60 protein-coding genes (1 of these 60 running past the window's edge) are annotated in these 56,708 nt (G+C 55.4%); 48 read left to right on the top strand and 12 right to left on the bottom strand.

The genetic code is table 11. The annotated features are described in order from the left end of the window. The first annotated feature begins 13 nt into the window (after positions 1–13). The 7 genes from dxs to spo0A all read left to right on the top strand — a co-directional run bounded on the left by dxs (position 14) and on the right by spo0A (position 7,893). Positions 14–1,915, top strand: a complete 1,902-nt coding sequence (dxs, locus tag BMW84_RS09245; RefSeq protein ID WP_091068221.1) for a 1-deoxy-D-xylulose-5-phosphate synthase — start codon at positions 14–16, stop codon at positions 1,913–1,915. A gap of 24 nt (positions 1,916–1,939) precedes the next feature. After that, positions 1,940–2,803, top strand: a complete 864-nt coding sequence (locus tag BMW84_RS09240) for a TlyA family RNA methyltransferase (protein WP_091066942.1) — start codon at positions 1,940–1,942, stop codon at positions 2,801–2,803. Between the two features lie 83 nt (positions 2,804–2,886). After that, positions 2,887–3,360 (top strand): hypothetical protein, encoded by a 474-nt coding sequence (locus tag BMW84_RS09235; protein WP_091066939.1) that lies wholly within the window; start codon positions 2,887–2,889, stop codon positions 3,358–3,360. Positions 3,361–3,394: 34 nt separating this feature from the next. Beyond that, positions 3,395–3,844, top strand: a complete 450-nt coding sequence (gene argR, locus BMW84_RS09230) for a transcriptional regulator AhrC/ArgR (protein ID WP_091066937.1) — start codon at positions 3,395–3,397, stop codon at positions 3,842–3,844. A 43-nt stretch (positions 3,845–3,887) separates the two neighbouring features. Beyond that, positions 3,888–5,615, top strand: a complete 1,728-nt coding sequence (gene recN, locus BMW84_RS09225) for a DNA repair protein RecN (protein ID WP_091066935.1) — start codon at positions 3,888–3,890, stop codon at positions 5,613–5,615. Between the two features lie 183 nt (positions 5,616–5,798). Continuing rightward, entirely contained in the window at positions 5,799–6,863 is a 1,065-nt protein-coding gene (gene spoIVB, locus BMW84_RS09220; RefSeq protein WP_091068218.1) for a SpoIVB peptidase, read from the top strand. 199 nt (positions 6,864–7,062) lie between these two features. Further along, a complete protein-coding gene (gene spo0A / locus BMW84_RS09215; protein WP_091066933.1) occupies positions 7,063–7,893 on the top strand; it encodes a sporulation transcription factor Spo0A in 831 nt (276 codons plus the stop codon). A 160-nt stretch (positions 7,894–8,053) separates the two neighbouring features. Here the strand turns inward: spo0A and sda are convergent, their stop codons facing one another. The 5 genes from sda to BMW84_RS09195 form a co-directional block, all read right to left on the bottom strand. Next, entirely contained in the window at positions 8,054–8,227 is a 174-nt protein-coding gene (gene sda / locus BMW84_RS09210; RefSeq protein ID WP_175498713.1) for a sporulation histidine kinase inhibitor Sda, read from the bottom strand. Positions 8,228–8,410: 183 nt separating this feature from the next. Beyond that, positions 8,411–8,749, bottom strand: a complete 339-nt coding sequence (locus BMW84_RS09205) for a LytTR family DNA-binding domain-containing protein (protein WP_091066928.1) — start codon at positions 8,747–8,749, stop codon at positions 8,411–8,413. 21 nt (positions 8,750–8,770) lie between these two features. Beyond that, the gene (locus BMW84_RS24455; protein ID WP_139209602.1) at positions 8,771–8,890 is read right to left on the bottom strand and encodes a cyclic lactone autoinducer peptide; all 120 of its coding nucleotides are present in this window, start codon (positions 8,888–8,890) and stop codon (positions 8,771–8,773) included. Continuing rightward, positions 8,887–9,417: an accessory gene regulator ArgB-like protein gene (locus BMW84_RS09200; protein WP_091066927.1), complete on the bottom strand. Its 531-nt coding sequence runs from the start codon at positions 9,415–9,417 to the stop codon at positions 8,887–8,889. The genes BMW84_RS24455 and BMW84_RS09200 overlap by 4 nt, the downstream gene beginning before the upstream one ends. After that, positions 9,392–10,063 (bottom strand): hypothetical protein, encoded by a 672-nt coding sequence (locus BMW84_RS09195; RefSeq protein WP_091066925.1) that lies wholly within the window; start codon positions 10,061–10,063, stop codon positions 9,392–9,394. The genes BMW84_RS09200 and BMW84_RS09195 overlap by 26 nt, the downstream gene beginning before the upstream one ends. Before the next feature lie 152 nt (positions 10,064–10,215). On the opposite strand from BMW84_RS09195, the gene BMW84_RS09190 reads away from it, so the two are divergent. Together BMW84_RS09190 and BMW84_RS09185 are read left to right on the top strand one after the other, a co-directional pair. Then, positions 10,216–10,743: a DinB family protein gene (locus tag BMW84_RS09190; protein ID WP_091066922.1), complete on the top strand. Its 528-nt coding sequence runs from the start codon at positions 10,216–10,218 to the stop codon at positions 10,741–10,743. Between the two features lie 31 nt (positions 10,744–10,774). Continuing rightward, entirely contained in the window at positions 10,775–11,029 is a 255-nt protein-coding gene (locus tag BMW84_RS09185; protein WP_091066921.1) for a hypothetical protein, read from the top strand. Positions 11,030–11,134: 105 nt separating this feature from the next. Here the strand turns inward: BMW84_RS09185 and BMW84_RS09180 are convergent, their stop codons facing one another. Further along, positions 11,135–11,704 (bottom strand): thymidine kinase, encoded by a 570-nt coding sequence (locus BMW84_RS09180; protein ID WP_091068215.1) that lies wholly within the window; start codon positions 11,702–11,704, stop codon positions 11,135–11,137. A 147-nt stretch (positions 11,705–11,851) separates the two neighbouring features. Between BMW84_RS09180 and BMW84_RS09175 the strand changes: the two genes are divergently transcribed. The 3 genes from BMW84_RS09175 to BMW84_RS09165 are packed head-to-tail and all read left to right on the top strand — an operon-like array spanning position 11,852 to position 15,668. Beyond that, complete coding sequence (locus BMW84_RS09175; RefSeq protein WP_091066918.1) at positions 11,852–12,061, top strand: hypothetical protein; 210 nt, start codon at positions 11,852–11,854, stop codon at positions 12,059–12,061. 18 nt (positions 12,062–12,079) lie between these two features. After that, on the top strand, positions 12,080–13,837 hold the full coding sequence (locus tag BMW84_RS09170; RefSeq protein ID WP_091066917.1) for an ABC transporter ATP-binding protein: 1,758 nt from the start codon (positions 12,080–12,082) through the stop codon (positions 13,835–13,837). Then, on the top strand, positions 13,818–15,668 hold the full coding sequence (locus BMW84_RS09165; protein WP_091066914.1) for an ABC transporter ATP-binding protein: 1,851 nt from the start codon (positions 13,818–13,820) through the stop codon (positions 15,666–15,668). Before BMW84_RS09170 ends, BMW84_RS09165 begins: the two co-directional genes overlap by 20 nt. Positions 15,669–15,851: 183 nt before the next feature. On the opposite strand, the gene BMW84_RS09160 is transcribed toward BMW84_RS09165, so the two are convergent. Together BMW84_RS09160 and BMW84_RS09155 are read right to left on the bottom strand one after the other, a co-directional pair. Beyond that, positions 15,852–17,450 carry a sigma-70 family RNA polymerase sigma factor gene (locus tag BMW84_RS09160; RefSeq protein ID WP_091066913.1) on the bottom strand — a complete coding sequence of 533 codons (1,599 nt, stop codon included), beginning with the start codon at positions 17,448–17,450 and terminating at the stop codon, positions 15,852–15,854. 130 nt (positions 17,451–17,580) lie between these two features. Beyond that, entirely contained in the window at positions 17,581–17,886 is a 306-nt protein-coding gene (locus tag BMW84_RS09155) for a DUF2627 domain-containing protein (protein ID WP_091066911.1), read from the bottom strand. 216 nt (positions 17,887–18,102) lie between these two features. Here BMW84_RS09155 and BMW84_RS24450 point away from each other — a divergent pair, with 216 nt between their 5' ends. From BMW84_RS24450 to lipB, 6 genes are all read left to right on the top strand, one after another. Next, a complete protein-coding gene (locus tag BMW84_RS24450; RefSeq protein ID WP_139209600.1) occupies positions 18,103–18,270 on the top strand; it encodes a sporulation protein Cse60 in 168 nt (55 codons plus the stop codon). 142 nt (positions 18,271–18,412) lie between these two features. Then, positions 18,413–19,834, top strand: a complete 1,422-nt coding sequence (gene lpdA, locus BMW84_RS09150; protein ID WP_091066910.1) for a dihydrolipoyl dehydrogenase — start codon at positions 18,413–18,415, stop codon at positions 19,832–19,834. Positions 19,835–20,079: 245 nt separating this feature from the next. After that, positions 20,080–21,111, top strand: coding sequence for a thiamine pyrophosphate-dependent dehydrogenase E1 component subunit alpha (locus BMW84_RS09145; RefSeq protein ID WP_091066907.1), 1,032 nt, complete (start codon positions 20,080–20,082; stop codon positions 21,109–21,111). A gap of 3 nt (positions 21,112–21,114) precedes the next feature. Beyond that, positions 21,115–22,101, top strand: coding sequence for an alpha-ketoacid dehydrogenase subunit beta (locus BMW84_RS09140; RefSeq protein WP_091066905.1), 987 nt, complete (start codon positions 21,115–21,117; stop codon positions 22,099–22,101). Positions 22,102–22,127: 26 nt separating this feature from the next. Beyond that, positions 22,128–23,531: a dihydrolipoamide acetyltransferase family protein gene (locus BMW84_RS09135; protein WP_091066902.1), complete on the top strand. Its 1,404-nt coding sequence runs from the start codon at positions 22,128–22,130 to the stop codon at positions 23,529–23,531. A 23-nt stretch (positions 23,532–23,554) separates the two neighbouring features. Further along, positions 23,555–24,250 carry a lipoyl(octanoyl) transferase LipB gene (gene lipB / locus BMW84_RS09130; protein WP_302848092.1) on the top strand — a complete coding sequence of 232 codons (696 nt, stop codon included), beginning with the start codon at positions 23,555–23,557 and terminating at the stop codon, positions 24,248–24,250. Between the two features lie 72 nt (positions 24,251–24,322). On the opposite strand, the gene prli42 is transcribed toward lipB, so the two are convergent. Then, on the bottom strand, positions 24,323–24,424 hold the full coding sequence (gene prli42, locus BMW84_RS09125) for a stressosome-associated protein Prli42 (protein ID WP_091066900.1): 102 nt from the start codon (positions 24,422–24,424) through the stop codon (positions 24,323–24,325). 64 nt (positions 24,425–24,488) lie between these two features. On the opposite strand from prli42, the gene BMW84_RS09120 reads away from it, so the two are divergent. Next, positions 24,489–25,613 carry a M20/M25/M40 family metallo-hydrolase gene (locus tag BMW84_RS09120; protein WP_091068210.1) on the top strand — a complete coding sequence of 375 codons (1,125 nt, stop codon included), beginning with the start codon at positions 24,489–24,491 and terminating at the stop codon, positions 25,611–25,613. A gap of 136 nt (positions 25,614–25,749) precedes the next feature. Here the strand turns inward: BMW84_RS09120 and BMW84_RS24745 are convergent, their stop codons facing one another. Next, positions 25,750–25,923 carry a hypothetical protein gene (locus BMW84_RS24745; RefSeq protein ID WP_175498712.1) on the bottom strand — a complete coding sequence of 58 codons (174 nt, stop codon included), beginning with the start codon at positions 25,921–25,923 and terminating at the stop codon, positions 25,750–25,752. A 76-nt stretch (positions 25,924–25,999) separates the two neighbouring features. Here BMW84_RS24745 and BMW84_RS09115 point away from each other — a divergent pair, with 76 nt between their 5' ends. The 21 genes from BMW84_RS09115 (at position 26,000) to BMW84_RS09015 (ending at position 48,081) form a co-directional block, all read left to right on the top strand. Continuing rightward, entirely contained in the window at positions 26,000–26,572 is a 573-nt protein-coding gene (locus BMW84_RS09115; RefSeq protein ID WP_091066898.1) for an NUDIX hydrolase, read from the top strand. Next, positions 26,572–27,756, top strand: coding sequence for an endonuclease Q family protein (locus BMW84_RS09110; protein ID WP_091066895.1), 1,185 nt, complete (start codon positions 26,572–26,574; stop codon positions 27,754–27,756). The genes BMW84_RS09115 and BMW84_RS09110 overlap by 1 nt, the downstream gene beginning before the upstream one ends. Positions 27,757–27,914: 158 nt before the next feature. Beyond that, entirely contained in the window at positions 27,915–28,538 is a 624-nt protein-coding gene (gene spoIIM / locus BMW84_RS09105; protein ID WP_091066893.1) for a stage II sporulation protein M, read from the top strand. A gap of 1,294 nt (positions 28,539–29,832) precedes the next feature. Further along, a complete protein-coding gene (locus BMW84_RS09100) occupies positions 29,833–31,530 on the top strand; it encodes a cache domain-containing sensor histidine kinase (protein WP_254772905.1) in 1,698 nt (565 codons plus the stop codon). Next, entirely contained in the window at positions 31,527–32,327 is an 801-nt protein-coding gene (locus BMW84_RS09095; RefSeq protein WP_091066891.1) for a response regulator transcription factor, read from the top strand. The genes BMW84_RS09100 and BMW84_RS09095 overlap by 4 nt, the downstream gene beginning before the upstream one ends. After that, positions 32,327–33,649, top strand: a complete 1,323-nt coding sequence (locus tag BMW84_RS09090; protein WP_254772904.1) for an extracellular solute-binding protein — start codon at positions 32,327–32,329, stop codon at positions 33,647–33,649. Before BMW84_RS09095 ends, BMW84_RS09090 begins: the two co-directional genes overlap by 1 nt. Positions 33,650–33,864: 215 nt before the next feature. Further along, a complete protein-coding gene (locus BMW84_RS09085) occupies positions 33,865–35,283 on the top strand; it encodes an ABC transporter substrate-binding protein (protein WP_091066889.1) in 1,419 nt (472 codons plus the stop codon). A gap of 64 nt (positions 35,284–35,347) precedes the next feature. Continuing rightward, a complete protein-coding gene (locus BMW84_RS09080; protein ID WP_091066887.1) occupies positions 35,348–36,319 on the top strand; it encodes a carbohydrate ABC transporter permease in 972 nt (323 codons plus the stop codon). Between the two features lie 3 nt (positions 36,320–36,322). Beyond that, positions 36,323–37,177: a carbohydrate ABC transporter permease gene (locus BMW84_RS09075; RefSeq protein ID WP_091066884.1), complete on the top strand. Its 855-nt coding sequence runs from the start codon at positions 36,323–36,325 to the stop codon at positions 37,175–37,177. Positions 37,178–37,378: 201 nt separating this feature from the next. Beyond that, entirely contained in the window at positions 37,379–37,846 is a 468-nt protein-coding gene (locus BMW84_RS09070) for a ferric iron uptake transcriptional regulator (RefSeq protein WP_091066883.1), read from the top strand. 217 nt (positions 37,847–38,063) lie between these two features. Next, positions 38,064–38,297 (top strand): DUF4227 family protein, encoded by a 234-nt coding sequence (locus tag BMW84_RS09065; protein ID WP_091066880.1) that lies wholly within the window; start codon positions 38,064–38,066, stop codon positions 38,295–38,297. Positions 38,298–38,391: 94 nt separating this feature from the next. Further along, positions 38,392–39,282 (top strand): site-specific tyrosine recombinase XerD, encoded by an 891-nt coding sequence (gene xerD / locus BMW84_RS09060; RefSeq protein WP_091066877.1) that lies wholly within the window; start codon positions 38,392–38,394, stop codon positions 39,280–39,282. Between the two features lie 155 nt (positions 39,283–39,437). Next, the gene (deoB, locus tag BMW84_RS09055) at positions 39,438–40,616 is read left to right on the top strand and encodes a phosphopentomutase (RefSeq protein ID WP_091066875.1); all 1,179 of its coding nucleotides are present in this window, start codon (positions 39,438–39,440) and stop codon (positions 40,614–40,616) included. Between the two features lie 39 nt (positions 40,617–40,655). Then, on the top strand, positions 40,656–41,480 hold the full coding sequence (locus BMW84_RS09050) for a purine-nucleoside phosphorylase (RefSeq protein WP_091066873.1): 825 nt from the start codon (positions 40,656–40,658) through the stop codon (positions 41,478–41,480). A 356-nt stretch (positions 41,481–41,836) separates the two neighbouring features. Next, positions 41,837–42,694 carry a purine-nucleoside phosphorylase gene (locus BMW84_RS09045; protein WP_091066870.1) on the top strand — a complete coding sequence of 286 codons (858 nt, stop codon included), beginning with the start codon at positions 41,837–41,839 and terminating at the stop codon, positions 42,692–42,694. Next, positions 42,694–44,025, top strand: coding sequence for a pyrimidine-nucleoside phosphorylase (locus BMW84_RS09040; RefSeq protein ID WP_091066868.1), 1,332 nt, complete (start codon positions 42,694–42,696; stop codon positions 44,023–44,025). Before BMW84_RS09045 ends, BMW84_RS09040 begins: the two co-directional genes overlap by 1 nt. A gap of 232 nt (positions 44,026–44,257) precedes the next feature. Beyond that, positions 44,258–45,460 carry a D-alanyl-D-alanine carboxypeptidase family protein gene (locus BMW84_RS09035; protein ID WP_302848091.1) on the top strand — a complete coding sequence of 401 codons (1,203 nt, stop codon included), beginning with the start codon at positions 44,258–44,260 and terminating at the stop codon, positions 45,458–45,460. A 148-nt stretch (positions 45,461–45,608) separates the two neighbouring features. Further along, positions 45,609–45,962: an anti-sigma F factor antagonist gene (spoIIAA, locus tag BMW84_RS09030; protein WP_091066866.1), complete on the top strand. Its 354-nt coding sequence runs from the start codon at positions 45,609–45,611 to the stop codon at positions 45,960–45,962. Beyond that, positions 45,959–46,414, top strand: coding sequence for an anti-sigma F factor (gene spoIIAB, locus BMW84_RS09025; RefSeq protein ID WP_091066865.1), 456 nt, complete (start codon positions 45,959–45,961; stop codon positions 46,412–46,414). The genes spoIIAA and spoIIAB overlap by 4 nt, the downstream gene beginning before the upstream one ends. 11 nt (positions 46,415–46,425) lie before the next feature. After that, positions 46,426–47,181, top strand: a complete 756-nt coding sequence (gene sigF / locus BMW84_RS09020; RefSeq protein ID WP_091066862.1) for an RNA polymerase sporulation sigma factor SigF — start codon at positions 46,426–46,428, stop codon at positions 47,179–47,181. A gap of 141 nt (positions 47,182–47,322) precedes the next feature. Next, a complete protein-coding gene (locus BMW84_RS09015; RefSeq protein ID WP_368086715.1) occupies positions 47,323–48,081 on the top strand; it encodes a metallophosphoesterase family protein in 759 nt (252 codons plus the stop codon). Positions 48,082–48,102: 21 nt separating this feature from the next. On the opposite strand, the gene BMW84_RS09010 is transcribed toward BMW84_RS09015, so the two are convergent. Continuing rightward, positions 48,103–49,047 (bottom strand): aldo/keto reductase, encoded by a 945-nt coding sequence (locus tag BMW84_RS09010; RefSeq protein WP_091066860.1) that lies wholly within the window; start codon positions 49,045–49,047, stop codon positions 48,103–48,105. A 114-nt stretch (positions 49,048–49,161) separates the two neighbouring features. Between BMW84_RS09010 and BMW84_RS09005 the strand changes: the two genes are divergently transcribed. From BMW84_RS09005 to BMW84_RS08985, 5 genes are all read left to right on the top strand, one after another. Further along, positions 49,162–49,383, top strand: coding sequence for a hypothetical protein (locus tag BMW84_RS09005; RefSeq protein ID WP_091066857.1), 222 nt, complete (start codon positions 49,162–49,164; stop codon positions 49,381–49,383). Positions 49,384–49,546: 163 nt separating this feature from the next. Continuing rightward, entirely contained in the window at positions 49,547–50,587 is a 1,041-nt protein-coding gene (locus BMW84_RS09000; protein WP_091066856.1) for an NAD(P)/FAD-dependent oxidoreductase, read from the top strand. Positions 50,588–50,791: 204 nt separating this feature from the next. Beyond that, positions 50,792–52,357 carry a spore germination protein gene (locus BMW84_RS08995; RefSeq protein WP_091066853.1) on the top strand — a complete coding sequence of 522 codons (1,566 nt, stop codon included), beginning with the start codon at positions 50,792–50,794 and terminating at the stop codon, positions 52,355–52,357. Then, entirely contained in the window at positions 52,347–53,561 is a 1,215-nt protein-coding gene (locus BMW84_RS08990; protein WP_091066851.1) for a Ger(x)C family spore germination protein, read from the top strand. The genes BMW84_RS08995 and BMW84_RS08990 overlap by 11 nt, the downstream gene beginning before the upstream one ends. A 32-nt stretch (positions 53,562–53,593) precedes the next feature. Further along, complete coding sequence (locus BMW84_RS08985) at positions 53,594–54,691, top strand: GerAB/ArcD/ProY family transporter (protein WP_091068199.1); 1,098 nt, start codon at positions 53,594–53,596, stop codon at positions 54,689–54,691. Between the two features lie 5 nt (positions 54,692–54,696). On the opposite strand, the gene BMW84_RS08980 is transcribed toward BMW84_RS08985, so the two are convergent. Continuing rightward, positions 54,697–54,924 carry a YczF family membrane protein gene (locus BMW84_RS08980; protein WP_091066848.1) on the bottom strand — a complete coding sequence of 76 codons (228 nt, stop codon included), beginning with the start codon at positions 54,922–54,924 and terminating at the stop codon, positions 54,697–54,699. A gap of 143 nt (positions 54,925–55,067) precedes the next feature. Here BMW84_RS08980 and BMW84_RS08975 point away from each other — a divergent pair, with 143 nt between their 5' ends. The 3 genes from BMW84_RS08975 to BMW84_RS08965 all read left to right on the top strand — a co-directional run. After that, positions 55,068–55,424, top strand: coding sequence for a (2Fe-2S) ferredoxin domain-containing protein (locus BMW84_RS08975; protein ID WP_091066846.1), 357 nt, complete (start codon positions 55,068–55,070; stop codon positions 55,422–55,424). Between the two features lie 99 nt (positions 55,425–55,523). After that, a complete protein-coding gene (locus BMW84_RS08970) occupies positions 55,524–56,333 on the top strand; it encodes a GNAT family N-acetyltransferase (RefSeq protein WP_091066843.1) in 810 nt (269 codons plus the stop codon). A gap of 13 nt (positions 56,334–56,346) precedes the next feature. Beyond that, a protein-coding gene (locus BMW84_RS08965; RefSeq protein WP_091066840.1) for a DNA topology modulation protein crosses the window boundary here: on the top strand, positions 56,347–56,708 show its 5' portion. Its footprint extends 148 nt past the window's final position; only the first 362 of its 510 coding nucleotides appear in the window; its start codon is at positions 56,347–56,349; its stop codon lies beyond the right edge, outside the window.

Below are 56,708 nucleotides of genomic sequence, written 5' to 3'. Positions count from 1 at the left end.
AATACTCGTGACGCTGCTTCCACAAATCAACCATCCGAAGCAACTGAAAACCTTGTCCATCGAGGAGCTAACCACCCTGGCGGAGGAAATCCGCAGGTTTCTAATTGAGAAGCTGTCTGTAACGGGAGGTCATTTGGCATCCAATCTCGGAGTCGTGGAGCTCACGCTGGCCCTGCACTATTGTTACGACAGCCCGAAGGATAAAATGATATACGACGTAGGCCACCAGGCGTACGTTCATAAAATTTTGACCGGCCGCCAGGACCGCTTTGACAGTCTGCGCAAGCAGGGCGGCTTATGCGGGTTCGTCAAACGCGACGAGAGCGAGCATGATGTCTGGGAAGCCGGCCACAGCAGCACCTCCTTGTCCGCCGCCATGGGGATGGCGATGGCCCGCGATTTCAAGGGCGAAGACAATAAGGTCATCGCGGTGATCGGCGACGGTGCGTTGACCGGCGGGATGGCGTTTGAAGCGCTGAACCATATCGGCCACGAACGCCGCAAGCTGATGGTCATTCTGAACGACAATGAGATGTCCATTGCCCCGAACGTGGGCGCAATGCATAACTACTTGAGCAAAATCCGCTCCGACCGCCATTATTTGCGGGCAAAGGACGAGGTCGAAGGCCTGCTCAAAAAAATTCCCGCAATCGGCGGCAAACTGGCCAAAACGGCGGAACGCGTGAAAGATAGCCTGAAATACATGATGGTGCCCGGAGTCTTGTTCGAGGAGCTCGGGTTCACGTATCTCGGGCCGGTCGACGGCCATGATCTCGAGAAGCTGATCGACACGTTCCAGCAGGCGGACAACGTCTCGGGACCGGTGCTGGTGCATGTGCTGACGACCAAAGGCAAAGGGTATAAACCGGCGGAGGCCGATTCCTATAAATGGCATGGAATTTCCCCTTACAAAATCGAGTCCGGACAGGTGCTGCAGGCCGTGGGCAATCCGATGTACACCGAGGTATTCGGCGAGACCCTGATCGAGCTTGGCCGTCAGGATAAGCGGCTGGTCGCGGTAACGCCCGCGATGCCGGGAGGATCGGGACTATTCCCGTTCGCCAAGGAATTCCCCGACCGGATGATCGATGTCGGCATCGCCGAGCAGCATGCGGCAACGCTCTGCGCTGCGCTCGCGATGGAAGGCATGAAACCGGTGTACGCGGTCTATTCGACCTTCATGCAGCGCGCATACGATCAGATCGTGCATGATATTTGCCGCCACAACGCGAACGTGATGTTCGCCATTGACCGGGCGGGTTTTGTCGGCGCGGACGGAGAAACGCATCAGGGCGTTTATGACATCGCTTTTATGCGGCATATCCCGAACATGGTGCTGATGATGCCGAAGGATGAAAATGAACTGCGCCATATGATGAAGACGGCGCTTGAATATAACGACGGTCCGATCGCCTACCGGTACCCGCGCATCAACGGTACGGGCGTGGCGCTCGATCCGGAACTGAAAACTCTGCCGATCGGCTCCTGGGAGCGGCTGCGCCCGGGCGACGATTATGCAGTTGTCGCTTGCGGTCCGATGGTGCAGATTGCCGAAGAAGCGGCTGAGACGCTGAGACGCGAAGGCATTCAGATAGGCGTTGTCAACGCCCGGTTCCTGAAGCCGCTGGACGATGGTATGCTGCTGGAGCTGGCCCGCGCCGGAACGTCGATGGTCGTGCTGGAGGAAGCCAGCCAGGCGGGCAGTTTGGGCAGCGCCGTGCTGGAGTTCTATGCAGCGAATGATATTCACGATGCCCGTGTGCAGCTGATGGGCGTACCGGATATTTTTATCGAGCATGGGTCGATCAAGGATCAGCGCCAGCTGACGGGACTTACGGTAGAAGCGCTGTGCGCGCGGATCAAAGCGATGAAGGCCACAAGCCAATACGCGTACAAAACGACTTCCACCTCTTAATGCAGATACATTCAGGAGATGAATATGGAACATCCTAAAGAACGGATCGACGTCTTGCTTGTGGAGCAGGGCTTCTATGAAAGCCGCGAGAAAGCGAAAGCGGCGATAATGGCCGGACTTGTGCTGGCCGACGAAGAGCGGATCGAGAAGGCGGGCATGAAGGTGCCGCGCGGAGCGGTGCTCAGGGTAAAAGGCGCGGTGCATCCCTATGTCAGCCGCGGCGGTTTGAAGCTGGAGAAAGCGCTGCGCGGTTTCGGTATCGACCTGACCGGCAGGACGATGCTGGATATCGGGTCGTCCACCGGCGGGTTCACCGACTGCGCGCTCCAGCACGGCGTTGGCCATGTTTATGCCATTGATGTCGGCTACAACCAATTGGATTGGAGCCTGCGCAACCATGAACAGGTGACGGTCATGGAACAGACCAATTTCCGTTATATGACGCCGGAGGATCTGAAGGGGCCGGTTCCCGATTTTGCCAGCATCGACGTCTCGTTTATTTCGCTCAAAATCATTTTGCCTCCACTGAAAGCACTGCTGGCCCGTCCGGCGGATATTGCCGCGCTGATCAAGCCGCAATTTGAGGCGGGGCGGGAAAAAGTGGGCAAATCCGGTGTTGTCCGCGATCCGGCGGTCCACAAGGAGGTGCTGGTCGGCGTGCTGTCCATGGCGGCTGAGCTGGGGTACCGCCTTGAAGGCTTAACCTTCTCTCCGATTACCGGCGGTGAGGGCAATGTGGAATTTTTGGCCCATTGGAGCCTGGAGGAAGAGCAGGCTTCTCCGGAAGCGGATACTGCCGCGTTTGCGGCGCTGGCCGATAAAGTGATCAAGGAAGCCTCGGCAACGTTTCATGCCGGCGGCAACGGAAACTCATCGAAATCCCGATGAGTTTCTTTTCATTCCTGAAAGCAGCAGGCATTTAGCAGGATTTTTCTCGGCGGCAGGCGAATACATCACCGAGGTGATTGGATTTGGCCAGCTCCGATAAGGCCGTAGTGGCTCTGATTGGCGTAGCGATAGCAATGTTTGTCATTTACCGGATCTATATTTGGCTGCAGAGCTCTCCGCGCTCGTTTCTGGTTGAACGGGTGCCGATCAATCCGGAAATCCAGCCGCATCCTGCCGTTGACCTGCTGGAGAAAGCGGGCTACGAAGTGCTTGGAGGCAAGCTAAAGATTCCCCTTGCCTTTCAAGTGAACGGCTCGGCGCTGTACAGCCGGCTGTTTATCGATTATGTCGCGGGCAAGGAAGATGCCGACGATCTATACCTGGTCATTTTATCGCGGCCGCGCAAGACGATGGAGTTCACGGGCAGCAGCGTACGGGACCTGCTGTTGCCTTATCTGCTGATTTACCCGAATTGCAGCGGCGTATTATATGTAGATACAGCCGTTTCGGCGGTGCATGTCATCCGTTTCGGCAAGGATGACGGAGAATCAACCTGACAATCCACACAAGGAAATTTTATGGGGGGCTAACATGAAGGGACATAGGCATATCAAAATACGGGAGATTATTACCCAGAAGGAAATCGAAACTCAGGATGAATTGGTGGAGGCACTGCGGGACGCCGGATTTCAGGTCACCCAGGCTACCGTTTCGCGCGATATCAAAGAGCTGCTGCTGATTAAAGTTCCAATGGATGACGGCAGATACAAATATTCGCTGCCGACGGATCAGCGCTACAATCCGATCCAAAAACTGAAGCGCGTGCTCGTGGACAATTTCGTCCATATCGACCACTCCGGCAATCTGGTCGTCATGAAATGCCTTCCCGGGACGGCGAATTCGGTCGCCGCGCTGATCGACAACATCGATTGGCCGCAGATTATGGGCACCATTTCCGGCGACGATACGATCCTCATTATTTGCCGGAAGCCGGAGGACAGCAGCCTGGTCATTTCGCAGATTATGGGCTATATCTCCTGAGGATCCCTCTAAACCGCGGTTAATTCATTCGGAGGTGCTGTTTTTGTTAGATACGTTATCGATCCGAAATCTGGCCGTTGTCGAAGCGGTTGATGTACATTTTTATCCGGGCTTTCACGTGCTGACCGGCGAGACCGGGGCAGGGAAATCCATTATTATCGACGCGCTTGCCCTAATCGCCGGCGCCCGCGGTTCGGCGGATTCCATCCGTTACGGCTGCGAGAAGGCGGAAATGGAAGCGCTGTTTAGCCTGCCGCCGGAACATCCCGTCTGGGAAACGCTGGAGCGTCTTGGTATATCCGCGGAACGGGAAGAGCATCTGATTATCCGCCGCGAGATCACATCCACGGGCAAAAGCACGTCCCGGGTCAACGGCCAGATGGTTAATCTCAGCATGCTGCGCGAAATCGGCGAGCAGCTCGTCAACATCCACGGCCAGCATGAGCACCAGAACCTGCTCAAGGCCGAGCGGCATTTGGGCCTGCTCGATACCTACGGCGAAGCGGTTATCGGTCCGCTGAAGGCCGACTATCAGGAGAAATACTCGGCTTTTGCCAAAGTGGAAAAAGAGCTGCGCGAACTGCAGGAATCCAGTCAGAAGGCCTATCAAATGCTCGATTTGTACCGGTTCCAGCTTGAAGAAATCTCTGCCGCCGCGCTTAAGCCGGGTGAAGATGAATGGCTTTCAGAGGAACGGGTCAAACTATCCCACAGCGAGAAAATGATGGATTCGGTCTCCGGCGCATACGAAGTGCTTTATGGCCGCCAAGGCCTGGAATCCATCGGCAACGTGATCGCCAAGCTGGAGGATGCGGTCAAGTACGACGAGAAGGGGCTGCGCACCGTGCTGGAGCAGCTGCAGTCATCATTTTACCAACTGGAGGATGCCGCTTTTCAGCTCCGGGACTACCGTGAGGAAATCGAATTTAATCCGGCCCGGCTGGAGGAAATCGAAAACCGCCTGGATCTCATTAACGGGCTGCGCCGCAAATACGGTGAAAGCGTGGAGCAGATTTTGGCTTATCATGAGCAGATTCGCCGCGAGACCGATTTACTGGAGAACAAGGACGATTATATTGCCAAGCTGAACGCGACCCGTGACGGGCTGCTCGGTACCCTTATGGCTGCAGCCGAAGCGCTTAGCGAAGCGCGGCGGCAATGCGCCGCCGATCTGGCTTCCCAGGTGGAAGGGGAGCTTAAGGATCTGCAAATGGAGCGCACCTCGCTTCAAGTGAAGCTCGATACGCTGGAGGACCCGCGTGGCGTGGAATATGGCGAGAAGCGCTATCGCCTGACCCGGCAAGGCATTGACAGCGCCGAATTCATGATCTCGCCGAATCCCGGAGAGCCCCTGCGCCCGCTTGGCAAAATCGCCTCCGGCGGCGAGCTGTCGCGGATCATGCTGGCGATGAAGAGCATTTTTGCCCGGCATGAAGCGATTCCGGTACTGGTCTTTGACGAAGTCGATACCGGGGTCAGCGGCCGGGCGGCCCAGTCCATCGCCGATAAGCTGTACAAGCTGTCCGCGACCTGTCAGGTGTTCTCCATCACGCATTTGCCGCAAGTTGCATGCATGGCCGACCACCAATATCTGATCCTCAAGAAAGTGGAGGATGGCCGGACGATGACCGAAGTGGAGGCATTGACGCCGGACGGACGCGTAATGGAGCTGGCCCGGATGCTGGGCGGCGTGGAAATAACCGAAAAAACACTGCATCATGCCCAGGAGATGCTCGGTCTGGCCGAGGCCAGCAAAGCGGCGATTGGGTAAGGCGTTCAAGGATTGACAGTAATAAAAGCCTGGGGGCAAGGTTATCTTATAGGTACGTTATTGGCGACCACCTTTTTCGTCAAGCGGAAGAAGCAAAAGGGAGCGTGACAGCCATTGAAGCCTAACCTCAGGAAGTTAATTCCCGGACTTTTATTTGCTTTCTTTTTCAGCTTAACAGGCATTATGGAGCCATTTCCAAGCTATGCGGCACCGCTGAACGACACATCATACAGTCCGGCGGCCGCAGTCCCCAGGGAGCTAAAGGTGATTCCTGGCGGCCAGACGATTGGAGTCAAAGTGAAGTCTGCCGGTGTTCTTGTGGTGGGCCATCACTCGATTGAAGTTGCCGAAGGTTCAAAAATTTCCCCCGGTGAAGTCAGCGGCCTGGTGCCCGGCGATCTGATGACCGCCATCAACGGCGTCAAGCTGGACGATGTGTCCAAAGTGGCCAAGCTGGTGGAGCATGCCGGCAAAACCGACAAGCCGCTCACCATTTTGTTTAAACGCGCAGGGAAAGTGCATACTGCAAAGCTAAAGCCTGCGTATGACCGCAACGATAACGTATGGCGTATGGGCCTCTATATCCGCGATTCCGCAGCCGGCGTCGGAACATTAACTTTCTATGCCCCCGAGCATGGCGTATATGGTGCGCTGGGACATGTCATTACCGACATGAATACCGGCACGCCGATCGTGGTTGGCAGCGGCCATATCGTTCAATCCAGCGTCACTTCAATCTCCAAAAGTCAGGACGGTGATCCCGGCGAGAAGCGGGCAAGTTTTCTCCGGGAAAGCCAAGTGCTTGGAAGCGTAGAGAGCAACACCGATTTTGGGATATTCGGCAAAATGAGCCGTAATCCCGAGCACAGCTTGTATAAGGAACCGATTCCGGTTGCGATGAGCCATGAGGTCAAGGAAGGGCCTGCGCAGATTCTTACCGTCGTTGACGGCCAGCGGGTGGAGAAGTTTGATGTGGAGATCATTCATGTCGCCCGCCAACGTTCGCCGGAGACGAAGGGCATGGTGCTGCGCATTACCGATCCGCGGTTGATCGAGAAGACCGGCGGGATTGTTCAAGGGATGAGTGGAAGTCCGATTGTACAGGACGGACGGCTGATTGGGGCGGTAACGCATGTGTTCGTCAACGATCCGAAATCCGGCTATGGTTGTTTTATCGAATGGATGCTCCGGGATTCCGGAGTGACTCCATCCGGCAATGATCTTACCCTAAAACTTAAGGCGGTCTAGCCTTAAGTTTTTTTGTCGAAGAGGTACGATAAAAATCGAATCGTGAAACAAAATATTAATTATAAAACAATGTCCAAAAAAAATAAAGAAAAATAATTTTCGACAGAAGGATATTTGATCCGGGTGTCGAAAACGTAAGGAGTGAAAATAAAAATGCTATTTTTTAAATCACAGAGATAAATTGAGGAGGAAGCAGCCAGTGCAGAATATCGAAGTGTTGTTGGCCGATGATAACAGGGAATTTACAAATTTGCTTGCGGACTACATTAATGACCAAGAAGACATGACCGTTACGGGCATTGCCTATAATGGCGAAGAAGTGCTTCAAATGCTGAACGGAGCGCGTAAGATTCCGGACGTGCTCATTCTTGATATCATTATGCCGCATCTGGACGGACTCGGAGTACTCGAACGCCTGCGTGAGATGGACCTGAAGCCGGAACCGAAGATCATCATGCTGACCGCCTTCGGTCAGGAGAACATCACTCAACGTGCTGTACAGCTGGGCGCATCGTATTATATCCTGAAGCCGTTTGATATGGAGGTTCTGGCGAACCGCGTCCGGCAGCTGGTCGGGACCCAAAGTACCATCGGCACCTCATCGACCTCCAGCAGCCTTTCGAACTTCACGACGAGCTCCAGAAGCAGCAGCAACGTTGTGCCGCTATCCAAAGGCAAAAACCTCGATGCCAACATCACGTCCATTATCCATGAAATCGGCGTTCCTGCCCATATCAAAGGATACCAATACCTTCGGGAAGCGATTACGATGGTATATAACAATATCGAAATTCTTGGCGCGATCACGAAGACATTGTACCCGGCCATCGCGGAGAAATTCAAAACCACGCCATCCCGCGTGGAACGGGCCATTCGGCATGCCATTGAGGTCGCCTGGACCCGCGGCAACATCGACAGCATCAGCCATCTGTTCGGCTACACCATTAATATTTCCAAATCCAAGCCGACCAACTCCGAATTTATTGCCATGGTCGCTGACAAATTGCGGATTGAGCATAAAGTGTCGTGAAAGGGTAAGGATCAGTAAACGTTATATATGAATGGCCATTTGACCCGGTAAACCTCCAACGTTTATCGGGTTTTGTGTATTCAAAAAAAACCATTCCGTACCCGATATGCAGCCGTCGGGGCAGAATGGTTTGTATGTAATTACCGGACGATGCGGCGGTCTAGCGGTTCTCGGACGTTAGCAACTGCCGTTCGGCGAGAATGCTTTTGATAATCTCTACGAAATCAGGGGAGGCCTCCGCTTCGACAGCAAGCTCATAAATGTCAAGGAGTTGTTCGTCATTTAAAAGTTCAAGGGATGAGGGGCGAGGTGAAGGATGAAAATAATAGTCCATATAGACTCCTCCATCTTGTAAATAGGATAAGTAGAATCGCTGTTTAATATAGATTAAATGGTACCATTTGGAAAGTAAACCGTCTGCTCCCATTCACCCTGCGAATCACCCTTTACAAAGAATGGAATTTATGCAATAATAGAATATTTTTTTTGTGAAAAAGAAAAATCCCCGGGACTTTAGTCACCGGGGGGGCTTGCCATGATTCCGGACCGCCAAATACCGCTTAAGCCGCGATTCATTGGATTCCGAAACGGTGGCGAACTGGCCTTGATCGTTAAACAACGCGAGCTTTCGTTCACTGTCAAAGCTGGTAATTTGCGACAGATTGACGACATTGCTCCGGTCAAGGCGTTCAAAGCCTTTGTCTTTATAAGCAGCCAGCAAATCCGACAGTGTCGTGGGGAGAACAAATTCGCCTTCCTTCGTATGGACGAATATTGCATTCTTGTAACTGGAAAAATACAATATTTCTTCTTCCCTGATATCCAGGGAGGATCCGTCGTTTAGCAAGACTCGCATGTTTTCCCCATCCTTGTTAAATTACTTCCGCAGTTCCTTCGGTGCTTCCGGGCTGTGCAGCCCTAACTTGGCAACAGTGGCAAACAAACGGGCGGAAGCTTGAAGAGCGGAAGAAGCTTTTTTGGCAACGTATGCTTTCATCGCGAGAACCCCCCTTTCCAAGGTATTACTGTTAAGGACTGGACAAAAAATGCCAATCCAATGACAGACGATCCAATCAGAAAGCTTAGTCCAATGAATGCTATAGATGTCAGTTTCAGGGCTGGGAACCACCTGAGCGGAATATGAGTATTGGAGTCAGGATTTGGTGCAAAAAGCAGCATAATCAGCAAGCTACAGATATTTAAAACAAGCAGGACGTAGCCTGTTGGGTGAAACGCGAACGGAGTAACCGTGCATAACAGCGTGGTGACAATATTGCAGGCCAGCGCAGTTTTGAGATGAAAACCGCCGGAACAAATGCGAAGCAAGGTGAAGCATATGTAAAAGAGCAATGTCGCGGTCCACTGATGAAGCAATAATCCGATCAGTATGGAACAAATAAATGTTATAAGCGTATTCAAAAGGATTCCCAGCGCATACTGCATAACCTCAACGGATGCGGTTTCATCAGGATTGCTGCGTTTGATCGCGAGTGAAATTTTAAGAGCCAGGTTGTCCAAAATCATCACCTCGGTTCTTCTTATTTGAAAGAATCAAATAGCCGAACAGGATCAAAGCATAGAACAATGGCACGCAGAAAAAGAGTTTGGAGTTGTTTTGCGCCAGGCGAAGCATAATCAACACGGCGAGCACCGAAGGGAAACTTAGGATAAACAAAACCTTCTCCTGGGTTCCGATATGAATTTTCTCATCGGGTTTATCCGGAATAAAGTCGAACCCTTTACGTCTCTTGCCGACCCAGTAACCAATGCCAGAAGCTCCGGCAACGTTAAATACCTGCAGCAGATAGATGCCGATGGTAATATGATGGAACCGAAAATCAGAAATGCCCAGAGACTCCATAAGAAGAAAAAGCAATGACTGAATCAGCATGTAGAGCTGATAGCACATTCCGGTCATGATAATCGCGTAAAATAAATGGATACGAAACAAAAGCCATATAAAGCAGATCATCAAAGCAAATTGAACAATGACATCTATTTCGGACAACTGGTATGTATTGCGCAAAACGTAAGAAATAAAGGCCATGACTATTCCGGCAAAAACAATCTCCTTGGGATACAGATCGATCTTGAATATTTTGAATGCCAGATAAAATACCGCAGAGCTTTCCAGCACCGACATTACTACGAATACAGCAAAATCAATCATGCCTACACTCCCAGTAGCAAACGGATGAAATCTTGTTAATCTTGCCAATATTATACCGAATGAACTAGAATACAACAATAACATTTTATTCTTTGTTTTTACATCTTTCGCCAGCTGCTCTGATGAAAATTGGAAAATGGGGAGGCTATTTCATGAGCAATCGTCCGGAGTCAAATGAGTATCAACCAAGCCAGGAAAAGTACATTTCGCTGGTGCCCGCGGAAGGCGAACTTGTCGATTTACTGCGCGAGCAGACCGCTAAAATCTACGCTTGGGCTGCGGGATTATCAGAATCGGAAGCCGAACATCGCTACGCACCGGGAAAATGGAGCATCAAAGGCGTGCTGGGTCATCTGACCGACAATGAGCGGATCATGTCCTACCGGCTATTGGCGATTGCCAGAGGCGAGCAAGCGAATATGCCCTGCTATGATGAGGAAGATTATGCTGCCAATGCCGAGTTTGACCGGTTGTCCATTGTTGAGACTCTGCGCCAATACAAAGCAGCGCGCGAATCGACGCTGGCCCTGCTGGACAGCCTGCCGGAATCCGCATGGACGCGCATGGGAACGGTCTGCGGCGGCCCGATGTCGGTCCGGGCGAAAGCCTGCCTCATTATCGGCCACGAACGCCACCATATCCATGTGCTGCGGGAGCGGTACTCGAGCAAAATTGAGTAGCAGGGAGCGCACGGGTTGAGGAGGGACGCGGATGAGTGTTTTGAAAAGCATCTGGCATTTCTTTATTCCAAGCGAGAGGACACTGATCCTTGCCACCTTTGATCAGGGGCAATATTTCCGGGTCAAGCAGAAGCTGGCTGCGGCCGGCATCCCGCATCGTTCCCGCATCGGCGGCGGCAGCCGCGGCACGACGCACCGGGCGCATTATGGCGGGAAAACGGCGGTGCAGCACGAGATTTTTGTCAGCAGGGAAAATGAACACAGGGCGCTGGAAGCCCTGAGATAATCGAGATTTTACACATCAAAAAAGCATTCCGCAGCGACGGGCAAAGATTGGCTTAACCCGCGCGCGGAATGCTTTTTTTTTTTTTTTTGCAAAATTTGTGGGAAATTACAACGGAGGGTTCTTGTGGCATTTGCGGCAGACCGGGTAATACGCTTCATTTCCGCCGATCTGAATCTGCTTGCCGCTGTAGACCGGTTTGCCGTTCTCGACGCGCAGCGCCATGGTCGCCTTGCGTTCACAGAACCAGCAGATCGTTTTCATTTCTTCGATTTTATCCGCATAGATGAGCATGTATTTGCTGCCTTCGAACAGGTTGTTCTGAAAATCGTTTTTGAGCCCGAACGCCATGACCGGAATGTTCAATTCATCGACGATCCGCACCAGCTGGAGAATGCAATCCTTGTGGAGAAACTGGCATTCGTCGATCAGCACGCAGTGGGGTTTCGGCAGGCTGCTGCTGACGATTCCGTAGATGTCCGTAGTCTCGTCAATCGGAATCGCCTGTTTGCGCAGTCCGATGCGCGAGGATATGTATCCGACCTCATCGCGGTTATCGATGGAAGGCGTAAAGATCAGCACCGACTTGCCTTGTTCCTCATAGTTGTGCGCCACCTTGAGAATTTCGATTGATTTGCCGCTGTTCATTGCCCCATATTTGAAAAACAACTGTGCCACGTCCATCTATCCTTTCGCCTGTCGGCTGGTATCATCGGCTCTCCGAAAAATTCGACCTTACTAGATTATCATATTCGTGCCGAAAGTCGCCAGTGAAAACATGTGGTATAATAAATGGGACTATGGCTGAAAGGCAGGAACCGACAGATGTCCGAAAGAGCGGAGTTTTTTAAAGAAAAAATGAATGTTGTGCAGGCAGAACAAGGCTGCCCTCCGGAATTTTTAGCATTGATGGAGGACATGCTGGCGGAAATGGCGGAACTCGAACGCAGCAATAAAGCGCTGAGGCGGGCGGTCCTAAAAAGCGGACAGGCTTCGACGATGTCCACGCGGCTGCGCGAAGCGCTCTATGAATAAGCGAACGGGGCGAGAGAGATGAAACTGGTGTTAGCCTATCTGCATAAATACAGGGTTGCAGCGATCATGGCGCTGGCGATGATGCTGATCGAGCTGGCCGTGGAGCTTTCGCAGCCCTTTTTAATTTCGAAAATGATCGACGAGGGCATTAAGGCGGGGAACAATCAGGTGGTATGGCTGTGGGGCGGCGTGCTGGCGGCAAGCGCATTGGTAGCGTTTGGCGCAGGCGTGCTGAGCTCTTTTTTTTCGGCCCATACGAGTCAGGGATTCGCGCTGGACCTGCGGGACAAGGTGTATGGAAAAGTGCAGGCGCTTTCGTATGACGCCTTCAGCCGGTTCGCCGCTTCTTCGCTGATTACGCGCCTGACGGGCGATGTAACCCAGCTGCAGGATACCGTCTTCATGGGGCTGCGCTTTATGTCCCGCGTGCCGCTGGTCGTCATCGGCAGTGTCATTATGGCGCTGGTGGTGCATGTTCGGCTGGGGCTGCTGCTGGTCGTTGCCCTTCCTCCGCTAATGCTGTTTCTCCTCTGGATGATGCGCAGGGCGTCCGTGCTGTTTCGCGGCGTCCAGACCCGGCTGGATAACGTCAACGGCGTCATCCAGGAAAATCTGACCGGCCTGCGGCTGATTCGCGTATTCGTGCGGATGGCGCATGAAATCGGCCGGTTTGGCAAAGCCGGCGGCGACCTGATGAAAGCGAGCATCGCCGCGCTGCGGCTGACGGAAACGACGGCTCCGCTCATTACGCTGGTCGTCAATGCGGTGATTGTCGCCGTGCTCTGGTACGGCCGGATCAAGATCTCTGCCGGCGATGCGTCCATCGGCCAGACGGTAGCCGTGATCAACTACTCGCTGCGCACGATCGGCGCGATGTCCGCACTGTCTTCAATCATGGCGACCTTCTCGCGGGCGCTGGCTTCATCGCAGCGCCTGGATGAAGTGCTTGCTGCCGGGGACCGCTTTGCGGAGTCGGTACCGGCCGAAGCTGCGCGGGCGGAGGCGAAAGAGACAACGGCAGCCATTCGCGGGGCCGTGGCGTTTGAGCGGGTTGGCTTCGCTTACCCGGAGAGCGATATCGCCGCGCTGGATGCCATCACGTTCAGCGCGGCGCCGGGCGAACGGGTAGCCATCATGGGCGCCACCGGCTCGGGCAAGTCGTCGCTGGTCAGCCTTATTCCCCGGCTGTATGAACCCGATACGGGCGTGATTCGGATCGACGGCGAGGACAGCAGAAGCCGGGATGTCGGACGGCTGCGCCGGGCGATTGGCTATGTGCCGCAGGAGGCGCTGCTTTTTACCGGCTCGGTACGGGAAAATATCGCCTGGGGCAACGAGCATGCCTCGCAGGCGGAGATCGAGCAGGCCGCCGCTGCCGCCCAGATCCACGAGACGATTGCTGCCCTCCCCGAAGGCTACGGGACGCAGCTCGGGCAGCGGGGCGTCAATCTGTCCGGCGGCCAGAAGCAGCGGCTGACCATCGCTCGGGCGCTGGTGCGCAGGCCGGCGATCCTGATTCTCGACGACAGCACCAGCGCACTGGACGCGGTCACGGAAGGGCGGCTGCTGGACGAGCTGAAGAAGTTGTCCTGCACCACCTTCCTGATTACGCAGAAGATCAGCTCTACCATGTCCGCCGACCGGATTCTGCTGCTGGATGAAGGGCGGCTCATTGCCCAGGGCACGCATGCAGAGCTGCTTGAGCATTCACCGCTCTACCGGAAGATACACGAATCGCAGATTGGAGGGGCACAGCATGTTCAAGGCGCTCATTGAGCCGTTTCAACATCCGCGGCCAGAGTTTACGCTCGGCGAAGGGCGAAGCTTCGGTTCCGCGTCTGGCCGGAAACCAAAGGCCAAGGCCAAGAACTGGCGGGGCACACTGGGCCGGATCTGGAGTTATCTGGCGGAGCGCCGGGCGAAGCTGGCGCTTGTGCTTGCGATGGTGCTGGTAAGCTCGGCGCTGGGTCTCCTGGGTCCGTATCTGATCAGCCGGGCCGTGGACCGTTTCCTGGAAGGCCCGGGCGGGCGGGCGTGGGGAATGTATCTGGGAGCACTGGGAGCGGTATATGCGCTGAACGCGCTCAGCTCCTGGCTGCAAAATATCTGGATGATCGAAATTGCCCAGGAGACGGTATACCGGATGCGGACGCAGTTGTTCGCGCATCTGCACCGGCTGCCGATTTCCTTCTTCAACCGTAGGCAGCAGGGCGAAATCATGAGCCGGCTGACCAATGACATCGAGAATATCAGCTCCACGCTGAACAGCTCGGCGATTCAAATTTTCTCCAGCGTGCTGACCCTGGTCGGCACCATCGGCGTGATGCTGTGGCTGAGCCCGCTGCTTACGCTGCTGACCTTTATCGTCGTGCCGCTGATGACGCTGGGCATGCGCTGGATTACGCGGCGGACGGGGCCGCTGTTCAAGGAGCGGCAGCGCAACATCGGGGAACTGAACGGCTACATTGAGGAGACGCTAAGCGGGCAGCGGATCATTAAAGCTTTTTCGCAGGAAGAACGCGTCCTTGCCGGCTTCCGCGAGCGGAATGTCCGGATCATGCTCTCCGGCTACTGGGCGCAGTCGATTTCCGGGTTTATTCCGAAGCTGATGAACGGGCTGAACAATCTGAGCTTTGCGATTGTGGCCGGCGCCGGCGGGCTGCTGGCGATCCACGGCCATGTGACGGTCGGGGTGATTATTGCTTTTACCGAATACACCCGCCAGTTCACGCGTCCGCTCAACGATCTGGCGAACCAGTGGAACACGCTGCTCTCGGCGATTGCCGGGGCAGAGCGGGTATTTGAGGTGCTCGACGAGGATACGGAAGCGAAGGACGAGACGGGTGCGGTCGATCTGAAGCAGGTGGACGGTGCGGTGAAATTCTCGCAGGTGTCCTTTTCCTACGACGGCTCCGCAAATACGCTGGAGGATATCAGCTTCGAAGCCAAGCCGGGCGAGATGATCGCCCTTGTCGGGCCGACCGGGGCCGGCAAAACGACGCTGATCGGCCTGCTATCGCGCTTCTACGAGCCGAATCAGGGCGAAATTACGCTGGATGGCCGGGACATGAAGACGATCCGCCGGGAGAGCCTGCGCAGCCATACCGCTTTTGTACTACAGGAGACGTTTCTCTTCAAGGGCACGGTCCGCGAAAATATCCGCTACGGCCGATTGGACGCGACGGATGAAGAAGTGGAGGAAGCGGCGAAGCTGGCCAACGCCCACGCTTTTATTATGCGGATGCGAGGCGGCTATGACCGGATGCTCTCCGTGGACGGCAGCGGCATCAGCCAGGGACAGAAGCAGCTATTGGCCATTGCCCGGGCAATACTCGCCAACCCGTCGATGCTGGTATTGGACGAAGCGACCAGCAGCATCGATACCGTGACGGAAATCAAAATCCAGGAAGGGCTGCAGACGCTGATGAAAGGCAGAACCAGCTTCGTCATCGCCCACCGGCTGGGCACGATTCGCGCAGCAGACCGCATTCTGGTGTTGAAGGGCGGGAGGCTGGTCCAGCAGGGAACCCATGAGGAGCTGCTGCGGCAGGGCGGATTGTACAGCGACTTGGTGCATGGACGCAGTTCGCTGGCTGGCGGCGAATAAATGCAGCAAATCAATGTAACGGGATAAAAAAAAGACCTCGGCCTGCACATTAAGTGCGGGGAGGTCTTTTTTTGGGTTGGCACGAGGAGCCAGAGACGAATGCGGTCAGACGGAGCCGGCCTCAGGAGTGCGGAGGCTGATCATGTGCCAATTAGGCCTGCCGCCTTATTTTAAGATCGTGGGTCACATCCGTACCGGCATCCGTGTTGCCTGATCCCAGCGCCAAGGCACGGAGCGGCCCTGCAGATGCACGCCGCCGTACCACCGGTCGATGCCTTGCAGCGTGACCCGGTCCGCCAAACCATTCATCACCTGCTCGCCCAGCGTGGTCATTGTCACCCGCCGTTTCAGAAAGTTTTCCACCTGCCGGAAGTCACCCGCCTGCTCCTCTGCACCGGCACCGGCGGTAACTCCCTCAATGGCAAGCAGCGCATCCGTCCCTTGTACCAGCCCGCGAAGCATGCTCCAATATTCGAGATCCCCCAGCCCAAGCACCGGCAAGGCATCCGTTACCCGGCGAAAAAGCTCCAGCGGCGTATCCGCGCCGCGCCGCACTGCTTCAAGCGTCTCGCGTTCCACGCTGCCGAGGCCATCTTCCAGTCCAGGCAGACGCGCCAGATGGGCCTGAAACGCCTCGTAGGCGTACGGAAGGGCAGAGGCAGCCAGCAACTCTTTTTCCTGTTCCAGCCATTCCGCCATTCTCATCGGGTCAGGGTCGGTGTACGCCTGCCACAATGCACTGCCCAGCTTAAGCTCGGCTCGCCCGATACTGCGCCACGTGCCGGACAAGGTCTGGAGCTGCGCCGGCGTCAGTTGGCCTAAGCCATGAAACGGCGTGATGCCGGGAAATTCGCCGATCGAGAGCAGGCTAAGCTTCGTGCCCCTTAGCTTTTGCCCATCAAACCAATGCAGCAGATAGGCGAGCATGCTCTGGTCGAACAAGTCGTGCTCGAACCACAGCACGATTTCATCGTAGCGGCTAAAGTCGCGCAGCTTTTTTTCCTGCTCCCTGCAGGCTGCCGTATACTCTTCTGCCGGAATACCCAGCAGCTTCTCCAGTGCTTTGGCGCGCAGAGCGCGTTCCGCGTCACCTGCCGGATTGACGAAGTTCGGTCCCGCCGAGTAAATCTCCCGCCAGACCAGGACATCGCCTTGCACGATGCCGGATTTCAGCATGTTGCCTACCACGTCGCCATTGACAATATGCAGCATGGTTGTGCCTCCTTCATCAAGATCGTTGAACATGGAAGCAAGATTGCGGACGGGAAGGGCGGCCTTGAGCTTCCGGCGGCCGTCGAACAGCCTTTTTTTGAGCGCAGAAACAGGCAGGTTCAGGTATGCTGAGATCTCTTGCAGCGAATAGCCGTAAAAATAAAACAACTGCAGCGGCACCCGAAGTCTGTCGCCCAGCGCGGCAACCGCCTGCTGCAAAGTTCGCGCGTAATCGTGGCGTTCGGCGATCTCCGCCGTATCGGGAGAGACCAGCGACCGGTGCGCCGTCTCCTCCAAGGATAGCAAAACCGGTGCCTTACGCCGTTGCGTCCGCCGGCATTGCCTCGTCACGATCGTCCGGAGCCAACCGGGAAACGCCGCCGGCTCCCGCAGCTTGCCGATATCCGCAAAAGCCGCGATAAACGCCTCCTGCACGGCATCCTCCGCCAAATGCGTATCCCGCAGGAGATCATAGGCCACCGCATACGCCATTCCCTGAAAATGTGCCGCCAGCTGCCCGAACGCCTCACGATCACCTTGCTGCGCTTTCTCCACCCAAACTGTATACATGCCGGACCTCTTTTCCTATGTTCTACTATAGAAGTGTCCCGTCCGGCGCCAAAGGTTACCGGTTAACTTGAAATTTACCGCATAAAATAACCCCACAACGTGGGGCTGCGGCGTTGATATGAGTTCGGCTTTACGGCGTTTCTGCGTGATTGGGGGCATGTTCGGCTTTTCGCTTCTCCTTGAACCGCGGTCCGACATAATTCTTCTTACGGTCTCTCGTCAGTATCCAGCCGCCCAGGAAACTCATGCCGGCCAGAAATAGCAACAACCCGCCGCCGAAATGCAGCCAGGCGAAGTCCGGCGTCGCCGTATTGTCTCCGTGCATGGAGATGTAATTGAAGACGTCATCCTTCATCATCAGAAACCCCGTCATGGCCAAGAGGCCGGGAATGACCAAAATCAGAATGGCAATGAAGCGTGAAATCATCAGTTTCATGAGCTTCCCTTCTCCTCTCCATCCCGCTATTCAGCAATATGATAACGTTTTAATCAGGAAAAGTCCACGAACGGCGCGGAGAAAATGTTAATGCCCTGCGAAAGCCGCTCTGCGGAATAGGCTTGATAATTGATACAGATTTGTGACAAACGGCTGTGGGCAGGAGGAAAAAACTTCCTAAGTGTCGAAAAGCAAAATTAGGGGGAGGGGTAAAGTATGGAAAAAACAAATTTGGTTAAATTGTTCTCCGGGAGCGACAAATCCATTGTCGAGAATCAAGTCAACACCTTCTTGAAAGCGCTTAACAAAGAGGAACTGGTTGAGGTGAAATTTACCTCCGGGGACGGGACCTTCGATGTAATGGTCCACTATCAGAAAAACTGAACGTAAAAAACGCCCCTCCAAGGGGCGTTTTTTCATTTTCTTTCCTTCCATATGACATTCGTAAGTTTTGTGCTCGGGCCAAAAGGGAGTACAATGGGTAAGGTTAAGTACAACCTAGGAGCAAGACTGGAGGATACATATCATGACAATATCCTGTGACGTGGCGATACTCGGCGGAGGAACCGGTGGTTATGTGGCTGCGATCCGCGCGGCCCAGCTCGGCAAATCGGTGGTCGTCATCGAAATGGACAAACTCGGCGGAACCTGCCTGCACCGCGGCTGCATTCCCAGCAAATCGTTGCTGCGCAGCGCGGAGGTCTACGCGGAGATAAATGAAAGCGAAAGCTACGGCATCGAAACATCGGGCGTAAAGCTCGTATTCCCGAAGGTACAGCGGCGCAAGGAAGCCGTGGTGGAGCAGCTCCATCAGGGCGTGCAGTATTTGATGCGCAAAAATAAAATCCAGGTCCTGAAGGGCAAAGGGCGCGTTACCGGTCCTTCGATCTTCTCCCCGCGCAGCGGCGCGGTGGCGGTGGAGCTGGAAGACGGCGAGATGGAGACCGTCGTGCCGACAAACCTCATCATCGCCACCGGCTCGCGTCCGCGGGTGCTGCCGGGCCTTGCCCCGGACGGCGATAAAATCCTCAGCAGCGAGGAAGCGCTGCAGATGGAAGAACTGCCGGCGTCCATGATCATCGTCGGGGGCGGCGTCATCGGCGTCGAGTGGGCATCCATGCTCGCCGATTTCGGCGTGCAGGTCACGGTGGTGGAAGCGGCGGATCAACTGCTGCCCCAAGAGGATGAAGAAGTGGCTCGCGAGCTGCTGCGCCTCTTCAAGAAACGTGGAGTCAAGGTGCTGACCGGGACGACGGTCGACGCCTCGTCCTGCCGCGTCTCGGCGGAAGGCGTAACGATCGAGGCCATCAAAGGCGGCGAGCGGCAGACGCTGGAAGCGGGCAAGCTGCTCGTATCGGTCGGCCGGGTCGGCAATGTCGAGAATATCGGGCTGGAGAATACCGATATCCGTTTCGGGGGCGGCGTCATTCAAGTGAATGACAACATGCAGACCACCGAGCCGCATATCTATGCGATCGGAGACGTCATCGGCGGGCTGCAGCTCGCGCATGCGGCCAGCCATGAAGGCATCCGCGCGGTCAACCACCTGGCCGGCGAGCCGCTGCATCCGTATCACACCCATCTCGTTCCGCGCTGCGTGTATACCCGGCATGAGGTGGCCAGCGTCGGTCTGACCGCCAAAGAAGCCGCGGCCCGCGGCCATGAAGTCGCCATCGGCAAGTTCCCGTTCTCCGCGATCGGCAAAGCCATTGTTTATGGGATGAAGGACGGTTTTGTTAAAGTGGTTGCCGATAAAAACAGCGGCGACATTCTCGGCGTGCAAATGATCGGCCCGCATGTCACCGATCTGATCGGCGAAGCGGCGCTGGCGCAAATTCTCGACGCCACCCCTTGGGAGATCGGCGAAGCCATTCACGCGCACCCGACGTTGTCGGAAGTCATCGGCGAAGCGATGCTGGCGGTGGATGGAAAAGCAATCGGATTTTAGCGTAATCAGATTTTAGCATCAGGCGCGGTTCCGTCAGGAAATGCGGAATGGAGCTTAAGGCCGCGTCAAGCGTTCAAACGGCTCCATACCGGCATTTCTTGGCGTTTCTTTTTTTGCGGAAAAGGATTATAATGTTCTCAGGTCTTAGTACCTGGTTATAATATCAGATGATTAATGAATACACTTCAACGAGGGTACTAATCAGAATCAGGCTTTAATAAAAAAATTTCAGGAGGTACCTCCCTATGGAATCCCAAGGTACTGTAGAAACCGGAAGCAGACATCAGCGGCTCGGACTCAGCGACGGTCAGGCCATTGATATGTACAGATATATGGTGATGGGACGGAAATACGACGAGCGTTCCCTGCTGCTGCAGCGGGCCGGCAAAATCAATTTCCATGTCTCCGGCGTCGGCCAGGAGGCGGCGCAGGTGGCTGCGGCGTTTGCGCTCGACCGGCAAAACGATTATTTTCTCCCGTACTACCGCGATTATGCCTTCGTGCTCAGCGTCGGCATGACGATGCGCGAATTGATGCTCTCTCTGTTCGCCAAGGCGGAAGACCCGAACAGCGGCGGCCGGCAAATGCCGGGCCACTTCGGCAGCAAACGGCTGCGGATCGTAACCGGCTCTAGTCCGGTAACAACCCAGGTTCCCCATGCGGTCGGTTTTGCGCTGGCGGCCAAGATGCAGAAGAAGCCGTTCGTGTCCTATGTGACGTTTGGCGAAGGCTCGAGCAACCAGGGCGATTTTCATGAAGCGTGCAACTTTGCCGGGGTGAACAAACTGCCGGTCATTATCATGTGCGAAAACAACCAGTATGCGATCTCCATCCCGGCCCATAAGCAGCTCGGCGGCAAAGTCAGCGACCGGGCGCTCGGTTACGGTTTTCCGGGCATCCGGGTGGACGGCAACGATCCGCTGGAAGTGTACCGGGTCGTGAAGGAAGCGCACGAGCGGGCGCTGGCGGGCGAAGGCCCGACGCTGATCGAAGCGATGATGTACCGGCTCTCCCCGCACTCCACTTCGGACAACGATCTGGCCTACCGGACGAAGGAAGAAGTCGAAGAGAACTGGAAAAAAGACGGTCTCACCGCATACCGCAACTATTTGGTCGAACAGGGCCTCTGGAGCGAGGAGCAGGAGCGCGACCTGATTGCCGAGTGCAATCTGGAGCTGAAGGAAGCGATCGCCTATGCCGAAAATGCGCCATTCCCGAATCCGGAAGACACGCTGCTGCATGTATACGATGAATCGAACCACAAGGGAGGCTTTTAACCCATGGCGATGATGGAATATATCGATGCCATCCGGCTGGCGATGAAGGAAGAAATGGAGCGCGACGATTCGGTGTTCGTGCTCGGCGAGGACGTCGGCGTCAAGGGCGGCGTGTTCACGACGACCAAAGGACTGCAGGAGCAGTTCGGCGCGGACCGCGTGCTAGATACGCCGCTGGCGGAGTCGGCGATTGCCGGCGTGGCCATCGGGGCGGCAATGTACGGCATGAAGCCGATTGCCGAAATGCAGTATTCCGACTTCATGCTGCCGGCGACGAACCAGATCATCAGCGAAGCGGCCAAAATCCGCTATCGCTCCAATAATGACTGGAATTGTCCGGTGGTCATCCGCGCGCCGATCGGCGGCGGGATTTTCGGCGGACTTTATCATTCCCAATGTCCGGAATCGATCTTCTTCGGAACCCCGGGCCTGAAGATCGTTGCGCCTTATTCGGCGTACGACGCTAAAGGCTTGCTCAAATCCGCGGTGCGCGACTCCGATCCGGTGCTCTTTTTCGAGAATAAAAAATGCTACAAGCTGATCAAGGAAGACGTGCCTGAGACGGATTACACCGTGCCGATCGGGGAAGCGAACCTGCTGCGCGAAGGCGCGGATATTACGGTGATCGGCTACAGCCTGCCGCTGCATTTTGCAATGCAGGCAGCCGAGGAACTGGAGAAGGAGCAAGGCATCACGTCGCATGTGCTTGATCTGCGCACGCTGCAGCCTCTCGATCAGGATGCCATTATTGCGGCGGCGCGAAAAACCGGCAAGGTGCTGATCATCCATGAAGACAATAAAACCGGCGGTGTGGGCGCGGAAGTGGCTGCGATCATCGCCGAGCATTGCCTCTTCGAGCTGGATGCGCCAATCTTCCGCCTGTGCGGACCGGATGTGCCGGCAATGCCGATCAGCCCGCCAATGGAGAAGTTTTTTATGCTGAGCAAAGATAAAGTCAAAGCGGAAATGCTCCGTTTGGCTGAGTATTGATAGGTACTATGCAAAGGAGTGACAACATGTCCGAACAAGGAAAGCTAACCGATGTGATTATGCCGCAGCTGGCGGAGTCGCTGGTGTCTGCGACCATCGGCAAATGGCTCAAGAAGCCGGGGGATACCGTCGAACAATACGAACCGCTCTGCGATTTGATTACGGATAAAGTCAACGCCGAGCTGCCGTCCACCGTGGACGGCACGCTCGTGGAGCTGCTGGTAGAGGAAGGGGAGACAGTCAGCGTCGGAGCGGTCATCGCCCGCATCGCTGTCCCCGTTGCCGGCGGCAGCGCCCCGGCCGGCGAGGCATCCGCGGATGCCGATTTCGCCCACACTGCTACACAGGCGGCGTATGGCACGGTACCGGCCGGCACCGCGCCCGACGCGGACGCCCCGATGCGCGCCCGTTACTCGCCGGCGGTGCAGACACTGGCCCAGCAGCATAACATCGACCTGACGGCCGTGTCCGGCACAGGTCTCGGCGGCCGCATCACGCGTAAAGACGTGCTGGCCTACATCGAGAGCGGCGCTGCAAACCGTCGGCCTGTACGCACGGCAGTTGCGGCCGCCCAGCCGGCTGCGCCTTCAGCGGCTCCGTCCGTGCAGCCGGCGCTGCAGATCCCGCCGGCTGCGGCCAAGGAAATGCTGGAGCCGGTGCGTCATTCCGGCCTGCACCTGAGCGAATCGCCGCGCATCCCGACCATTGAGGTCGAGAGCGGCCAGGGCAGCAGCTCGGAGTATCTGATCGACGTCACGCCGATCCGCAATACGATCGCAACCCGCATGCGCCAAAGCGTGTCGGAAATTCCGCATGCCTGGACGATGATCGAGGTCGATATGACCAATCTGGTGCAGCTGCGCCACAAGCTGAAGGACGACTTTAAACGCAAGGAAGGCATCAACCTGACGTATCTGGCGTTTATGATGAAGGCGGTCGTCAGTGCGATCAAAGACTATCCGATCATGAACTCCGTGTGGGCGGTGGATAAAATCATCGTCAAACGCGATATCAATATATCGCTGGCCGTCGGTACGGAGGACTCCGTCATGACGCCGGTGATCAAGAAAGCCGACCAGAAGAACATCGCCGGCTTGGCCCGCGAGATCGACGAATTAGCCCAGAAGACCCGCGAAGGCAAGCTGCGCCTCGACGATATGCAGGGCGGCACCTTTACGGTGAACAACACCGGCTCGTTCGGCTCGATCCTGTCTTATCCGATCATCAACTATCCGCAAGCGGCCATTCTAACCTTTGAATCGATCGTCAAAAAGCCGGTCGTGATCAACGACATGATCGCCGTGCGCTCGATGGCCAACATTTGCTTGTCGCTGGATCACCGGATTCTCGACGGCGTCATTTGCGGCCGGTTCCTGCAGCGCGTGAAGGATAATATCGAGAGCTATACGCCGGATACCAAACTTTATTGATAAAACCGTAGGAGGTGCTGGAGTTGGAGTCTGTCGAACCCCGTTTGCTGGAAATATCCTATGAACCCATGATGGAGTACGGCGCGGCCTGGGAGCTACAGAAGGATACCGTAGCGAAGATCGACGCCGGAACGGCGGCGGAGCGACTTCTCCTGCTTCAGCATCCGCCCACCTACACCATCGGGTCGCAGAACCGTCCCGAGCATCTCCTGCTGAGCGCGGAGCAGCTCCGGCAGCAGGGCATCGCCCTGTTCGAGATCGACCGGGGCGGCGATATTACATACCATGGCCCCGGCCAGCTGGTCGGCTACCCGCTGCTGCGGCTCGGCGAAGACGGCCGGGTCGACCTGCACGGCTATTTGCGGCGGCTCGAAGATGTCATTATCGACTATCTGGGGTCCTATGGCATTCAGGGAACGCGAAAGTCCGGATATACCGGGGTATGGGTAGGGAACGCTAAAATCTGTGCCATCGGCGTCAAATTCAACCGCAGCAAAACCCGCAAAGGTTTTGTGACCAGCCATGGGTTTGCGTTTAATATCCGCGCCGGGCTGGGCGAAGAGGGTTTTGCCGGCATCATCCCCTGCGGCATCCGGGATTATGGGGTAACTTCGCTGGAAGAATGTACGGGAAGCCGGAGGGACGTCGCCGGGGTGGCCGAGGAGTTGATCCCCTATTTTCTCGGGCGGTTCCCCTACCGGTACAGCGGAAAGCTATAATAGAGGATAGAGTACAAGACAAATAGCGTCCGGGCAGGCCCGGGCGCTATTATTGACGTATGGGGACGGCGATCAGCCGGCAATGAAAGGTTCGATGACAACCAGCAGCGTGGAGGCGATCATTGCGAGCAGCATGACATAAATGAAGATGCGAAACCATTTTCGACGTTGCATGAGTGGCTCCTTCAGGTTTAGTTTAAGTCTATTGTAACTTATTAGCGGAAGAGAGGAAAGCATGATGATTAAAGAGGAACGGCTAGTCCAGGAGTTTTTCGAGCTTGTCCGGGTGGACAGCGAGACCCGCAACGAACGGAAGATCAATGATGTGCTGAAGGGCAAATTTACCGCTCTTGGCTTTGAAGTAACCGAGGACGATTCCCAGGAGCGCACCGGTCACGGCGCGGGCAATTTGTTCGTAACCTGGCCGGCGACCCGCGGCGTAAACGCACCGAAGCTGCTGTTCACCTGCCATATGGACACCGTGGTTCCCGGTCAAAATATTAAGCCCTCGCTCGGCGAAGACGGCTGGATCCGCAGCGACGGCACGACCATTCTCGGGGCGGACGACAAAGCCGGCTTGTCTGCGCTGTTTGAAGCCATCCGGGTGATCCAGGAGCAGAATCTTCCGCACGGGCAAATCCAGTTTGTCATTACCGTCGGCGAGGAATCCAGCCTGATGGGCGCCCGGGCGATGAACCCGGAGATGCTGGACGCCGAATTCGGCTTTGCGCTGGACTGCGGCGGGGCCGTCGGCGGAATCGCCGTCGCTGCGCCTTCCGTGGCGAAGATACAAATGGTGATCAAAGGCAAATCGGCGCATGCCGGCGTCAATCCGGAGGACGGCATCAGCGCGATCCAGGTGGCAAGCAAGGCCATCTCGGCGATGAAACTGGGCCGCATCGACAAGGATACGACAGCGAACATCGGCAAATTCGCCGGCGGCGGCCCAACGAACGTCGTTTGCGATTTGGTGCAGATCGATGCGGAAGCGCGCAGCACGGTTCAGGATAAAATCGACCGGCAAATCGCTTCCATGCGCGAAGCGCTGGAGACGACCGTGCGGGATTACAACGCGGAATGCGAATTCCGCTGCGAAATCGCCTATCCGGCGTACAGCTTTAACGAGCAGGATGAGATCGTGAAGCTGGCCTCCCGGGCCATTGCTGCCGAAGGGCTCCAGCTGGAGCTGTTTCCGACCGGCGGCGGCAGCGACGCCAACATTTTCAATGGCCTGAAGGTGCCGACGCTGAACCTTTCCATCGGATATGAGGATATCCATACGACCCAAGAGCGGATCAAAGCGGCGGATTTGGTCAAGGTGGCCGGCCTTGTCGTCGCCATCGTCAAGGAAAGCGTCAACTAGCCTATAACCGCATCATTAAAGGAGCCGAGCGCCGGAGAACCCGGCGGCGGCTCCTTTTTTACAATGCATGAAAATTTGCCGACATCTTCGAAAGTCGGAATGGATTTTTTATCCATAGAGCAAAATATAAGGCGCGTTACCCGGCTTTCACCCGGGAGGCCGGAGGGTTCGCAGCCAGCGAAAGGATATAGGAAAGCGGCATATCCCGTCCGTACCGGTTGATCCATGCGGAGAGATTCGCTTTGATTTGTTCCGGGGTGCCGACCCAGACGACAGCCGATGCGCTTGCGGTTTGCTTGAGGTGTTTCATTGCCACATTCCTTCTTTCCCCTGAAGTTTGCTATAATACACCCTATGCAGAACTGAGCCAAAGGAGACCTGAAACTATGAAAAATAATGACGCGTATCATAATCCGCTGCTAGACGAGGAGACGTTGTCCACCCAGCCGGTATTCTCCGGTAAAATCATCACCCTGCAGGTCGATACCGTCCGGCTGCCGGACGGCAATACGGCGACCCGCGAGGTGGTCAAACATCCCGGCGCGGTGGCCGTACTTGCGCTGAACGGCGACCGGATGCTGGTCGTGGAGCAATACCGCCAGCCGATGGGACGCACCGAGGTGGAGATCCCGGCGGGCAAGCTTGATCCGGGCGAAGATCCGCTGGCGGCCGCTGGCCGCGAGCTGCAGGAGGAGACCGGTTTTCACAGCGGAGAATTGAAGCTGCTGAGATCGTTCTACACTTCGCCGGGCTTTGCCGACGAGATCATTCATCTTTATGTGACGGAGAACGCGCAGCCGGGCGAAATGGCGCTGGATGAAGACGAGTTTCTTGAAGTATCGGAGCTGACGCTGGAGGAAGCGCACCAATATATCGCCGACGGCCGGATCGCGGACGCCAAAACGATCCTGGCGGTTTACGCCTGGCATCTGTACACGCTCACAGGGCAATGGAAGTAATGGACACGCTGCGCGGCTATTATTGCGACCTGCATATCCATATCGGGCGGACAACGGCGGGGCAGCCGGTCAAAATCAGCGGCAGCCGCAATTTGACCTTCGCGAACATCGCGCACGAAGCGGCGGTGCGCAAGGGCATCGAGCTGATCGGCATCATCGATTGCCATTCGCCTGGCGTGCTGGACGATATTAAAGCTTCGCTGGATTCGGGGGATATGACCTTGGCGGAAGGAGGCGGCGTCGCCTATCGGGAGACGACGATTCTGCTCGGTTCGGAAATTGAAATCCGTGAGCCGGGTCGCAAGGAATGCCATGTACTCGCGTTTATGCCCGACCTGGAGGCGATGGAGGATTTCAGCCGCTGGATGGGCCGGCATATGCGCAACGTGAACCTCAGCTCGCAGCGGCTGTACGCGCCGGCCTGCGAGCTGCAGGATGAAATTTGCGCCCGCGGCGGGCTGCTGATTCCGGCGCATATTTTTACGCCGCACAAAGGGCTGTACGGCTGCTCGGCGCGCCGACTGGAAGAGATTTTCGACCCCGCGCGGATTGCCGCGATAGAGCTGGGCTTAAGCGCCGACTCGGAGATGGCAGGTTATATCTCCGAGCTGGACGGATTCAGCTTCCTGACCAATTCGGATGCCCATTCGCTCGGCAAGATCGGCCGTGAATACAATGTCATCGAGATGGCCCGTCCTTCCTTCGCCGAGCTGCGCCTTGCGCTGGCCCGCGAGGGCGGACGCAGGGTGAGCGCCAACTACGGGCTGAACCCGCGGCTTGGCAAGTACCACCGCACCTACTGCGAAAGCTGTGGCAGCATCATCGACGAGGATTACGCCGCCATAGGGCGCTGCCCGTATTGCGGCAGCGCCAAGCTGGTGCAGGGCGTGCTGGACCGGATTCTCGACATCGCCGACCGGCGGGAGCCGGTGGTCCCCACCCATCGCCCTCCGTATAACTACCAGATTCCGCTGGAGTTTATTCCGGGGCTGGGTCCAGCCAAGATGAACGCGCTGCTGGCCGCCTTCGGCACGGAGATGAACATCCTGCATCAAGCCGGCGAAGCGGAGCTTGCCGCCGTGTGCGGGCCCGTGTTGGCCGAGCAGATTTTGCTGGCCCGCACCGGCCGGCTGGAGCTGTCCGCCGGCGGCGGGGGCGCGTACGGCAAAGTGATCAAGGATTAAAGGGAAGGAGCCGGGGTGTTTTTCGCCCGGCTCTTTATTTTTCACCGTATGATGACAGGCTTGTCCTGGTAAATCTTCCGGCTAGTCCCGGGACAAGTCATAGCGCGCCGTTTTCTTTCATATGGTTTAACATGTGAGGGGAAAGGGGTCGCTGGAGTGTGCGCACGTTAAGACAGATGATGAAGGAACAGACGCCGCTGTATATTTTTGTCGCGGTGCTCTTTTTGGTCGGAGTGGTGTTCGGGGCGCTCATTGTCAGCGCACTGACGCTGGATCAGCAGCAGGAGCTCGGCGACTATCTGGGCAATTTCTTTGTAACCGTGGATCAGCAAGGTCTGCCGGCTGCGCCGGATCATTACTGGAGCATCGCCGCCCTGAATCTGAAGTGGATCGGGCTGATCTGGATTCTCGGCTTGTCCGTCATCGGACTGCCGGGCATTCTGATTCTGGATTTTCTGAAGGGCGTGCTAATCGGCTTTACCGTCGGCTGCCTGGTCAGCGAATATTCCTGGCACGGCATGCTGTTCGCGCTCGTCTCCGTCGCGCCGCATAACCTGGTGCTCATTCCCGTGCTGCTCGTTTGCAGCGCCGCGGCGATCGCTTTTTCCCTGCTGATGATTCGCAGCCGTGTCCTCAGCCAGCGGCGCATCGCCGTGACCCGGCCGTTTGCGCTCTACACGGCGCTGTCGCTCGGCATGGCGCTCCTTGTGCTCGGGATCTCCGGCTTCGAGGCCTGGGTAACGCCGGCGATGATGCGCTGGGTGACGCCGATGCTGGTGTAAACGCGATTCCGGTGTAAACGCGATGCCTGTGCAAATGCAATGCCGGTATAGGCACGATGCTGGTGAAGACCCGATTCCGGTGTAAACGCGATTCAGTGAAGATCCGGTGCGGTGTGGATGCCTATATTGGTGTAGATTCGATCCAGAGTAACGCCGCGGCTGGACTAACGGACCTGAGAGCCGCTATATGCGGGAAATAGCGTAATTTCCCGGGCTAACGGACCTGAGAGGCTTTATTTACTTGTCTGAGGCCGTTTTTGAGTCATTTTGGAGGGAATAGCGGCGCTGGTGTCCGTTAATTTGTAAAATGGCTAATTATTCGGCAAATAAAGGCGCTGGTGTCCGTAACGTATGAGGGGAGACCTACGATGCAGCCAGCGCATGCAAAAATGAATTTTCAACCATCAACGAACCCTTGAAACAACAAAACAGCCAAACTAGCTGAACCGGCCAACTTAAACGGCAGTCCAATACAAACAGGCAAACCAAACAATAAGTAAACCCAACCTGCAACTGCAACCCAAGCAACTAACAACCCAACCAGTAACAGCAACCCAACCAACACTCAGCAACCCAACCAGTAACAGTTTCCCAACCAACACTCAGCAACCCAACCAGTAACAGTTTCCCAACCAACACTCAGCAACCCAACCAACACTCAGCAACCCAACCAGTAACAGTTACCCCACCAAGACTCAAACAGCCCCCCAACCAGCAACCAACCAGCAACCAACCAGCAACCCAGACAACTTTAGGCCTTAACCAACCATTGTTCCGCCCTCAAAGAGAGCTGCCTTGTCAGCTCTCTTTTTCTATGCCGCCTCGGCAACCGCCTCAGCAACCGCCTCAGCAACCGCCTCAGCAACCGCCTCAGCAACTGCCTCAGCAACCGCCTCAGCTGCCGTCCCAGTTGCCGCCTCAATGTCTCTAGTACCGCCTTTTTATCCATCCTTTTACCGCATCAATTCTCCCTACGTCCCCTCTGCTTATAGACAACTCTAAAGCAACCCATAGATAGCATTGCCCGCACATCCAACACCCCGTTGGAACCGTCTTGTCCATGCTTCCGCCGCTGTAAACTAGAAAATCCCTCCAGTTTGTCTATAATTCTTCCTTAGCGGATCGCAGCTAAACATGCTAAACTATTGTCGGGAAGGGCTGAAAGCCCTTACGTTCTAAATTTGATTTCATGATTCAGCGGCAAAAGAGGGGAAGAAGCAGCATGCGGCGAATGCCATCGCGACTGAAGTTAAATACGCTGCGAAGTCAAATGCTCATCGGATTTCTCGCAGTTATGCTCCTCATATTGACGATTGTCGGCGGACTTACCTTTCATTCGGTCTCGAACCTGCTCAAAAATAATGCGGAAAAACATATCCAGCAGACCGCAATTCAAACGAACGGCCGCCTGGAGAGCATCCTCGATCAGATCGACTCACTGACCACGCTGGTATCGACCAACGATTACGTGCAGCGGCTGCTGCTGCGGGATTTATCGGGCAGTCCGGCTACCTTTGCAGAACGCCAGGCACTGCCGCCCATTATCAATTTGGTGCAGCTGTACACCGACGGCATTAAATCGGTAGAGCTGTACAACAAGGACGGCGCAAGGCTGTATCCGCTAGATGATACGGGGCTGCTGGACAAGGTGCCGGAGAACTGGGTCAAGCAGGCGACCACCAAAGAGGGAGGGCTGGTCTGGTTCGGCATCGATCCGCTGGACTCTACTTCACTGCTGGCGATCCGGCAGGTCAGCCTGGTCGACCAGTATTTCAGCACCGGCGGGTATTTGCTCATCCGTGCAGACCGCAGCAAGTTTGCGCTGAAAGGATCGCTATCCGGGGAAAGCGAGAAGGAGACCATGCTGCTCCTGGCTTCGGACGGCCAATTTATTACATCCAATGACGATACGATTTCGCAAGAAACGGTCGCCCGGCTTGCCGACGGCTCCAACGATCCTACCATTACGATTGGCAATCAGTCGTTTATCGTGGTCCGGCAGCGTTCCTCTGTCACGGGCTGGACGCTGATCATTTTGACGCCCGTCAACGTCGTCACCAAAGGGATTTCGGTGCTGCGCACCACCATCATCGTATCTGCGGTCGGCGGGACGCTGCTGTTCACCCTGCTGTCCTTTTTCCTGTCGACGCTTATCACAAGGCCGGTATTCCAACTGATCAAAGCGATGCGCGGCACCCGGCTCGGCATCCTGAAGCCGATCGAAACCGCGTCGGCGACGATGGAGATCCGCGAGCTGAATTTTTCTTATAACCGGATGGTCGACAACATCAATGAACTGATCCAACTCGTTTATGAAAAAGAATTGTCCCGCAGCCATACCGAACTTAAGGCGCTTCAAGCCCAGATCAATCCGCATTTTCTGTTCAATGCGCTGGACGTGCTGTATTGGTCGCTGCTCGACCGGGATGAGGACAAACTGGCCGACTATGTGGTCGCCATGTCCGATTTGTTCCGGTACACGATTACCGGCTCCAGCAAGGGCTCCTGGGTAAAGCTTCGCGACGAGCTCGACCATGTCGAGCGGTATTTGCTCATCATGAAGATGCGTTTCGAAGATCGGCTGGAGTGGGAGATCGAGGCGCCGGATGAATTTGCCGACGTGGAACTGCCGCGGCTGCTGCTGCAGCCCCTAGTGGAGAACGCCATCCTGCACGGCGTCGAGAGTAGAATCGAACCGGGCCGGGTGAAGCTGACGGTCGCCCGCGCGGATGACCGGATCGCCATCACCGTAGAGGACGATGGCATCGGCATGGACCCGGAGAAACTGCGTTCGCTGCTGGAGGGGCTGGAGAGCGGGAAGGTCGCTTCCTCCAAAGCCTCCGGCGTCGGGCTAGCCAATGTGCAGCGCCGGCTGCAGCTGTTTTTTTCGGGCAATGGAGCCCAGGGTGCGGAAATGGCCATCGACAGCAGCCCAGGCCACGGCACCCGCATTATCATTCACATTCCCATTGAAGGAGGCCAAGTGCTATGAGGAACCGCACCATACTGATTGTCGACGATGAACCGAGATCGCGGGAAGGCATGAAAAAAATTCTTGGCGTATGGGCGGCAGGCAAATACGAAATCCTCACGGCAAGCCATGCGGCCGCCGCCCTGGAGATTCTGGAGTCTACGCCGGTAGAGCTAATGATTACCGATATCCGCATGCCGGAGGTCAGCGGTCTGATGCTCGTCAGCCAGATGAAGCAGCGGAACATCGAGCGGCAGCCGTCGGTCATCCTGATCTCCGGGCATGCCCAGTTCGAATACGCCCAGCAGGCCATTCATTTGTCTGTTGTGGACTACCTGCTCAAGCCGGTCAGCCGGGAAAAGCTGATTGCTTCGGTGGAGAACGCGCTTAAGGAGGGGGAAGAACGGGAACACATCGTGTCGATGCGCAAAATCGCCGATCCGCAGCTGATGGCGGTCAAAACGGAGGAAGCCGCCTATTCCGATCCCGTCCGCCAGGCGATGGATTACGTGGAGCTCCATCTGGAGGAAGCGGTCAGCCTGCAGGACGTTGCCGCGGAGGTGCACCTGAATGCCAGCTACTTGAGCTCCTTGTTCAAAGAGCAGTGCCAGATGAATTTCAGCGAATACGTCGCACGCCGGAAGCTGCAAAAAGCTAAGGAACTGCTGCTGAAGACGAATTTGCCGATCCAGGAAATCGCCTCCCGCACCGGCTACCAGACGGTCAAATATTTCAACAAGCTGTTTAAAGAATACGAAGGAATGAGTCCCGGCCGCTACCGGTCCATGCGCAACGGCATGGAAGCGCATGTGCAGTAATGGGGCGGCAGGGAGGAAGATTCACAAAAGGAAGCCTGCTTTATCCCGCTGCGCTCCTGTCTATGCTGCTGGCCATAACCTCCTGCAGCGGCAGCGGAGCGGGCAGCCCAGCCGGCGGTACGCAGAAAATTATCCTGAAGCTGATGTACCTGTGGCCGGATGGCAACAATTCGGCGCAAAATCGAATGGTAAAGGAGATTATCGGCGAGTTCGAGACTGCCCATCCGAATATCACCATTGATACCGAAGCGCTGGAGAACGAACAATATAAGAGCAAAATGAAGGTACTCGCCGCATCGAACGACCTTCCGGATATCGGGTTTACCTGGGCGGCCGGGTTCATGGATCCTTACGTCAAAGGCAATAAGTTCGCTCCGCTCGACGACTTGCTGAACAATGAGTTTAACGGCAAATTTGTTGCCGGCACGACGGAGGCGTATTCTTTTGGCGGAAGGACGTATGCGCTCCCGGTGGAGCTGAACATCGTTCCGGTGTACTACAACAAAGAGATTTTTGCCAAATACAATCTGCTGCCGCCTAAATCGCTGTACGAGCTCAAAGCGATTATCCGGACGCTGAACAATCATGGCGTGACGCCGATTGCGCTGGGCTCGAAGGACGGCTGGCCCGCTTCCTTTTGGTACATGTACCTGGCTGAACGCTACGGCGGGCCCAATTTGCTCGATAAGGCGGTTGCCGGCCAGGATTTTACCAACCCCTCCCTGCTCCGGGCTGCCATGCAGGTGCAGGAGCTGGTGAAGCTGGACGCTTTTACGAGGGGATATAACGGTTTGTCCAACGATGAAGCCAAAGCGCAGTTCATGGGCGGCAAAGCGGCGATGTACGCGATGGGAACTTGGGAAGTTCCCAACTATACGACGGCCGAAGACGTGACCGAAGAGTTTAAAGCCAAGATCGGTTATTTTAAATTCCCGAAGGTTGAAGGCGGCATGGGAAGCGAAGATGATTGGGTCGGCGGTCCGGGTACGGGCTTGTTTGTGTCCGAGAACTCCGAGCATGTGCGGGAGGCCAAGCAGTTTGTCAGCTTTTTTGTACAGAAATGGGGCGAGCATTCCGTGGTGGATGCAGGTGTTATTCCTGCCACCAAAGTGGATACCGCGGCAATCAAGCTACCGCCCATGTTCGTCGACCTGCTGGACGAGCTGAACCGTGCGCATAAGGTCACACTTTATCTTGATACGCAAATGAAGCCGTGGGCGTCAAGCGTGCATATCAATCAGGTGCAGGCGCTTTTCGCCAGGGCGATTACGCCGGAGGAATTCATTGCAAAGCAGGACGAAGCGTTGAAGACGGGAAAATAGAGATGATAAAGACGCCAAGGCGAAGCCTCGGCGTCTTTTTTGCATGCGAAAGCGAATGGGCTATTGGCCGAAGGCGGGAGTCCCTTTTGTAAGCGAATCCAAAAATAGTGGAAGTTTTCCCAATCATGGGTTCCTTATGTCCGGAAATGATCCGTTCTATAATGTGAATGCGGTTACAAAAAACCGAGATTACGATAAAAAAGGGGAGGCAAAGTATGAAACGTATGAAACGTGCTTTAGTTGGGATCTCCACCATGCTCGTGATGACATCTGCTCTTGCAGCGTGTGGCGGTAACAACAACAACGCAAACTCGAATTCGAATGCAGCGGGCAACGCAAGCCCGGCGGCTACAGAAGCGGCGGCTACCAATGCACCGGCTAGCAGCGGCGAAAAAGTAACCATCAACCTCTGGAGTTTCACAGATGAAATTCCGAACATGACGAAAAAGTATATGGAAACGCATCCGGATGCGAACGTGGAATTCAAAACCACGGTTATCGCAACGACCGACGGCGCTTACCAGCCAGCGCTTGACCAAGCTCTCGCTGCAGGCGGCAAAGACGCTCCGGACATTTACGCTGCGGAATCCGCGTTTGTACTGAAATATACGCAAGGCGACGCTTCCGACTACGCTGCTAACTATGCTGATCTTGGCCTTGACGATTCCCTTGTCAAAGGTGCAGGCATCGCGCAATATTCCGTAGATATCGGCAGCAAAGACGGCAAGCTGAAAGGCCTCGGCTACCAAGCTACCGGGGGCGCCTTCATCTATCGCCGTTCGATCGCAAAAGACGTATTCGGCACGGATGATCCTGCAACAATCAAAACCGAAGTCGGCCCTGGCTGGGATAAGTTCTTCGAAGCTGCAGCTAAGCTGAAAGCTAAAGGCTACGGCATCGTATCCGGCGACGGCGACATCTGGCATCCAATCGAAAACAGCTCCGACAAAGGCTGGATCGTAGACGGCAAGCTGCACATCGATCCAAAACGCGAAGAGTTCCTCGATCTTTCCAAAAAGCTGAAAGACAACGGCTATCATAACGATACGACAGACTGGACCGAAGCATGGTATGCGGACATGTCCGGAACTGGCAAACAACCGATCTTCGGCTTCTTCGGACCTGCATGGCTGATCAACTATGTCATGAACGGCCAAGTTAAAGACACTAACGGCGACTGGGCTGTAACCGAACCGCCAACCGGCTTCTTCTGGGGCGGCACCTGGCTGCTGGCCAACAAAGACGTCGTAAAAGACGACGCCAAGAAACAAGCCGTAGCCGACTTTATCAAATGGGTAACACTCGATACTTCCGAGACCGGTCTGCAATACTACTGGGCTAACGGTACGATGAAGGAAGGCGAGCAAGGCACGAAGGACAGCGTAGCCTCCTCCGTCGTAATGTCGAAGTCCAACGGTGAAGTTCCGCTCCTCGGCGGACAAAACATGTTCGACGTATTCGTTCCGGCTAATGCCAACGCTTCCGGTAAAAACCTGACGCAATACGACGAAACCATCAACAAGCTCTGGCGCGACCAAGTCCGTGAATACACGGCAGGCAACAAAGACCGCGCTGCGGCCATCGACACCTTCAAACAGCAAGTTAAAGACCAACTGGGCATCGATAGCGAATAAAGAGGAGTGGGAGGGGCGGGGGAGTTCTCCCGCCCCCCTTCATATAAATTAATGAGGTGAGACCATGCGCCGCAAAGGTGTCAACTATTCGAAGTACGGCTATATTTTTACCTTTCCGTTTGTCCTGGCATTTCTGATTTTCTCGTTATACCCGATTCTCTATACAGCCGTTATCGGATTCACGGATATGAAAGGGCTTATACCCAAACCGATTCACATCATGGATAACCCTTTCCAAAACTTCAAGGACCTGTTGTTCGATAACCCGACATTCCGGAAATCCTTGTACAATACCGGAATTCTCTGGCTTGTGAACTTCGTTCCCCAAATCGGCCTCGCTCTCCTGTTAACGGCATGGTTTACGAACCGCCGGCTCAACGTCAAAGGCCAAGGTCTATTTAAAGTTCTGCTTTATATGCCGAACATTATCACCGCGAGTACAATCGCCGTGCTTTTCAGCACGTTGTTTGCATATCCGATGGGTCCGGTCAACAGCCTGTTCCATTCGCTGGGCTGGACGGACGCACCCGTCAATTTCCTGCAGGATAAGACGACGGCGCGCGGCATCGTGGCGTTTATCCAGTTCTGGATGTGGTATGGAAATACCATGATCGTATTGATCGCTGGCGTCATGGGCATCAACCCTGCGCTCTTCGAATCCGCTGCCATTGACGGCGCGAACGGAATCCAAACCTTTTTCCGTATCACGCTGCCAAGCCTACGCACCATTATGTTGTTCACGCTGATCACTTCCATGGTGGGCGGTCTGACCATGTTCGATATTCCGCAGCTTTTCCTTGCCGGCGGACCGGACGACTCGACCATGACCACATCCGTATTCATTTACGGCCAAGCGTTCAAAGGCAGCTATATGTATAACCGTGCCGCCGCTGCGAGTATGATCATGTTCGTCATCGCAGCCGTATTGTCCGGGCTTTTGTTCTACCTGATGCGCGACCGCGACGCGGCCAAGTTGAAAAAGGCGGAAAAGAAATTCAGACAGGCCGGCCGATCCGCCGCCGCAAAGGAGGCGTAAGCTATGAATAAAATCCGGAAAAGCAGTCCCGTTACACTGAAAATCAATAAGACAATCGTTTACGTCGTCTGCATTCTGCTGGCCGTGCTCAGCATACTTCCATTCTGGATCATGTTCGTCAACGCGACCCGTTCGACGCCGGAAATCCAGAGCGGCGTCTCGCTGCTGCCTTCCAGCCATATGATGAACAATTTGCATGTGCTGCTTGATAAAAGCTTTGATCCGCTGCGCGGATTCATGAACTCGCTCATTATTTCCGGTTCCGCAACGCTGTGTACGGTGTACTTCTCGTCCCTTGCTGCCTATGGTCTGGTGACTTATGACTGGAAGCTGCGCAAACCGTTCTTTACGTTCATCCTGTGTGTCATGATGGTTCCCGCTCAGGCGAGCGCGATCGGCTTCTACCAGTTCATGTATAAGCTGCATTGGACCAATAACTTTCTCCCGCTCATCCTGCCCGCGATAGCGGCTCCGGCAGTCGTGTTCTTTATGCGCCAGTATCTGCTGGCCACGCTGTCGATCGAAATCGTGGAAGCGGCCCGTGTGGACGGCTCCGGCGAATTTTTCACCTTTAACCGGATCATTATACCGCTCATGATGCCGGCGGTGGCGACTCAGGCGATCTTCGCTTTTGTCGCAAACTGGAACAACTTGTTTATGCCGCTCATCCTGCTAACGCAGAAGGACAAATATACCATGCCGATCATGGTCAGTCTGCTGCGCGGGGATATATACAAGACGGAATTTGGCTCAATCTATATGGGGCTGGCTCTGACGGCTCTGCCGCTGTTTATCGTATACTTCCTGTTGTCCCGTTATATCATCGCGGGCGTGGCGCTTGGTGGCGTGAAAGAGTAGACGGTATTTCCTGCTTCATCTAATGAATGCTCGACGAAAGGACGCCCGTGGCATGGTCATGCGGCGTTTTTTTCGTTGTGCGGACACGTTTGGAGCACCCGGCGACTCTGTTAAAAGCGTTTGACTTCTCAAAGTGACTCCACCTATAATGGAAGGAGCGGTTTTACGCCGGCGGTGCAATTTCCAAGGGGGAGGGAGACAATGGAGGCCCGGATAGACAAGATCAAGCAACAGCTGCAATCGCAGGGATACAAGCTTACGCCCCAACGGGAAGCGACCTTACGAGTGCTGCTGGAGAACGAAGACGATCATTTAAGCGCTGAAGATGTATTTATGCTTGTGAAAGAAAAGGCACCCGAGATCGGTCTCGCCACCGTGTACCGGACCCTGGAACTGCTCAGCGAGCTGCATGTAGTGGAGAAAATCAACTTCGGCGACGGAGTTGCCCGTTATGACCTGCGGACGGATACGGCCAAGCACCACCATCATCATTTGATCTGCGTGCAGTGCGGCAGTATGGACGAAATCCGTGAAGACTGGCTGGGTCCGCTCGAAGAGCGGCTGGAGAAGGAATTCAATTTTACGGTGCTCGATCATCGCCTTGACTTTCATGGTATCTGCTACCGTTGCAAAGACAAGAACGAAGGCGGCAGCAATCCCGCCGAATAGCATATCAAATCATTCTGACCGCATTAGCCCCACGGTTTCCGTAACCGGCGGGGCTTTTTAAACGGTCCACGCAACGTAACGGAGTAAGCTTCGAAGGCCAAGCCCCACTTTGTGGGGTTATTTGCAGCTGCCTGTACATAACCGTTTTTGGTGCCGCATATAGTCTGGGGACGGGCTGCGTCCCCGAAGCGAAGCTCCAGAAGCGGGAGGAATACGGATGATTTTATCGGTGCCGAAAACAGTGAAACGGCTGTATTTTATGCTGCTGCTTGTAGTAATCAGCTCTCTGCTCTATTACGGCTTGAACTGGCTGGACAGCTGGCTCGCCCCAATCCAGCGCAGTGAAATTCCGGAAGGAACCGCGGTCAGGGCATTTGAAGCCGTGCCGGGCAATCCGGAGAGCTTGTCGGTGCGGGAGCGGCTGCTGCTCTACTACCTTACCGGAGAGTAAGAGCAAAAGCAGGAATATACCGGAAAATGTCGAAGAAGAATGAGTGTGCTGCGGGTAGCGGAAATGCAGCCTTAGGAAGACAGGAGGTTGATCTATGAAGCCTTATTTGCAGCCTTTCCTTCAATATTTGTCGGGAGACAGAGGCTTGTCTTCCAGTACGCTGGAATCGTACGGCCGGGATATTTCCCAGTTTCTCGCTTTTGCCGAGGAACGGGGCGCGGTGACGCCGGACGATATACGGAAATCGCATATCATGCTGTATGTGGGTGCACTGCGCGGAGCGGGCAGGGCGATAGCGACGGTCAACAGGACGACGGTATCGCTCCGCGCTTTTTTTCATTTTCTGCTAAAAGAGCGCTTGATCCACCAGGATCCCACGCTGGACATGGAAATGGCCAGGCCGGCGCCGAAAACGCCGACGGTGCTCAGCGTAGAGGAAGTGGAGCGCCTGCTGGCGGCTCCGGAGTCATCGACCCCGCAGGGGGTCCGCGACAAGGCGATGCTGGAGCTGCTCTACGCCACCGGCATTCGCGTCTCGGAGCTGATTTCGCTTAACGTCGGGGATGTGCAGACCGGGCTCCGGTTTGCCCGCTGCATCGGCGCTTCCGGCAAAGAGCGGGTTCTGCCGATCGGTGCCGTTGCCGCCGAATGGGTGGCCGGCTACGAAGGCTGCCGGGACAAGCTGCTGCGGGGCAGCCGCGAGGAGGCGGCGCTGTTCCTGAACAGCCTCGGCGGGCGGCTGACACGCCAGGGCTTCTGGAAGATCATTAAGAAGTACGCCAAGGAAGCGGGAATCGGCCAGGATATTACGCCGCATACGTTCCGCCACTCCTTCGCTGCTCATCTTCTGGAGGGCGGAGCTGATCTGCGCTCGGTACAGCAGATGCTCGGGCATGCCGACATCTCCACGACCCAGATCTATAGCGGCATTGCCCGCAAAAATATGAAGGAAGTGTATGAAAGCTTCCATCCAAGAGCAAAGTAGCGGCAAATGTGCCGCTATTTGTGGTAGAGAGGCTAACTGGATCTGCCGGAAAGCCGCTGAAAAGATGCTTTTTGCGAGTAAGATGGTTATCATGGAAATATACTGTGGTTATCAAGGTCAATGACCCTGTACAACAAGAAGGAGTGAAGACGGACATGTCCTCATTTAAACGAATCGGATTTATTGTTCTCGATAGCGTGGGCATCGGCGAAGCGCCGGATGCCGCGAAGTTCGGAGATACGGGCTCGCATACGCTCGGACATATTCTGGAGCGGGTGCCTGGGCTGAAACTGCCGAACCTGCAAAAGCTTGGGCTGGCGAACATCGCGCCGCTGCCGCCGCTTGAACCGGTGGAAGCACCGGCCGCCTACTATGGCAAAATGCAGGAGGTTTCGGTCGGCAAGGACACGATGACCGGGCATTGGGAGCTGATGGGGCTCAAGATTGAAACTCCGTTTAACGTCTATCCGGATGGGTTCCCGCAGGAACTGATCGAGAAATTTGAAGCGGCTACCGGCCGTAAAGTTATCGGCAACAAACCGGCATCGGGCACCGAAATTCTGGTCGAATATGGCGAGGAGCAAATGAAGACCGGCGCATGGATCGTATATACCTCGGCGGACAGCGTATTCCAGCTTGCGGCCCATGAAGAGATCATTCCGCTGGACGAGCTTTACCGTGCCTGCAAAATCGCCCGCGAACTGACCATGGCACCGGAATTCTCCGTCGGCCGCGTCATTGCCCGCCCTTATGTCGGGGAACCGGGACATTTCGTGCGCACGCCGAACCGGCATGACTATGCCGTGAAGCCGCCGGAGCCTACGGTTATGAACGCGCTCAAGGATATCGGCAAGGACGTGATCGCCGTCGGCAAGATTAACGACATTTTTACCGGCGAAGGCGTAACCGCAGCTTATCCGACCAAAAGCAATGAGCACGGCATCGAGCTGACCATTGCCGAACTGCGCAAGCCTTTTGAAGGGCTGCTGTTCACCAATCTGGTCGACTTCGATTCCCTATACGGACATCGCCGCGATCCGGAAGGCTACGGCCATGCGCTCGAGGTGTTCGACCAGGCGCTGCCGGAACTGCTGTCGACGCTCGGCAACGACGATCTGCTGGTCATTTCCGCCGATCACGGCAACGATCCGGTGCACAGCGGAACGGACCACACACGCGAGTATGTGCCTATCCTGCTCTACAGTCCGCGGTTCCAGCAGCCGGGCAGTCTCGGCATCCGCGAGACCTTCTCCGACCTGGCGGCGACGATTGCCGACAATTTCGGGGCGAAGGCGCCGAAGTACGGAACCAGCTTTTTGGCGGAATTGAAATAAATCCAACACCTGCATCAATCCAAGGAGGCACAAACGTTCATGAGCATCGTAACGCAAAACCATATCCAGGAAGCCGCGGCTTACATTAAAGACCAATGTACGGTAGCGCCGGAAATCGGCCTGATCCTCGGTTCGGGTCTCGGCGTGCTCGCCGACCTGATTACCGACGAGGTCGTCATTCCGTATAACCAAATTCCGCATTTCCCCGTATCCACAGTAGAAGGCCACGAAGGCGAACTGCTGATCGGCATGATCGAAGGCCGCCGCGTCGTGATGATGAAAGGCCGTTTCCACATGTACGAAGGTTATGGTCCGGAAACGACGGCATTCCCGGTACGGGTCATGAAAGAGTTGGGCGTAACCAGCCTGCTCGTGACCAATGCCGCCGGCGGAGTCAACACTTCATTTGCGCCGGGCGACCTGATGCTGATTACCGACCATTTGAACTTAACCGGCCGCAACCCGCTGATCGGACCGAATGACAACGCGCTGGGCGTTCGTTTCCCGGATATGTCCACCGCCTACAGCCCCCGACTGATCCAGGCTGCCAAGGAGGCGGCTGCGGAACTGAGCTTCACCTTTAAGGAAGGCGTTTATGCAGGCCTGCTTGGCCCATGCTACGAGACGCCTGCGGAGATCGTCATGCTGCGCCGCCAAGGCGCAGACGCGGTAGGCATGTCTACCGTATCCGAGACGATCGTTGCCCGCCATGCCGGCATCGAGGTGCTGGGCATTTCCTGCATCACCAACATGGCCGCCGGCATTCTCGACCAGCCGCTAAACCATGCCGAAGTCATGGAGACTGCCGAGCGCGTACGCGAGCAGTTCCTGAAGCTGGTGCTGAAATTCATCCCTAAAATGTAAACCAAATTGCGGGAAGCGGTTTGGTGAGGGGATGGTTGGGTGGTAGTGTCGCAGCGATCGTCCTCGGATGAACGCAATCCTTAACATAGGCGAGAAGAAGCGCAGGGATGTTTGGAACTGGAGGAGCATAGCATTCGCCTTCATGTTTGAATTTCGACCGCAATCAGCGGTTTGGTTTAATGTGAAGTTCAAACTGAACAGCGACTTGAAGTTCAAACATTCCCGTAGTGCCGGCCGAGCCTGAGTTATGGCAACGGTTCATTTTTTACCCGAAGAAGAATTAGGTAGACAACAACAACAAAGCCCAACCCTACCTGTACCGCATAAGCATCCCCATATACTCTCAGGAGGTTCACATGACCACTACAATTCCTTACGGCACGCAGGTTAAAGAAGCCGCGGCCTATATTGCATCCAAATTCGGGCCGTACAAGCCGTCCATCGGCCTGATTCTCGGCTCCGGGCTCGGCGATCTCGGCGACCAGATCGAAGATGCCGTTTATCTGCCTTATGAAGAAATTCCGCACTTCCCGCGCTCCACGGTGGAGGGCCATGCCGGACGTTTTGTCATCGGCAAGCTGGAGGGCAAGGATGTCATCATCATGCAAGGCCGTTTCCATTACTATGAAGGCTACGAAATGCGCAAAGTCGTACTTCCGGTATATGTTATGGCCAAGCTCGGCGTAGGCACGCTGGTCATCACCAATGCGGGCGGCGGTATGAACCCGGCGTTCAAAGCCGGCGATCTGATGCTGATTACCGACCATTTGAACATGACCGGCGACAACCCGCTGATCGGACCGAACGATCCGGAGCTGGGCGTACGCTTCCCGGACATGTCCCGGGCTTACGATCCCGAATATATTGAGCTTGCGAAAAAGCTGGCATCCGGCATTACCGGCGCAGACGGCGAGACGCTGAAGCTGCAGCAGGGCGTCTATGCCGGCATCAGCGGCCCGACGTACGAAACGCCGGCGGAGCTGAAGATGCTGGCATACCTCGGCGGCGACGCCGTGGGCATGTCCACCGTACCGGAAGTCATCGTTGCCAGCCACAGCAAACTCCGCGTGCTCGGCATTACCTGCATCACCGATATGGCGATTGCGGATGAGCTGGAGCCGCTCACCCATGAGCAGGTTGTGAAGGTGGCCAACCTCACTAAACCGAAGTTCATCGGCCTGGTCCGTGCCTTCGTCCGCGAGGTTGCCTTGTAATGCGCGCGGTTGATCTGATCCAGAAGAAGAGAGACGGCGGTGAGCTGAGCCGCGAGGAAATTGCCTTCCTGATTCAAGGCTACAGCAAAGGCGAAATCCCGGATTACCAAATGTCCGCCTGGGCCATGGCGGTCTACTTTCAGGGCATGAACGCGCGGGAGACTGGCGATCTGACCTTAGAGATGGCCATGTCCGGCGATCAGGTGGATCTCAGCCCAATCGCAGGGGTCAAGGTGGATAAGCATTCCACCGGCGGCGTCGGCGACAAAACGACCGTCGTGCTGGCTCCGCTCGTAGCGTCGGCCGGCGTACCTGTCGCTAAAATGTCGGGCCGCGGCCTCGGGCATACCGGCGGCACGCTCGACAAGCTGGAGTCCATCAGCGGCTTCTCCGTGGAGATGGGCCGGGAGCAGTTTTTCGCCCAGGTCGGCGAAATCGGCGCAGCGGTCATCGGCCAGTCCGGCAACATCACGCCGGCGGACAAAAAAATGTACGCGCTGCGCGACGTTACCGCTACCGTGGAATCCATTCCGCTCATCGCCAGCTCGGTGATGAGCAAGAAGATCGCCGCGGGGGCGGACGCCATCGTGCTGGACGTCAAAACCGGCAGCGGCGCATTCATGAAGACGCTGGATGACTCTATCAAGCTGGCGCAGGCCATGGTCGATATCGGCACCCATCTGGGCCGCAGCACCATCGCCGTCATCAGCGATATGGACCAGCCGCTCGGCTACGGGATCGGCAATGCCCTGGAGATCAAAGAGGGCATCGAAACCCTCAAGGGCCAAGGGCCCAAGGATTTGCAGGAGGTCTGCCTGTTCCTCGGCAGCCAGATGCTGATCCTCGGCGGCAAAGCGCAGAACGAAGCCGAGGCGCGGGCGCTTCTGCTTGAACGCATCGCGGACGGCCGTGCGCTGGACAAGTTCAAGCAAATCGTCGCGGCGCAAGGCGGGCAGACATCGCAGATTGACCATCCGGATACGCTACCGGCAGCCCGGACGCTGATCGAAGTGAAGGCGGAAGCCGCCGGATACGTGGACAAGATCCAGGCCGAGGAGATCGGCTTGGCGGCCATGCTGCTCGGCGCCGGACGGGAAACGAAAGAATCCGTCATCGATCTGGCGGTAGGCATCCAACTCGCCAAGAAAGTCGGCGACGCGGTAGCCGCCGGCGATACGCTGGCCGTGCTGCATGTCAATGACGCCGGCGAGAGCAAGGTCCGCGAAGCGACGGCTAAGGTGCTGGAAGCGTACCGCTTCTCCGCCGAGTCGGTGCCGCCGCAGCCGCTCGTGTTCGCGCTTGTTACCAAGGACGGGGTTACCCGGTATTAGAAAATAGTATAGATTGCCGTGCAGAACAACCGGCGCGAATCTTCATGTTTATGATGAATTCACGTTACCGGAGGTCCTGCACGGCTTTTTTTTTGCATATGAAGCCTGATAGGTTTTCAAGGAGTTTTCGCTTGAATTTCCCTGTTTTCTGGAATAAAATTTGCCGATTCTGCCGAAACTGGAACAAAGGACCTGTGAAAAATCGAGGCCAACGTTCAGGAGGAGAATCCTAGTGAAAAAAATGCGAGTATTGATACTGGTATGGTGTATGGTAATCCTTTCGGTCAGCGGAGCTGCCGGTGTGTATGCGGAAGAAAAAGCGAAAACCGGAGCAGCTGCGGGTAATACGGCATCGCCGGTGCTCGCGCCAAGCGCACGTTCAGCCATTCTGATGGATGCGGCGACCGGCACCGTTATTTTCGAGAAAAACAGCCATGACAAGCTGCCCCCGGCCAGCATTACCAAGATCATGACGATGCTGCTGACCGTGGAAGCGCTGGACGAAGGCCGGCTGCAGCTGACGGATAAGGTCCGTACCAGCGAATACGCCGCTTCGATGGGCGGATCGCAGATTTTTCTCGAGCCGGGTGAAGAAATGTCCGTGGACGAGATGCTCAAAGGCATCGCCATGGCCTCCGGTAATGACGCTTCAGTAGCGATGGCCGAGAAGCTGGCCGGTTCGGAGAGCGCTTTTGTCGACATGATGAACCAGAAAGCGGAGGCGCTGGGCCTCAAGGATACCCATTTTGCCAACTGCAACGGGCTGCCTGCGGAGAACCACTATTCGTCCGCGCATGACATCGCCGTCATCAGCCGCGAATTGCTGAAGCATGAGCAGATCATCAAATACACCGGCTCCTACCAGGACTATTTGCGTAAGGACAGCGCCAAGCCGTTCTGGCTCGTGAATACGAACAAGCTGGTACGTTTTTACACAGGGGCGGACGGCCTGAAAACGGGGTATACGTCCGAAGCGAAATTCTGCCTCTCGGCGACGGCATCGCGGGACGGCTTGCGGGCGATTGCGGTAGTGCTCGGCGAACCGAATACCAAGACACGCAACAGCGAAGTATCCGGCATGTTCGATTATTTGTTCGCGCAGTACAAACTGCACAATATTCATAAGGAAGGCGACATCGTCGGTACGCTGAATATTGAAAAAGGCGTCAAAACCGAGCTTCCGCTTAAAGCTGCCGAAAACTACAGCGTCCTGCTGCGCAAAGGGGTTACGCAGGAGGGAATCCGCCACGAGGTGGTGGTACCGAAGAGCATCAAGGCGCCGGTGGCCGCGGATCAGACGGTCGGCAAGCTGGTAGTGTACCAAGGTACGAATGTCGTTAAGGAATATGAGCTGAAAGCCGGGGAATCGGTCGCGAAGGCCGGCTGGTGGAAGCTGTTCAAACGGACGGCGGGTTCGTTGTTCTCGGTGGATTAAATGTAGATTCATAGGGGTTTTCTTCTAGTTTTGTCGTGAGGCAGGAATCCTCTTTTACCGCGTAGAAAACCTTGTCCTTGAAGGGGAAAATCTTGGAACGCAGGGGCGGTAGCCGTGTGTAGAAAGCAACGAAGAGGAGAGTGTCAAAATGAACGCGCATGTGGAGATGGAGCATCAGCGCAGTGTATTGATCGTCCGATTATCCGGGGAACTGGATCATCATGCAGCCGAATTCGTACGTCTGGAACTGGACGAGGCGATTATGCGCAGGCAGGCTAAGCATCTGGTGCTCAGCCTGAAGGATTTGCAGTTTATGGACAGTTCCGGGCTTGGCGTAATTCTCGGCCGGTACAAGCTAATCCGCGGCAAAGGCGGAAAAATGGTCATCTGCGACGCCTCCGCGCCGGTGAAACGGCTGCTTGAAATGTCGGGTTTGTTCAAAATCATGTCTTTGTATGAAGACGAAAGCGCAGCGCTTTCGGATTTGGAGGTGGCGTTATGACCACAGGCGAAAACGGCAACTTCATGAGCGTGAAATTTGCCGCGCGCTCGGAGAACGAATCCTTTGCACGGGTTGTTGTAGCTGCGTTTGTCTCCAGGCTGGACCCGACGCTTGAAGAGCTGAACGATCTGAAGACGGTCGTTTCGGAGGCCGTCACCAATTGCATTATTCACGGGTATGACAGCGATCCTGCCGGCATCGTCAGCATTTCGGCAACGATCGAGATGGATACGGTTCATCTGATTATCGAGGATCAGGGACGGGGCATCGAGGATCTCGAGCTGGCGCAGCAGCCGCTGTACACCTCCAAGCCGGAGCTGGAACGTTCGGGCATGGGCTTTACGATTATGGAAAATTTCATGGATGAATTCGAAGTGACCACGGAACCGGGCCGCGGCACATCCATTTCGATGAAGAAAACAATCGTTTCCAAAAAAGCTTTATACAATTAGGGGTTGGAGCCATGGATAAAGAGCCAAAAAAAGCTCCGCCGACCTATCTGGACGACGCGGAGGTTAAACGTCTGATCGCGCTCAGCCAGGCCGGGGATAATCTGGCCCGCGATACGCTAGTAAGCTGCAATATCCGTCTGGTGTGGTCGGTGGTGCAGCGGTTTATGAACCGCGGCTATGAACCCGACGATCTGTTCCAGATCGGATGCATCGGTCTGCTGAAGTCCGTCGACAAGTTTGATCTCAGCTATGAGGTCAAGTTCTCGACGTATGCCGTGCCGATGATCATCGGGGAGATCCAGCGTTTCCTGCGCGACGACGGAACCTTGAAGGTGAGCCGCTCCTTGAAGGAAATGGCCAATAAAGTCCGCAAGATGAAGGATGAAATGTCCAAGACGCTGGACCGCCTGCCGACGATCGGCGAGGTGGCGGACGCGCTGGGCGTAACGCCGGAAGATATCGTGTTTGCCCAGGAGGCGAACAAGCCTCCGACGTCGATCCACGAGACGGTCTTCGAGAACGATGGGGATCCGATCACCCTGATCGACCAGATTGCCGACGATACACAGGAGCGCTGGTTCGATAAGCTGGCGCTGAACGAAGCCATCGGCGCGCTGACCGAACGGGAGCGGCTGATCGTGTACTTACGTTATTACCGCGACCAGACCCAGTCGGAGGTCGCCAGCCGCCTCGGCATTTCGCAGGTGCAGGTGTCGAGGCTGGAGAAAAAGATTCTGGCCAGCATCAGGGAGCAGATTGCGCAGTAGGATGCCGGTCGTTCCGCTTGGGAATAAACGTTTGTGACGGGTGAACGTTTCGGAGCTTGGAGAACCGCCTCGGGTGAGGCGGTTTTTTCATGGTATAATAACTTTTATGATTTCAGACCAGTAAAACTTCAGCGAGGAGAGATTCCCATCGGCAGAATACTTGCAATCAGCGACATTCACGGCTGCGACCGGGAATTGGCCGCGCTTTTGGCGAAAGTGCATTACGACCCGGCACACGATCAGCTGGTATTGACCGGCGATTACGTGGACAGGGGCAGAGACAGCCGCGTCCTGGTGGAAGAGGTCATGCGGCTTCATGAGCAGTACGGAGCGGTCGTCCTGAAAGGCAATCATGACAAAATGTTCTGCGACGCGCTGGCCGGCGACGATGACAAACTGGATACGCACTGGCTGACCAACGGCGGCTATTATACGTTAATGAGTTACTGCCAGAGCGCAGGGTTCTTCAACTCCGAAACGGGCTGGGATGAATACTTGCGGGCCAAAGCATTCATCCGGAACCATTTTGGCGGACATCTTGAATTTTTGCGAACGCTGCCGCTGTATTACGAGACGCAAGAGCATATTTTTGTCCATGCCGGGATCAATCCGGAGCTGGCGGATTGGCGGCAGCAGACGGAACGCGATTTCCTGTGGATCCGGGAGCCGTTTTATACGCAGCCGGTCCGGAATACCGGCAAAACCGTCGTCTTCGGCCATACTTCGGCGGATGAGCTGCACGGGACACCGGATATCTGGTTCAGCCCGCTCGGCGACAAAATCGGCATCGACGGCGGCTGCGCTTACGGGTACGTGCTGAATTGCCTGGAGATCGGAGATTTCGGTTACAAGACGGCCTCCGTCAGACTGGGCGAGCATTTAACCGCGGGTACTGCCTGACGGAGGTCAATCATGAACCGATTACCAGCCGAGCTGCTGGTCACGGATCTCGCTCTGCCATAATTGTTCCAGGCGCCGGACCTGATCTTCCGGCATGGAGCCTGCGCTGGCCGATACGTTTTCTTCCAGCTGAGCATGGCTGCGCACGCCCGGAATGACAGTCGCGACCGCCGGGTAGGACAGAATAAAGCGCAGCGCGGCCATGGCCAGCGTTGTATTTCCGCCGGTGACGAATTTGATCTTGTCCAAAAGCGCGGCGCGTTTGCGGATGATCTCCGGAGACCAACGGCTGCGGACGCCGGAGAAAATACTCTCGCTGCCGTATTTGCCGGACAGCCAGCCGGAGTCGAGCGGGACCTTGATGATGAGCGGAATATCCCGCTCTTGCGCGAGCGCGAAGGCATCCGCCGTCTCCTGATAGAAGATATTAAACATTACTTCAATCACGCCGATCCCCGTCCCGCCGCCGCCCGTAACCGCTTCGCGCATCTCCCGGGCCGAATCGACCGATACGCCGTAAGCGCCGATTTTGCCCTCGGCCTTCAGCTTTTCGAATTCGGCGTAATGGCCGAATTTACCGTCCAGCAGCTCGAAAGGCGGATTGTGGATGATCACGGAGTCGATATAATCGGTCTGCAGCCGCTTCAGGCTGCCTTCAACCGATTCCCTGATCCGTCGTACCCCGAAATCCGTCTCGCCCCCGGCGTGATGCCCGAATTTGGTATTGATTACGGCTTTTTCCCGCTGTCCCTTCAGTGCTTTGCCCAGCAGCGTCTCGCTGTTCCCCAGGCCATAGTTAGGCGCGGTATCAAAGAAATTGATTCCCATGGCCAGCGCTTCATGCACGAGCGAGATGGCGGATGTTTCGTCCATGGCCTCCCACTCCTGGCGGTTGCCGAGCTGCCATGCGCCGAAACCGATTTCGGAAACAGTCATGCCTGTAGAACCGTAGCGTCTTTTGTTCATCGTGTGGACTCCTTTATGGCATTTTCTTTTTGAATTCCGGGAGACAGCATTCGACAACGTTCTGCCCGCTTCTATGGTATGTTCAAGCTATGCAAGGGAGAGGGGGCAGCCGGTATGCGGAAAATATTGTCCAGAATCGGAATTGGTCTGCTGATATTGATTATAGCGGGTATTGTCGTCTGCTTCTATATCGGGGAGCTGACCTATGCATTTTCGCTGCTCCTGCTGCTTCTTTTCGTGTTTGGGGCGATGGGGCAGCTATACAAGCTGAAGAACGATGAATACATGTACCATAAGCTGAACGAACGGGAGCAATATGAGGATTACACCCGGTAACCGCCTGCTGTTCGGAAGTTTTCGGAAGATGCCCTTGTCAGGCGCGCAACTGCCGCGTCCGGCAGGGGCTTTTTTGTCCATTGCCAAAGAGCGGCATTTTCTATTACAATAAGTAAGTAGTAAGTGATAATGAGAATCAATTTCATGAGGAGGACCCGGAAAGATGAACGAGCAACTGGAATTGTACGACGTGACGATTATCGGCGGCGGGCCTGCCGGCATGTATACCGCATTTTACAGCGGAATGAGAGATTTGAAGACCAAGCTGATCGAAGCCAAGGACGAGCTGGGCGGGAGAATGTTGATTTATCCGGAAAAAATGATCTGGGATGTCGGCGGCGTTACGCCGATTCTCTGCCGCAATCTGATCGATCAACTGATCCAGCAGGCACAAACCTTCGATCCGACGATCGTGCTCGGCCAGCAAATTACCGCGCAGGAGCGGCAGGAGGACGGCACCTACATACTCACTTCTTCGACGGGCGAGCGGCACTGGACGCGTACCGTCATTCTAGCGATTGGTTACGGTATCCTGCAGACAGCCAAGCTGGAGATTGAAGGGGCAGACCGGTACGAGGTGACGAACCTTCATTATACCGTGCAAGAGCTTGAACCTTTCCGCGGCAAAAGAGTGCTGATCTCCGGCGGCGGCGACTCCGCCGTCGACTGGGCGAATGAGCTGTCCGGTGTCGCCGAGAGCGTCACCATCGTGCATCGCCGGGAACAATTCGGCGGCCATGAGAAAAACGTGGTGCGAATGAAGGCATCCTCCGTGAGGATCAAGGTTCCGCACGCAGTGACCCAACTGCACAGCAAAGCCGGAACAACGATCGACCAGGTGACGATCACCTGCAGCGAAACGGGCGAAACCGAATGCATCGATGTCGATGCCGTTATCGTGAACCATGGCCTCAAGAGCGATTTCGGCCCGCTGCGCGAATGGGGCCTCGATATGGGCGAATGGTGCGCCAACGTAAGCGGACGGCTGGAGACGAACCTGCCGGCTGTCTTCGCCGCCGGAGACTTCGTCGATTACGACAGCAAGGTCCGGCTGATTGCCGGAACCTTTACCGATGCCGTCCTCGCCCTCAACAGCGCTAAGCTGTATATGGACCCCTCAGCGCCCAAGGCGGCGTACGTCTCTTCGCACAACGACCGGTTCAAGGAGAAAAATAAAGCGCTTGGTGTTGTGGACAGCCATTAGGGTTGCGCCAGTGAGATTTGAATAAAACTTTTGTATTGAGGTAGCAGCGTCCTTCAGCATTTAGGAGGACCGCTGCTTTTTTATTTCCTACACGCGCTCGAAGCAGCGGAGGGATCGCCTCCAATGCAAGAGCGCTCCCCCCGTTCCATATCCTGCATAAACCTCCAGTCTTAGAGGAATAGTAAACCCGAGGAGGTGTCCGTAATGGCCAAGCAACAAACCGATGGAAAGAACGGGTCCAAGGAAGACGGCGGCAAGAAGACCAAGCTGGCCGCGCAAATCGCTCCGAACCTGGACGAGGTCCGGGCAAGGCTCGGCAATAGCCCTGAACTGATTACCCGGGAATACGAGCTGCTGTACACGCCGGTCAAGGTTGCCATCATTTATATGGACGGGATTACCGACAAAGCACTCGTAGAGGATTATATCAATCATGCCATGTCTTTCGAGGAGCTGCCCAGCGGGACAGTTCCATTGGAGAAAGCGGACAGTGTCTTCGAATATATGAAAGTCATCGCCCATAACATCGGCAAAGAGAAAGTGGTCAAAGATGTCGAAGGCTTGATTGAAGCGCTGATCTCGGGCGATACCGTCATCCTGATTGAGGGTATCCGGGAGGCCGTCAGCGCGAGCACGGCGGGCGGCGAAGTGCGTGCGGTAACGGAAGCGACGACGCAGGTTGCCATCCGCGGCTCCAAGGAGAGCTTTACGGAGACGATCAGCACCAACATTGCCCTGGTGCGGCGGATCATCAAAAGCGCGGACTTGTGGACCGAAACCTTTAAGGTCGGGAACGTCACCCGGACGGATGTAACCATTATGTATATGCACGGAATTGCCAGCGACGACACGGTCGCCCATTTGCGAAAAGAACTTAAGGGGATCGACGTCGATTCCATTCTCGAATCCGGCTACATCGAGCAGATTATCGAAGAAAATAAATTCTCGCCGTTTCCTACCATCTACAATACGGAACGGCCCGACAGCGTCGCAGGCAATCTGCTGGACGGACGGATTGCCATTTTTGTGGACGGCACGCCGGTCGTGCTGATTGCGCCGACGACGTTTTTTATGTTTTTTCACTCCGTTGAAGATTATTACCAGCGCTTTGATATCTCCACGCTGATCCGCTTGCTGCGGTTTCTCTGTCTAATGATCTCCCTGTTCGGGCCGGCGGTGTTTGTCGCTGCGCTCAATTTCCATCAGGAGATGATTCCGACGCCGCTGCTGATTAGTCTGGCGGCCCAGCGCGAAGGCGTGCCCTTTCCGACCTTTATCGAAGCGCTGATGATGGAAGTTACGTTTGAAATCATCCGTGAAGCCGGCATCCGCATGCCGTCGCCCATCGGGCAGACTGTATCGATTATCGGCGGCTTGGTGCTCGGGCAGGCGGCAGTGCAAGCGGGCATTATCTCGCCGGCGATGGTTATTGTCGTATCGCTGACGGGGATCTCGAGCTTTGCGACGCCGGCGTTCAACATGGCGCTCACGATCCGGATGCTGCGATTCGTGCTTATGATCACTGCTGCATTTATCGGAATTTACGGGATTGCGGTGTTCTGCCTCATTCTGATTGCTCATTTGTGCAGCCTGCGTTCACTCGGCGTGCCGTTCATGTCGCCGATCGCACCGCTGGTCACGGCCGACCAGAAGGATACGTTTATCCGTTGGCCGCTCCATTTCATGACCTCTCGACCACGGCTGGTCAATAACAATAACCAAATCAGTGTAAAGGGCAAGCTGCCGGGGAAGAAAAAGAATGGGAACTAAAGCGACCGCGCGCATTTGCGCTCTATTGTGCATGATGATGGCGTTGACCTTACTGACCGGTTGCTGGAATTCAAGGGAACTGAACGCACTGTCCATCGTCACCGGGATCGGGGTGGACCTGGAGCCAGAAACCGGCGATTTCAAGGTTTCATTTCAGCTAGTAATTCCCACTTCAACGTCATCAGGCTCTGGATCCGGTTCAGTTTCTCCCAGCAGCCTCATCATTACGGCAAAGGATAAGACGATATTCTCTGCGCTGCGCCGCGCCTCCAAGCAGGTCAGCCGTCAGTTGTTTTTTGCCCATATTCAGCTCCTGGTCATCGGTGAAGAACTGGCCCGCAAAGGTGTAGATAATATATTCGATATTTTTGAGAGATCGCATGAGCTGCGCTTAAACAGCGCTGTCCTCGTATCCAGGGGCCTTGATGCCGAATCAGTCTTGAAAGTGCTGACACCCGTCGAAAGCTTGCCCTCCTTTGGCCTGGTCAATAAAGCCCAGATAAGCTCGTCAGTATGGGGAGAAAACCGGAGAATCAACGTTTTTGACGCGATTCATGCTTATATCGGTGAAGGCGACATGACGATCAATGCCGTCAGCATAAAAGGGGATCCGGAGGAAGGCGCGAAAAAGAAGCAGCTGGAGCAAACAGAACCCTTGGCCGTCTCGTCCATAAACGGTCTTGGCGCCTTTCATAACGGGAAGCTGACGTATTGGCTTAACGGCGCCGAGGCCAGAGGCACCCAGTGGGTGCTGGATAAGATTGAAGAAGCGGTCGTGAATGTAAGCGCCGCGGAATATGGCCAGCCGATTGCCGTCAATGTTTATCATTCGATTTCCGACGTCAAGGTCAAGCTAAAGAACGGAACTCCGGTCTTCAAAGTTCACATCCGAGAAGAGGGAAGCGTGTCCGAAACCGAGGGGTTTATTGATTTAAGCAGCCAGGAGGAGATTGCGAAACTGGAGAAGGCCTTTGAAAAAGTGACGGCGGATGAAATCATGGCGGCGTGGAAAACAGCCCGCGAGCATAAAAGCGACATATTCGGCTTCGGCAACGAGTTAAAGCGCACCAATCCGCAGGGCTGGAAGAAGGTGGAGAAGAACTGGGAGGACTATTTTGCCTCAGGTGAAATAGAACTGCATATCGAGGGCCACATACGCAGTACGGGGATGCGTCTTAAGCCGTATATGAAACCCAGCGAATAAAGGAAGTTTAAGGAAGGCAAGGGGTGTTCGCGTTGAAAAAAGAGGTTATCGGATCTAACCAATTTATCTCCATGATGGTACTGTTCGAACTTGGTACGGCGCTTGTCGTGCCGATCGGGTTGGAGAGTGGACATGCCGTGTGGCTGTCCATTCTCCTAGCGCTGCCTGGGGGAATTCTGCTGTATCTCATATACACAGACTTGTATTCGCAGTTTCCGGAGATGATTATTAGCGGGTACACGCAAAAAATTCTCGGTAAGTACATCGGCTGGCCGCTTAGCCTTTTATTTCTTCCGGTGCTGATGTACAACGGTTCCCGGAATTTGCGCGAAGCGGGGGATTTGCTAATCTCGGCTTCCTATGACAAAACACCCATCTTTATCATCAACGGAATTATGGTTGCCGCCGTCATCTATATTCTGTATATGGGCATTGAGGTGTTCGCCCGTACGGCGGAAATCTACTTCTGGATCATTATGATCATGGGAGTCATCAGTGTCGGCGTCGTTATTATTGCAGGACTTCCGGATTTGCATAATCTGTTTCCCATTCATTTGAGGGAATGGCCGGAAGCTTTTCGCTCGGCTTACCCGAGCATCTGGATTTTTCCTTACGGAGAGCTGGTATGCTTTACGACGATTCTGCCCCTGTTTGCCCATAAAAAAAATGCCAAAAAAGCCGGAATCTTCGCCATCTGTCTCAGCGCGTTCCTGCTCAGCGCGACGCATGCCATTGAGATGGCCGTACTCGGCCTCGATATTTACAGCCGGACAACATATCCGATGTTCACCACTATCACGCTGGTAAACGTCGCGAATTTTATTCAGCGGTTGGATGCGCTCGTTATCCTCACCTTGATCATCGATGTGTTTTTCAAAATGACGGTGTACTGTTATGCGGCAGTGGCGATTGCTGCCGATTTGTTCAAAATCAAGGATGTGCGAAGAATAGTCCCCCCGGTCGTTGTGGTCGTGCTGTTCAGCTCTTTCGTCAGCGCAGAGAATTATCCGAGCCATATGAACGACGGAAAGGTGTTCCTTAAATATATTTTGCCGGTCATGTGCGCCTGGATTCCGATCTTTTTGTTCATCGTTCACCAGATCCGCCGCAAATTCGGCTGGTATAAGTAGGGAGCTCAAGAATGGTTGCTTCCTCTCCGGAGCGTCTTGACGATCCGGATCAAGAGCGGCAGGACAACGTAGAACACCATAACAATGGCGACGCCGGGCGAGGTCGTACTGAACACGTCATAGAACGAATGCAGGGAGGCATGCAGTGGGATCCCGGCAAGTAAATCGACGGCAACGATCAGGATAAAAGTCAACACGGCAAGAAGGACATAGATGCAAAAAATTTTGAACACCGCTTCGTTTCTCCTTTTTTCAGTATTTTTCCGGTCTGCCGGATAGGGTTAGTATTTCCCCAAATAGCAAACCTAACCGGACAGCGTTTGGGCAGGCATACAGGCAGGGTATGTATTAGGTAAAACGCGAAGGCGGGATGAGGATGACCACATGGAATTTGCACGGCACCCGCAGCCATTTGCTGGTGTGTAACGGCAGCAGTTGCAAGAAAGCCCGGGGCGAAGAAGTGGCGGAGGCCATTGAGCGGGAGATTGAAAAGCAGGGCGCCGACAGCCGCATTCATACGACAGTGACGCACTGCAACGGCCGGTGCGCCGACGGCTGTATCGTCATTGCCTACCCGGAGGGCCTATGGTACAAGGACATGACGCCCAAGCTGGGCAAAAAGCTGGTGCGTGGCCTGCTGCAGGGCGAAGCGATGGAAGAGAATCTGCTGTATACATACGATGAGGGTTTGAAGGCTGTGGATGGACGCGGCGCAAAGGGCAAAAAGAAATAAAATATTGCAGGAAAAAACAGCGGCGAATCCGAATATGTAGATTTGAAATATTTGGATAACCTCGGGAGGGCGAAATCTATTACAGGAGGATCACTCTAGATGTTCATATGTTTTGATCCGGACGACCGTATTCTGCGCTGCGAAGCCTTCCAGCGGGATGAGGTCTGTTTTAATTTGATCCACAAAATAGCGGGTCACCCGCATAATATCCGGTTGATGACGCCGGACCGCCGGATGATGTTCGTGCATTCCGCGGGCTTTAACCCGTGGCTGTGGATCTCCGGGGAACTGGAGACGGAGGAGCGCGTGCGGCTCGCGCGTGCGGCGGCCGCAGAAGTAAGCGGAGCAGAGCTGCCGGGCGTCACGGGGACGGAGGAGATAACGGCTGCGTTTGCCGGGGCGTTTTGCGCCGGCCGGGGCGTCACCTATTCCACGCATATGTTGATGGAAGCGTACGCTTGTCCGACAGTCAAGGCTCCGCGGGCGGTGGAAGGCGTACTGCAGGGCGCAGAAAAGACGGATACGACCGTTGTCGCCCGGTTTCTTGCCGGTTTTTGCAAAGATACGTATGGACTGACGAAGGAGGCAGAGCATTTCGCGGCCTACGTGGCGGACCTGGCAGGTTCGGGCAATTTGTATTTATGGGTCAAGGAAGGCGTTCCGGTCAGTATGGCCCATGTTGCGCACCGTTCGGCCAATCATGCGCGAATCAACGAGGTCTACACGTCCCGAAGCGAGCGTAAGAAGGGGTATGCCAGCGCCGTTGTCTCCGGATTATGCGAAACGCTGCTGGCGGAGGGACTCACGCCGATGTTGTACGCAGACAGCGGCAATCCCGATTCCAACGGCGTATACCGGTCCATAGGGTTTGAATGGGTCGGCCGCGTGGCTGATCTGAAGTTCGCGTAAGGGAGAGGGGCATATGAACCGAATTATGATAGCGGGATCCGCGGGAGCGGGCAAGTCCACGCTGAGCCGGCAGCTGGGCGAAGCGCTGCAGCTTCCCGTCGTGCATCTGGATACTTTATACTGGAACCCCGGCTGGGTCGCCAGCGGGGATGAGGAGATGCAGCGGAGGGTCGAAGCCTATGTGGCGTTGGATCAATGGATCATCGACGGAAATTACAACAAAACGTTTCCGATGCGGCTGGAGCGGGCGGATACGATCATTTTTCTCGATATGCCGCGTCCGCTTTGTCTCTACAGGGTGCTAAAACGGCGAATTCAATATCACGGACGGAGCCGGCCCGACCTGACCGAAGGCTGTCCCGAACAGATCGACTG

Source organism: Paenibacillus sp. NFR01, assembly GCF_900111565.1.
Classification (GTDB): domain Bacteria; phylum Bacillota; class Bacilli; order Paenibacillales; family Paenibacillaceae; genus Paenibacillus_AQ.
Note: the sequence above shows the minus strand (reverse complement) of the source record. Positions and strands in the feature narration are given on the sequence as shown.

Excerpts from the sequence above, each read along its gene's own strand:
- BMW84_RS09110 (WP_091066895.1), top strand. The coding sequence starts at position 26,572 with ATGGACACGCTGCGCGGCTATTATTGCGACCTGCATATCCATATCGGG.
- BMW84_RS09065 (WP_091066880.1), top strand. The coding sequence starts at position 38,064 with ATGATTTTATCGGTGCCGAAAACAGTGAAACGGCTGTATTTTATGCTG.
- BMW84_RS09170 (WP_091066917.1), top strand. The coding sequence starts at position 12,080 with ATGAAACTGGTGTTAGCCTATCTGCATAAATACAGGGTTGCAGCGATC.
- BMW84_RS09115 (WP_091066898.1), top strand. The coding sequence starts at position 26,000 with ATGAAAAATAATGACGCGTATCATAATCCGCTGCTAGACGAGGAGACG.
- BMW84_RS09100 (WP_254772905.1), top strand. The coding sequence starts at position 29,833 with ATGCTCCTCATATTGACGATTGTCGGCGGACTTACCTTTCATTCGGTC.
- BMW84_RS09175 (WP_091066918.1), top strand. The coding sequence starts at position 11,852 with ATGTCCGAAAGAGCGGAGTTTTTTAAAGAAAAAATGAATGTTGTGCAG.
- BMW84_RS09045 (WP_091066870.1), top strand. The coding sequence starts at position 41,837 with ATGACCACTACAATTCCTTACGGCACGCAGGTTAAAGAAGCCGCGGCC.
- BMW84_RS09085 (WP_091066889.1), top strand. The coding sequence starts at position 33,865 with ATGAAACGTATGAAACGTGCTTTAGTTGGGATCTCCACCATGCTCGTG.
- BMW84_RS09050 (WP_091066873.1), top strand. The coding sequence starts at position 40,656 with ATGAGCATCGTAACGCAAAACCATATCCAGGAAGCCGCGGCTTACATT.
- BMW84_RS09205 (WP_091066928.1), bottom strand. The coding sequence starts at position 8,749 with ATGCGAGTCTTGCTAAACGACGGATCCTCCCTGGATATCAGGGAAGAA.
- BMW84_RS09095 (WP_091066891.1), top strand. The coding sequence starts at position 31,527 with ATGAGGAACCGCACCATACTGATTGTCGACGATGAACCGAGATCGCGG.
- BMW84_RS09145 (WP_091066907.1), top strand. The coding sequence starts at position 20,080 with ATGGAATCCCAAGGTACTGTAGAAACCGGAAGCAGACATCAGCGGCTC.
- spoIVB (WP_091068218.1), top strand. The coding sequence starts at position 5,799 with ATGGAGCCATTTCCAAGCTATGCGGCACCGCTGAACGACACATCATAC.
- BMW84_RS08975 (WP_091066846.1), top strand. The coding sequence starts at position 55,068 with ATGACCACATGGAATTTGCACGGCACCCGCAGCCATTTGCTGGTGTGT.
- lpdA (WP_091066910.1), top strand. The coding sequence starts at position 18,413 with ATGACAATATCCTGTGACGTGGCGATACTCGGCGGAGGAACCGGTGGT.
- BMW84_RS09185 (WP_091066921.1), top strand. The coding sequence starts at position 10,775 with ATGAGTGTTTTGAAAAGCATCTGGCATTTCTTTATTCCAAGCGAGAGG.
- spoIIAA (WP_091066866.1), top strand. The coding sequence starts at position 45,609 with ATGAACGCGCATGTGGAGATGGAGCATCAGCGCAGTGTATTGATCGTC.
- BMW84_RS08995 (WP_091066853.1), top strand. The coding sequence starts at position 50,792 with ATGGCCAAGCAACAAACCGATGGAAAGAACGGGTCCAAGGAAGACGGC.
- BMW84_RS09190 (WP_091066922.1), top strand. The coding sequence starts at position 10,216 with ATGAGCAATCGTCCGGAGTCAAATGAGTATCAACCAAGCCAGGAAAAG.
- BMW84_RS09005 (WP_091066857.1), top strand. The coding sequence starts at position 49,162 with ATGCGGAAAATATTGTCCAGAATCGGAATTGGTCTGCTGATATTGATT.
- BMW84_RS09155 (WP_091066911.1), bottom strand. The coding sequence starts at position 17,886 with ATGAAACTGATGATTTCACGCTTCATTGCCATTCTGATTTTGGTCATT.
- deoB (WP_091066875.1), top strand. The coding sequence starts at position 39,438 with ATGTCCTCATTTAAACGAATCGGATTTATTGTTCTCGATAGCGTGGGC.
- BMW84_RS09070 (WP_091066883.1), top strand. The coding sequence starts at position 37,379 with ATGGAGGCCCGGATAGACAAGATCAAGCAACAGCTGCAATCGCAGGGA.
- sigF (WP_091066862.1), top strand. The coding sequence starts at position 46,426 with ATGGATAAAGAGCCAAAAAAAGCTCCGCCGACCTATCTGGACGACGCG.
- BMW84_RS24450 (WP_139209600.1), top strand. The coding sequence starts at position 18,103 with ATGGAAAAAACAAATTTGGTTAAATTGTTCTCCGGGAGCGACAAATCC.
- BMW84_RS08970 (WP_091066843.1), top strand. The coding sequence starts at position 55,524 with ATGTTCATATGTTTTGATCCGGACGACCGTATTCTGCGCTGCGAAGCC.
- prli42 (WP_091066900.1), bottom strand. The coding sequence starts at position 24,424 with ATGCAACGTCGAAAATGGTTTCGCATCTTCATTTATGTCATGCTGCTC.
- sda (WP_175498713.1), bottom strand. The coding sequence starts at position 8,227 with ATGGACTATTATTTTCATCCTTCACCTCGCCCCTCATCCCTTGAACTT.
- BMW84_RS09080 (WP_091066887.1), top strand. The coding sequence starts at position 35,348 with ATGCGCCGCAAAGGTGTCAACTATTCGAAGTACGGCTATATTTTTACC.
- BMW84_RS09195 (WP_091066925.1), bottom strand. The coding sequence starts at position 10,063 with ATGATTGATTTTGCTGTATTCGTAGTAATGTCGGTGCTGGAAAGCTCT.
- BMW84_RS09090 (WP_254772904.1), top strand. The coding sequence starts at position 32,327 with ATGGGGCGGCAGGGAGGAAGATTCACAAAAGGAAGCCTGCTTTATCCC.
- argR (WP_091066937.1), top strand. The coding sequence starts at position 3,395 with ATGAAGGGACATAGGCATATCAAAATACGGGAGATTATTACCCAGAAG.
- BMW84_RS09120 (WP_091068210.1), top strand. The coding sequence starts at position 24,489 with ATGATTAAAGAGGAACGGCTAGTCCAGGAGTTTTTCGAGCTTGTCCGG.
- BMW84_RS08990 (WP_091066851.1), top strand. The coding sequence starts at position 52,347 with ATGGGAACTAAAGCGACCGCGCGCATTTGCGCTCTATTGTGCATGATG.
- BMW84_RS09160 (WP_091066913.1), bottom strand. The coding sequence starts at position 17,450 with ATGTATACAGTTTGGGTGGAGAAAGCGCAGCAAGGTGATCGTGAGGCG.
- BMW84_RS09200 (WP_091066927.1), bottom strand. The coding sequence starts at position 9,417 with ATGATTTTGGACAACCTGGCTCTTAAAATTTCACTCGCGATCAAACGC.
- xerD (WP_091066877.1), top strand. The coding sequence starts at position 38,392 with ATGAAGCCTTATTTGCAGCCTTTCCTTCAATATTTGTCGGGAGACAGA.
- BMW84_RS09165 (WP_091066914.1), top strand. The coding sequence starts at position 13,818 with ATGTTCAAGGCGCTCATTGAGCCGTTTCAACATCCGCGGCCAGAGTTT.
- BMW84_RS24745 (WP_175498712.1), bottom strand. The coding sequence starts at position 25,923 with ATGAAACACCTCAAGCAAACCGCAAGCGCATCGGCTGTCGTCTGGGTC.
- BMW84_RS09075 (WP_091066884.1), top strand. The coding sequence starts at position 36,323 with ATGAATAAAATCCGGAAAAGCAGTCCCGTTACACTGAAAATCAATAAG.
- BMW84_RS09140 (WP_091066905.1), top strand. The coding sequence starts at position 21,115 with ATGGCGATGATGGAATATATCGATGCCATCCGGCTGGCGATGAAGGAA.
- spoIIAB (WP_091066865.1), top strand. The coding sequence starts at position 45,959 with ATGACCACAGGCGAAAACGGCAACTTCATGAGCGTGAAATTTGCCGCG.
- BMW84_RS09240 (WP_091066942.1), top strand. The coding sequence starts at position 1,940 with ATGGAACATCCTAAAGAACGGATCGACGTCTTGCTTGTGGAGCAGGGC.
- BMW84_RS09135 (WP_091066902.1), top strand. The coding sequence starts at position 22,128 with ATGTCCGAACAAGGAAAGCTAACCGATGTGATTATGCCGCAGCTGGCG.
- BMW84_RS24455 (WP_139209602.1), bottom strand. The coding sequence starts at position 8,890 with ATGAAAGCATACGTTGCCAAAAAAGCTTCTTCCGCTCTTCAAGCTTCC.
- BMW84_RS09040 (WP_091066868.1), top strand. The coding sequence starts at position 42,694 with ATGCGCGCGGTTGATCTGATCCAGAAGAAGAGAGACGGCGGTGAGCTG.
- BMW84_RS09010 (WP_091066860.1), bottom strand. The coding sequence starts at position 49,047 with ATGAACAAAAGACGCTACGGTTCTACAGGCATGACTGTTTCCGAAATC.
- BMW84_RS09000 (WP_091066856.1), top strand. The coding sequence starts at position 49,547 with ATGAACGAGCAACTGGAATTGTACGACGTGACGATTATCGGCGGCGGG.